The 57,028-nt window shown below is 61.5% G+C and carries 51 protein-coding genes and 2 pseudogenes (2 of these 53 only partly in view); 30 read left to right on the forward strand and 23 right to left on the reverse strand.

The window, feature by feature from the left end; all coding sequences use genetic code 11:
* Nucleotides 1–66: the 3' end of a metal/formaldehyde-sensitive transcriptional repressor gene (locus tag ACLD1X_RS13355; RefSeq protein WP_429368274.1), read on the forward strand. It extends 210 nt beyond the left edge of the window; the window shows 66 of its 276 coding nt (coding positions 211–276); its start codon lies beyond the left edge, outside the window; its stop codon occupies nt 64–66.
* A 13-nt stretch (nt 67–79) separates the two neighbouring features.
* The gene (gene dmeF / locus ACLD1X_RS13360) at nt 80–1,006 is read left to right on the forward strand and encodes a CDF family Co(II)/Ni(II) efflux transporter DmeF (RefSeq protein ID WP_429368276.1); all 927 of its coding nucleotides are present in this window, start codon (nt 80–82) and stop codon (nt 1,004–1,006) included.
* Between the two features lie 25 nt (nt 1,007–1,031).
* Here dmeF and ACLD1X_RS13365 read toward each other — a convergent pair whose 3' ends face one another.
* Nucleotides 1,032–2,141: a cytochrome P450 gene (locus ACLD1X_RS13365; RefSeq protein ID WP_429368278.1), complete on the reverse strand. Its 1,110-nt coding sequence runs from the start codon at nt 2,139–2,141 to the stop codon at nt 1,032–1,034.
* 79 nt (nt 2,142–2,220) lie between these two features.
* Here ACLD1X_RS13365 and ACLD1X_RS13370 point away from each other — a divergent pair, with 79 nt between their 5' ends.
* Complete coding sequence (locus ACLD1X_RS13370) at nt 2,221–2,994, forward strand: ArsR/SmtB family transcription factor (RefSeq protein ID WP_429368280.1); 774 nt, start codon at nt 2,221–2,223, stop codon at nt 2,992–2,994.
* Nucleotides 2,995–3,147: 153 nt separating this feature from the next.
* Here ACLD1X_RS13370 and ACLD1X_RS13375 read toward each other — a convergent pair whose 3' ends face one another.
* From ACLD1X_RS13375 to ACLD1X_RS13395, 5 genes are all read right to left on the reverse strand, one after another.
* Nucleotides 3,148–4,167: a branched-chain amino acid aminotransferase gene (locus tag ACLD1X_RS13375; protein ID WP_429368282.1), complete on the reverse strand. Its 1,020-nt coding sequence runs from the start codon at nt 4,165–4,167 to the stop codon at nt 3,148–3,150.
* A gap of 243 nt (nt 4,168–4,410) precedes the next feature.
* Entirely contained in the window at nt 4,411–5,793 is a 1,383-nt protein-coding gene (gene lpdA, locus ACLD1X_RS13380) for a dihydrolipoyl dehydrogenase (protein WP_429368284.1), read from the reverse strand.
* A 4-nt stretch (nt 5,794–5,797) separates the two neighbouring features.
* Entirely contained in the window at nt 5,798–7,072 is a 1,275-nt protein-coding gene (locus ACLD1X_RS13385; RefSeq protein WP_429368286.1) for a dihydrolipoamide acetyltransferase family protein, read from the reverse strand.
* Complete coding sequence (locus ACLD1X_RS13390) at nt 7,073–8,131, reverse strand: alpha-ketoacid dehydrogenase subunit beta (protein WP_429368288.1); 1,059 nt, start codon at nt 8,129–8,131, stop codon at nt 7,073–7,075.
* 1 nt (nt 8,132) lies between these two features.
* On the reverse strand, nt 8,133–9,368 hold the full coding sequence (locus ACLD1X_RS13395) for a 3-methyl-2-oxobutanoate dehydrogenase (2-methylpropanoyl-transferring) subunit alpha (RefSeq protein ID WP_111288484.1): 1,236 nt from the start codon (nt 9,366–9,368) through the stop codon (nt 8,133–8,135).
* A 185-nt stretch (nt 9,369–9,553) separates the two neighbouring features.
* On the opposite strand from ACLD1X_RS13395, the gene bkdR reads away from it, so the two are divergent.
* Entirely contained in the window at nt 9,554–10,042 is a 489-nt protein-coding gene (gene bkdR / locus ACLD1X_RS13400) for a Bkd operon transcriptional regulator BkdR (RefSeq protein ID WP_150717686.1), read from the forward strand.
* 14 nt (nt 10,043–10,056) lie between these two features.
* On the opposite strand, the gene ACLD1X_RS13405 is transcribed toward bkdR, so the two are convergent.
* Together ACLD1X_RS13405 and ACLD1X_RS13410 are read right to left on the reverse strand one after the other, a co-directional pair.
* Nucleotides 10,057–10,917, reverse strand: coding sequence for a tyrosinase family protein (locus ACLD1X_RS13405; protein ID WP_429368291.1), 861 nt, complete (start codon nt 10,915–10,917; stop codon nt 10,057–10,059).
* Between the two features lie 127 nt (nt 10,918–11,044).
* Entirely contained in the window at nt 11,045–11,908 is an 864-nt protein-coding gene (locus tag ACLD1X_RS13410; RefSeq protein WP_429368293.1) for an MBL fold metallo-hydrolase, read from the reverse strand.
* A gap of 103 nt (nt 11,909–12,011) precedes the next feature.
* On the opposite strand from ACLD1X_RS13410, the gene ACLD1X_RS13415 reads away from it, so the two are divergent.
* From ACLD1X_RS13415 to nahK, 6 genes and pseudogenes are all read left to right on the forward strand, one after another.
* A complete protein-coding gene (locus tag ACLD1X_RS13415) occupies nt 12,012–12,353 on the forward strand; it encodes an ArsR/SmtB family transcription factor (protein WP_413428886.1) in 342 nt (113 codons plus the stop codon).
* A 166-nt stretch (nt 12,354–12,519) separates the two neighbouring features.
* Complete coding sequence (locus ACLD1X_RS13420) at nt 12,520–13,764, forward strand: FAD-dependent oxidoreductase (protein ID WP_429368296.1); 1,245 nt, start codon at nt 12,520–12,522, stop codon at nt 13,762–13,764.
* Between the two features lie 9 nt (nt 13,765–13,773).
* Nucleotides 13,774–14,580: a sulfite exporter TauE/SafE family protein gene (locus ACLD1X_RS13425; RefSeq protein ID WP_429368298.1), complete on the forward strand. Its 807-nt coding sequence runs from the start codon at nt 13,774–13,776 to the stop codon at nt 14,578–14,580.
* Between the two features lie 209 nt (nt 14,581–14,789).
* Nucleotides 14,790–15,974 carry a porin gene (locus ACLD1X_RS13430; RefSeq protein ID WP_429368300.1) on the forward strand — a complete coding sequence of 395 codons (1,185 nt, stop codon included), beginning with the start codon at nt 14,790–14,792 and terminating at the stop codon, nt 15,972–15,974.
* Between the two features lie 154 nt (nt 15,975–16,128).
* Nucleotides 16,129–17,286, forward strand: coding sequence for a nitric oxide-sensing protein NosP (gene nosP / locus ACLD1X_RS13435; RefSeq protein ID WP_429368302.1), 1,158 nt, complete (start codon nt 16,129–16,131; stop codon nt 17,284–17,286).
* Nucleotides 17,216–19,847, forward strand: a pseudogene (gene nahK / locus ACLD1X_RS13440) (hybrid sensor histidine kinase/response regulator NahK/ErcS'). Before nosP ends, nahK begins: the two are co-directional and overlap by 71 nt.
* 112 nt (nt 19,848–19,959) lie before the next feature.
* Here nahK and ACLD1X_RS13445 read toward each other — a convergent pair.
* The 6 genes from ACLD1X_RS13445 to ACLD1X_RS13470 all read right to left on the reverse strand — a co-directional run bounded on the left by ACLD1X_RS13445 (nt 19,960) and on the right by ACLD1X_RS13470 (nt 25,151).
* Nucleotides 19,960–20,625, reverse strand: coding sequence for a response regulator (locus tag ACLD1X_RS13445; RefSeq protein WP_429368304.1), 666 nt, complete (start codon nt 20,623–20,625; stop codon nt 19,960–19,962).
* 56 nt (nt 20,626–20,681) lie between these two features.
* The gene (locus ACLD1X_RS13450; protein ID WP_429368306.1) at nt 20,682–21,239 is read right to left on the reverse strand and encodes a PQQ-dependent catabolism-associated CXXCW motif protein; all 558 of its coding nucleotides are present in this window, start codon (nt 21,237–21,239) and stop codon (nt 20,682–20,684) included.
* Between the two features lie 223 nt (nt 21,240–21,462).
* Nucleotides 21,463–22,254, reverse strand: a complete 792-nt coding sequence (locus ACLD1X_RS13455) for an ABC transporter permease (RefSeq protein ID WP_429368308.1) — start codon at nt 22,252–22,254, stop codon at nt 21,463–21,465.
* A complete protein-coding gene (locus ACLD1X_RS13460) occupies nt 22,251–22,982 on the reverse strand; it encodes an ABC transporter ATP-binding protein (protein WP_429368310.1) in 732 nt (243 codons plus the stop codon). The genes ACLD1X_RS13455 and ACLD1X_RS13460 overlap by 4 nt, the downstream gene beginning before the upstream one ends.
* The gene (locus tag ACLD1X_RS13465) at nt 22,979–23,938 is read right to left on the reverse strand and encodes a YVTN family beta-propeller repeat protein (RefSeq protein WP_429368312.1); all 960 of its coding nucleotides are present in this window, start codon (nt 23,936–23,938) and stop codon (nt 22,979–22,981) included. The genes ACLD1X_RS13460 and ACLD1X_RS13465 overlap by 4 nt, the downstream gene beginning before the upstream one ends.
* 28 nt (nt 23,939–23,966) lie before the next feature.
* Complete coding sequence (locus ACLD1X_RS13470) at nt 23,967–25,151, reverse strand: ABC transporter substrate-binding protein (RefSeq protein WP_429368314.1); 1,185 nt, start codon at nt 25,149–25,151, stop codon at nt 23,967–23,969.
* Nucleotides 25,152–25,361: 210 nt separating this feature from the next.
* Between ACLD1X_RS13470 and pedF the strand changes: the two genes are divergently transcribed.
* The 13 genes from pedF to ACLD1X_RS13535 all read left to right on the forward strand — a co-directional run bounded on the left by pedF (nt 25,362) and on the right by ACLD1X_RS13535 (nt 38,946).
* Nucleotides 25,362–25,823, forward strand: a complete 462-nt coding sequence (gene pedF, locus ACLD1X_RS13475; RefSeq protein ID WP_429368316.1) for a cytochrome c-550 PedF — start codon at nt 25,362–25,364, stop codon at nt 25,821–25,823.
* 3 nt (nt 25,824–25,826) lie between these two features.
* A complete protein-coding gene (locus ACLD1X_RS13480) occupies nt 25,827–26,702 on the forward strand; it encodes a substrate-binding periplasmic protein (RefSeq protein WP_429368318.1) in 876 nt (291 codons plus the stop codon).
* A gap of 9 nt (nt 26,703–26,711) precedes the next feature.
* A complete protein-coding gene (locus tag ACLD1X_RS13485) occupies nt 26,712–27,473 on the forward strand; it encodes a quinoprotein dehydrogenase-associated SoxYZ-like carrier (protein WP_429368320.1) in 762 nt (253 codons plus the stop codon).
* A 16-nt stretch (nt 27,474–27,489) separates the two neighbouring features.
* A complete protein-coding gene (locus tag ACLD1X_RS13490) occupies nt 27,490–28,428 on the forward strand; it encodes a quinoprotein relay system zinc metallohydrolase 1 (RefSeq protein ID WP_429368322.1) in 939 nt (312 codons plus the stop codon).
* 277 nt (nt 28,429–28,705) lie between these two features.
* Complete coding sequence (locus ACLD1X_RS13495; protein ID WP_429368324.1) at nt 28,706–30,481, forward strand: PQQ-dependent methanol/ethanol family dehydrogenase; 1,776 nt, start codon at nt 28,706–28,708, stop codon at nt 30,479–30,481.
* Nucleotides 30,482–30,731: 250 nt separating this feature from the next.
* Nucleotides 30,732–32,252, forward strand: a complete 1,521-nt coding sequence (gene exaC, locus ACLD1X_RS13500; RefSeq protein ID WP_150673238.1) for an acetaldehyde dehydrogenase ExaC — start codon at nt 30,732–30,734, stop codon at nt 32,250–32,252.
* Between the two features lie 263 nt (nt 32,253–32,515).
* A complete protein-coding gene (gene pqqA / locus ACLD1X_RS13505) occupies nt 32,516–32,587 on the forward strand; it encodes a pyrroloquinoline quinone precursor peptide PqqA (RefSeq protein ID WP_003253598.1) in 72 nt (23 codons plus the stop codon).
* Nucleotides 32,588–32,642: 55 nt separating this feature from the next.
* Entirely contained in the window at nt 32,643–33,557 is a 915-nt protein-coding gene (gene pqqB / locus ACLD1X_RS13510) for a pyrroloquinoline quinone biosynthesis protein PqqB (RefSeq protein ID WP_429368326.1), read from the forward strand.
* Nucleotides 33,558–33,701: 144 nt separating this feature from the next.
* Nucleotides 33,702–34,454 (forward strand): pyrroloquinoline-quinone synthase PqqC, encoded by a 753-nt coding sequence (gene pqqC, locus ACLD1X_RS13515; protein WP_429368328.1) that lies wholly within the window; start codon nt 33,702–33,704, stop codon nt 34,452–34,454.
* On the forward strand, nt 34,451–34,723 hold the full coding sequence (gene pqqD / locus ACLD1X_RS13520; protein ID WP_429368329.1) for a pyrroloquinoline quinone biosynthesis peptide chaperone PqqD: 273 nt from the start codon (nt 34,451–34,453) through the stop codon (nt 34,721–34,723). The genes pqqC and pqqD overlap by 4 nt, the downstream gene beginning before the upstream one ends.
* Nucleotides 34,701–35,843, forward strand: a complete 1,143-nt coding sequence (gene pqqE / locus ACLD1X_RS13525) for a pyrroloquinoline quinone biosynthesis protein PqqE (protein WP_429368331.1) — start codon at nt 34,701–34,703, stop codon at nt 35,841–35,843. The genes pqqD and pqqE overlap by 23 nt, the downstream gene beginning before the upstream one ends.
* 219 nt (nt 35,844–36,062) lie before the next feature.
* Nucleotides 36,063–37,226, forward strand: a complete 1,164-nt coding sequence (ercA, locus tag ACLD1X_RS13530; RefSeq protein WP_429368333.1) for an alcohol dehydrogenase-like regulatory protein ErcA — start codon at nt 36,063–36,065, stop codon at nt 37,224–37,226.
* Nucleotides 37,210–38,946 carry a PAS domain-containing hybrid sensor histidine kinase/response regulator gene (locus tag ACLD1X_RS13535; protein ID WP_429368335.1) on the forward strand — a complete coding sequence of 579 codons (1,737 nt, stop codon included), beginning with the start codon at nt 37,210–37,212 and terminating at the stop codon, nt 38,944–38,946. The genes ercA and ACLD1X_RS13535 overlap by 17 nt, the downstream gene beginning before the upstream one ends.
* Here the strand turns inward: ACLD1X_RS13535 and ACLD1X_RS13540 are convergent.
* The 6 genes from ACLD1X_RS13540 to copC all read right to left on the reverse strand — a co-directional run bounded on the left by ACLD1X_RS13540 (nt 38,922) and on the right by copC (nt 44,601).
* Nucleotides 38,922–39,812 (reverse strand): aldose 1-epimerase, encoded by an 891-nt coding sequence (locus ACLD1X_RS13540; protein WP_429368504.1) that lies wholly within the window; start codon nt 39,810–39,812, stop codon nt 38,922–38,924. The genes ACLD1X_RS13535 and ACLD1X_RS13540 overlap by 25 nt on opposite strands.
* A 2-nt stretch (nt 39,813–39,814) precedes the next feature.
* Complete coding sequence (locus ACLD1X_RS13545; RefSeq protein WP_429368337.1) at nt 39,815–40,708, reverse strand: SMP-30/gluconolactonase/LRE family protein; 894 nt, start codon at nt 40,706–40,708, stop codon at nt 39,815–39,817.
* A 51-nt stretch (nt 40,709–40,759) separates the two neighbouring features.
* Nucleotides 40,760–41,584, reverse strand: a complete 825-nt coding sequence (locus ACLD1X_RS13550; RefSeq protein WP_429368339.1) for an NAD-dependent epimerase/dehydratase family protein — start codon at nt 41,582–41,584, stop codon at nt 40,760–40,762.
* Nucleotides 41,585–41,894: 310 nt separating this feature from the next.
* Complete coding sequence (locus ACLD1X_RS13555) at nt 41,895–43,190, reverse strand: OprD family porin (protein ID WP_429368341.1); 1,296 nt, start codon at nt 43,188–43,190, stop codon at nt 41,895–41,897.
* A gap of 184 nt (nt 43,191–43,374) precedes the next feature.
* On the reverse strand, nt 43,375–44,232 hold the full coding sequence (copD, locus tag ACLD1X_RS13560) for a copper homeostasis membrane protein CopD (RefSeq protein ID WP_429368343.1): 858 nt from the start codon (nt 44,230–44,232) through the stop codon (nt 43,375–43,377).
* 3 nt (nt 44,233–44,235) lie between these two features.
* Entirely contained in the window at nt 44,236–44,601 is a 366-nt protein-coding gene (gene copC / locus ACLD1X_RS13565) for a copper homeostasis periplasmic binding protein CopC (protein ID WP_429368345.1), read from the reverse strand.
* 135 nt (nt 44,602–44,736) lie between these two features.
* Here copC and ACLD1X_RS13570 point away from each other — a divergent pair, with 135 nt between their 5' ends.
* Nucleotides 44,737–45,357, forward strand: a complete 621-nt coding sequence (locus ACLD1X_RS13570) for a TetR/AcrR family transcriptional regulator (RefSeq protein WP_008017494.1) — start codon at nt 44,737–44,739, stop codon at nt 45,355–45,357.
* 117 nt (nt 45,358–45,474) lie between these two features.
* On the opposite strand, the gene preA is transcribed toward ACLD1X_RS13570, so the two are convergent.
* The 3 genes from preA to hydA form a co-directional block, all read right to left on the reverse strand.
* On the reverse strand, nt 45,475–46,749 hold the full coding sequence (gene preA / locus ACLD1X_RS13575; protein ID WP_429368348.1) for an NAD-dependent dihydropyrimidine dehydrogenase subunit PreA: 1,275 nt from the start codon (nt 46,747–46,749) through the stop codon (nt 45,475–45,477).
* On the reverse strand, nt 46,750–48,117 hold the full coding sequence (locus ACLD1X_RS13580) for an NAD(P)-dependent oxidoreductase (protein WP_429368350.1): 1,368 nt from the start codon (nt 48,115–48,117) through the stop codon (nt 46,750–46,752).
* Between the two features lie 153 nt (nt 48,118–48,270).
* Entirely contained in the window at nt 48,271–49,710 is a 1,440-nt protein-coding gene (gene hydA, locus ACLD1X_RS13585) for a dihydropyrimidinase (protein WP_429368352.1), read from the reverse strand.
* 563 nt (nt 49,711–50,273) lie between these two features.
* Here hydA and ACLD1X_RS13590 point away from each other — a divergent pair.
* The 6 genes and pseudogenes from ACLD1X_RS13590 to ACLD1X_RS13615 form a co-directional block, all read left to right on the forward strand.
* Nucleotides 50,274–51,758, forward strand: a complete 1,485-nt coding sequence (locus ACLD1X_RS13590) for an NCS1 family nucleobase:cation symporter-1 (protein ID WP_429368354.1) — start codon at nt 50,274–50,276, stop codon at nt 51,756–51,758.
* A 141-nt stretch (nt 51,759–51,899) separates the two neighbouring features.
* Nucleotides 51,900–53,183 (forward strand): Zn-dependent hydrolase, encoded by a 1,284-nt coding sequence (locus ACLD1X_RS13595; RefSeq protein WP_429368356.1) that lies wholly within the window; start codon nt 51,900–51,902, stop codon nt 53,181–53,183.
* 94 nt (nt 53,184–53,277) lie between these two features.
* Nucleotides 53,278–53,712, forward strand: a complete 435-nt coding sequence (locus ACLD1X_RS13600) for a carboxymuconolactone decarboxylase family protein (protein ID WP_429368358.1) — start codon at nt 53,278–53,280, stop codon at nt 53,710–53,712.
* A gap of 3 nt (nt 53,713–53,715) precedes the next feature.
* Nucleotides 53,716–54,609, forward strand: coding sequence for an RNA polymerase sigma factor SigJ (gene sigJ / locus ACLD1X_RS13605; RefSeq protein WP_429368360.1), 894 nt, complete (start codon nt 53,716–53,718; stop codon nt 54,607–54,609).
* Between the two features lie 218 nt (nt 54,610–54,827).
* A pseudogene (locus tag ACLD1X_RS13610) lies at nt 54,828–55,862 on the forward strand (helix-turn-helix transcriptional regulator); the annotation flags it as partial.
* Nucleotides 55,863–56,551: 689 nt separating this feature from the next.
* A protein-coding gene (locus tag ACLD1X_RS13615; protein ID WP_429368362.1) for a hypothetical protein crosses the window boundary here: on the forward strand, nt 56,552–57,028 show its 5' portion. Its footprint extends 3,102 nt past the window's final position; 477 of the gene's 3,579 nt are visible here — the first part of the coding sequence; its start codon is at nt 56,552–56,554; the stop codon falls past the right edge of the window.

A 57,028-nucleotide genomic window follows, 5' to 3' on the forward strand; every position in this document is an offset into this window, starting at 1 on the left:
AGTGAGGAAGAGCGCGCCCAGGGCGTGGAAGACTTGCTGCTGGCCATCCGTCGTTATGCCAAATAGAGGCCTGAATCCCATGACACTGACACCACAGGCTTCACGTTTTTCCCACGACCACGTGTTTCTCGGCGCCTCCCATGATGAAAACGCCCGCCGCACCTTATGGGTGGTGGCGCTGACATTTGTGATGATGATTGGCGAAATTGCCGCCGGTTACATCACCGGTTCCATGGCGTTGCTCGCTGATGGCTTTCACATGGCCACCCACGCCGGGGCCTTGGGCATCGCGGCGGCGGCCTATGGGTTCGCACGGCGCAATGCCAACAATGCGCGTTACAGCTTCGGCACCGGCAAGGTCGGGGATCTGGCGGGTTTTGCCTCGGCCATGGTGCTGGGGCTGGTGGCGATCGGCATCGCCGGTGAGTCGGTTTTTCGCCTGTTTCAGCCCACCACAGTGGCCTTCACCGAGGCGACAGTGATTGCGGTGGTGGGGTTGGCGGTCAACATTGCCAGCGCCTTTTTGCTGGCGGGCGACCACGGTCACCACGATCACGGGCACAGTCATGACCACGGTCACCATCACCATCACGACAACAACCTGCGCTCGGCCTATGTCCATGTGCTGGCCGACGCCTTGACTTCGCTGCTGGCGATTGTCGCGTTGCTGGCCGGGCGGTATCTGGGGTGGGTGTGGCTGGACCCGGTGATGGGTATCGTGGGCGCGATCGTCATCGCGAAATGGGCCGTTGGCCTGATGCGTGACAGCGCTGCGGTATTGCTCGATGTCACGGATGCACAGGTTGCCGATGAGATCCGTGAACTGCTCGAGTCCTCGGACGATGTGCGTATCAGCGATCTGCATGTGTGGCAGGTCGGCCCGCAGGCGCGGGCGGCGATTGTCAGCGTTGTGGCGACGGCCGATGTCAGTGCCGACGCCATTCGCGAACGCCTGGCGCCGGTCCATGAGCTGTCACACCTGACCGTCGAATATCGCACGGCTTGAGCGGCGTTGAGGGCTGAGCCTTCGGTCAATCACTGAACAGCGGAATTCGTCCATTCACGGAGGGGCGGTATTCCCGTTTCAGGTGGTCCAGTGCCGGCTTCATCGCCAGAAACTGCTTGAGCGTAGCGCCGGCAATGCTCAATGCCAGCTGTTGCCCCGGACATTGATGGCGCCCCGCGCCAAAAGTGAAGCTGCGCCGGTTGGGGCGGTCGAGCAGGAAGGCGTCGGGGTTGTCGTTGAGCTGCGGGTCGCGATTGGCCGAGGCCAGCAGCACCAGGATCACGTCTGCGGCATTGAGCCTCATCCCGTCAATCTCGCAGGGGGCGGCGACGAAGCGGCGAGTGTTCTGTACCGGCGGATCGAAGCGCTGCACTTCGGCCAGCAAGTCTTCAACAGGAGTTGATTCACGGCGCAACGACGGATGTTCAATCAATGCCAGCACGGCGTTGCCGATCAGCCCGGCGGTGGCCTCGAAGGTCTGGGAGAACAGGCCGATCAGGTTGGCGATCAGCGTTTGCGGTGCGTCGGATGCGAAGCGCTGGCGGATGCCAGCAAGCAGATGGCTGCGGTTGTCCGGGTCGGCCAACAGCTCGACACAGTAACCGCTCAGTTGTTCGGCGGCAGCGTGGGCGACGGTCAGCTGTGCCGCGCTACTCAAGGGCGACAGGCAAGCCACGAAATCCGCCGTCAGTTCGCTGATGACGCGGCCCTGGGCCGGGGTGAATCCCAACAGCGCCGCCACCACGCACACCGGCCCACGGAACATGGCGTTGTACAATCCGGCGGCGTCGGCAGTGATCAGCCGGGCGCTGACCAGGGCCTCGACTTCCCGCGCATCGACCAACTCCAGCCCCGGCGCTATCGCCGACCGTGGACAGCGCTGGCGCTCGCCCTCGTTCATGCGCATCAATTGGCCAAACACCTGACCGGCCATGCCGTCGGCAATCGCCGGGGGAACTGGCTCCTGCGCGGGGCGAACGTGGCAGTCGGGATGCGCCAGCACGGCAGCCACCACCCGGGCGCTGCTGGCCACCCACATGTTCAGCCCCGGATGAAAGGCCAGTCCTCCCTCGGCCCGCAGTTGTGCATAGTAGGGATAAGGATCGGCATGGGTCGCAGCGATGATCGGGTCCATGGGGCGCAGCCTTCTGTTGTTGGAAAGTGTTGCTACTATCTCCAGTTCGAAAGGGCGTTGATTCGTCCGGGAGCGAAATATGAGCGCAGAACAACACGACATTGGTGTCTCGCAGGTGGCGGCAGGCATCGCCGAGCCGGCGCGGACGAAAATCCTCTGTTCGCTGATGGACGGCCATGCCCGCACCAGTACCGAACTGGCGGCGGTGGCCGAAGTCAGCGCGTCGACCGCCAGTGCCCACCTGGCCAAACTCAAGGAACTGGCGCTGGTGCGCCTGCACGTTCAGGGACGCCACCGCTATTACAGCCTGGCGGACAAGCGCGTGGCCCAGGCCCTGGAAGCGCTGATGGTGATCGGCCGGAACACCGCGCCGGCTTTCCAGCCGAATACCCCGGATCGCCTGCAATTTGCCCGCACCTGCTACGACCACATGGCGGGCACCCTGGCCGTGCTGTTGCATGACCGGATGCTCGAGGCGGGCTGGCTCGAGGAAACCGACGAACAGGCCTATCGCTTGAGTGACAGCGGTACGGCAATGTTTCAGGGGCTTGGGATTGAGGTGCAGGACTTGAGCACATTGCGCCGCCGCTTTGCCTGCCCATGCCTGGACTGGAGCATGCGCCGGCCGCATCTGGGCGGATCGCTGGGCGCGGCGTTGCTGCAAACAGCGCTCAAGCGCAAGTGGGTGACGCAGGACCTGGACAGTCGCGCGCTGGCGCTGACGGCGTTGGGGCGCAAGGAGATGGTGGGGCGATTCGGGGTTGAGTTGCCGCTGCTGGTTGAAGGCAACGGCAAAAGATCAAAGCCTGCAGCAGCTCGGACCACACCGGGTGTATACGTTAGCGACCGATAGCGTTTTTCCGGTTGTTTCTGTGGTGACTGACCTATTGTCTTCGCGGGCAAGCCCGCTCCCACAGGGATTCTCGGTGTTATCAAGGGTGAATCCCGGACAAAAAAGCCCCCCATCGGTCACCCAATGGGGGGCTTTTGTGCGTCTGGCGTCAGGTCAGACCTTGACGATCCAGCCTGCTGGCGCTTCGATGTCGCCGGTTTGCACGCCGGTCAGCTCTTTGTAGAGCTTCTGGGTGATCGGGCCGACTTCGGTTTCGCTGTGGAACACGTGCAGGTGGTCGTTGTAGCTGATGCCGCCGATCGGCGTGATCACCGCTGCAGTACCGCAGGCGCCGGCTTCCTTGAAGTCCGACAGCTTGTCGATGAACACGTCGCCTTCGATCACTTCCAGGCCCAGACGGGTCTTGGCCAGTTCGATCAGCGACAGGCGGGTGATGCCCGGCAGCACCGACGGCGAGTTCGGGGTCACGAACTTGTTGTCGTGGGTGATCCCGAAGAAGTTGGCCGAACCGACTTCCTCGATCTTCTTGTGAGTCATCGGGTCCAGGTAGATGGCGTCGGCAAAGTGCGCCTTCTTCGCCTGGGAGCCTGGCATCAGGCTGGCGGCGTAGTTGCCACCGACCTTGGCGGCACCGGTGCCCTGTGGCGCGGCGCGGTCGTAGCTGGAAATCTGGAAGTTGTGCGGGGTCAAGCCGCCCTTGAAGTAGGCGCCGACCGGGATCGCAAACACCGAGAAGATGAACTCCGGCGCGGTACGCACGCCGATGTTGTCACCCACGCCGATCACGAACGGACGCAGGTACAGCGCACCGCCGGTGCCGTACGGCGGGATGAAGCGCTCGTTGGCGCGAACCACTTCCTTGCACGCTTCGATGAACTGCTCGGTGGACACGTGCGGCATCAGCAGGCGGGTGCAGCTGCGCTGCATGCGCGCGGCGTTCTGGTCCGGGCGGAACAGGTTGATCGAGCCGTCCTTGCAACGATAGGCCTTCAGGCCTTCGAAGCACTGCTGGCCATAGTGAAGGGCAGTGGAGCCTTCGCTGATGTGCAGCACGTTGTCTTCGGTCAGGGTGCCTTTGTCCCATTCGCCATTGCGAAAGTACGACAGATAGCGTTTGTCGGTCTTGATGTAGTCAAAACCCAGCTTGTCCCAGTTGATGCTTTCGTTACCCATGACACCCTCTATCACTTAACAACCGCCGAAACGGTTCAAGGCTTCTGACGTTTTTCCGGATGGGCACAACAATACTTCATTCCGGGCCCATTTCGCAGCCCGGACTATCGGATGACGGACAGATAAATCATGTTGGCCTCAAGAATTCGCGAGCAAGCCCGCTCCCACAGGGGAATGCATTCCAAATGTGGGAGCGGGCTTGCTCGCGAAGAGGCCAGCATTGCCGCCATCAATCGCTCTGAATCAAAGGTGCAATGCGTGCCCAAGGGCCCGCAACGCCGCTTCCTGCACCGCCTCGCCCAGCGTCGGGTGCGCGTGGATGGTGCCGCCGATGTCTTCCAGCCGCGCGCCCATCTCCAGGCTCTGGGCAAACGCCGTGGACAACTCCGAGACGCCAACGCCTACCGCCTGCCAGCCGACAATCAGATGATTGTCGCGACGGGCGACCACGCGCACGAAGCCGCTTTTGGACTCCAGTGTCATGGCCCGGCCATTGGCGGCGAACGGGAAACTCGACACGATGCAGTCCAGGCCGGCAGCCTTGGCCTCGTCCGGGGTCTTGCCGACCACCACCAGTTCCGGGTCGGTGAAGCACACGGCGGCGATGGCGGTCGGGTTGAACTCGCGGGTTTTACCGCTGATCAGTTCGGCGACCATCTCGCCCTGGGCCATGGCCCGGTGCGCGAGCATCGGTTCACCGCTCAGGTCGCCGATGGCATAGACGTTGCGCATGCTGGTCTGGCAGCGGTTGTCGATCTTGATCGACGAACCGTTCATGTCCAGGTTCAGCGCTTCGAGGTTCCAGCCCTGGGTGTTCGGCTTGCGACCGACGGCCACCAGCACCTGGTCGGTTTCCAGGTTCAGGGTGTCGCCGTTCGGATCCAGAACTTGCAGGGTATTATGTTGTGAATCAAAGCCTTGCACGCTGTGCTTCAAGTAAAGCTTCACGCCGAGCTTTTTCAGTTCGTCGTGCACAGGCTGGGTCAGTTCGGCGTCGTAGGCCGGCAGGATGCGTTCCTGGGCTTCCACGACACTGACGTCGGCGCCGAGCTTGCGATAGGCAATGCCCAGCTCCAGACCGATGTAACCGCCGCCGACCACAATCAACCGCTTGGGCACGGAGGTCGGCGCCAGGGCTTCGGTGGACGAGATGATCGGCCCGCCAATCGGCAGCATCGGCAGGTTGACGCTCTTGGAGCCGGTGGCCAGCACCAGGTGTTCGCACTGGATACGCGTGTCGCCGACTTCCACGGTTTTGCCGTCGATGACCTTGGCCCAGCCTTGAATGACCTGGACCTTGTTCTTTTTCAGCAGCGCCGCGACGCCGGTGGTCAGGCGATCGACGATGCCGTCCTTCCATTCCACGCTCTTGCCGATGTCCAGGGTCGGCGCCGAAACGCTGATGCCCAGGGCCGAATGCTGGCTGTGGTGGCGTGTCTGGTGGAACTGCTCGGCGACGTGAATCAGTGCCTTGGACGGAATGCAGCCGATGTTCAGGCAGGTGCCGCCCAGGGATTGGCCTTCCACCACAATGGTCGCAATGCCCAGCTGGCCGGCACGGATCGCCGTCACATAACCGCCAGGGCCGCCGCCGATGATCAGCAGCGTGGTGTGCAAAGTTTGCATGGCCTTACTCCACAAACAAGGTAGCGGGTTGTTCGAGCAAGCCACGGATGGCCTGGATGAATAGCGCCGCGTCCATGCCGTCGACCACCCGGTGATCGAAGGAGCTGGAGAGGTTCATCATCTTGCGGATCACGATCTGGCCTTTGATCACCATTGGCCGTTCGACGATCTTGTTGACGCCGACAATCGCTACTTCCGGCAGGTTCAGCACCGGTGTGCTGACAATACCGCCCAAGGCGCCGAGGCTGGTCAGGGTAATGGTCGAACCGGACAACTCGTCGCGGCTGGCCTTGCCGTTGCGCGCGGCGGTGGCCAGGCGGGCGATTTCCGCCGCGCTGTCCCACAGGCTGCGCGCTTCGGCATGACGCACCACCGGCACCATCAGGCCGACGTCGCTCTGGGTCGCGACGCCAACGTGTACGGCGCCGAGGCGGGTGATGACCTGGGCTTCGTCGTCGTAGCGGGCGTTCATTTGCGGGAAGTCGCGCAGGGCGACGACCATGGCGCGGAGCAGGAACGGCAGCAGCGTGAGTTTGCCGCGAGTGGCGCCATGTTTTTCATTGAGGTGCGCGCGCAATTCTTCCACGGCGGTGACGTCGATTTCTTCGACGTAGCTGAAGTGGGCGGCGCGCTGGGTGGCGTCCTGCATGCGCTGGGCGATCTTGCGGCGCATGCCGATCACCGGGATCTGCTGCTCATCGGTGCGCTGGGCATAAGCGGCGGCGGCCGGTGTCGAAGCGTTCGACTGACCCTGGGCCAGGTAGGCTTCGAGGTCGTCGTGCAGAATCCGTCCGGCGGGGCCGCTGCCACGCACCAGGCGCAACTGAATGCCGAGGTCCAGCGCATGCTTGCGCACGGCCGGCGAGGCCAGCGGCCGTTCATCGGCTTCGCGAGCCACCATCGGGCCTTGGCATACGGCAGCTTTCGGCGCTGCGGCAGCGACCGGTTTGCTTTCCGTCACCGCGTCGACTTTCGGTGCTGCAACTGGCGCTTCTTTCACAGGGGCCGGTTGCGCCGACTCCTTAACGTTGCCCGCGCCTTCGACTTCAATGCTGATCAACACACTGCCAACGGCCATGACTTCGCCCGGCTGGCCACCAAGGGCGATGACCTTGCCATGCACCGGCGACGGAATATCCACCATCGCTTTATCCGTCATGACATCGGCCAGCACCTGGTCTTCGACGACCATGTCGCCGACCTTGACGTGCCACACCGACAATTCAACTTCTGCAATGCCTTCGCCAATGTCCGGCATTTTAATGACGTGCGTGCCCATTCAGACCTCCATGACCCGTTTCAACGCCGCGCCCACACGGGACGGCCCTGGGAAATACGCCCACTCTTGCGCGTGCGGGTAGGGGGTGTCCCAACCGGTGACGCGTTCGATCGGCGCTTCCAGGTAGTGGAAGCAGTGCTCTTGCACCAGCGCCGTCAGTTCGGCGCCGAAGCCGCAAGTGCGGGTGGCTTCGTGAACGATCACGCAGCGCCCGGTTTTCTTCACCGACTTGGTGATGGTTTCCAGGTCCAGCGGCCACAGGCTGCGCAGGTCGATGACTTCGGCATCCACGCCGCTTTCTTCAGCGGCGACTTGCGACACGTAGACGGTGGTGCCGTAGGTCAGCACGGTGACGTCCTTGCCCGGACGGGCGATGGCGGCAACGTCCAGCGGTACGGTGTAGTAGCCGTCCGGAACCTGTGCGGCGGGGTGTTTCGACCATGGGGTCACCGGGCGGTCGTGGTGGCCGTCGAACGGACCGTTGTACAGGCGTTTCGGCTCCAGGAAGATCACCGGATCATCGTTTTCGATGGAGGCGATCAACAGGCCCTTGGCGTCGTAGGGGTTGGACGGCATGACGGTGCGCAGACCGCACACCTGAGTGAAGAGTGCCTCGATGCTCTGGCTGTGGGTCTGGCCGCCGTAGATGCCGCCGCCGCAGGGCATGCGCAGGGTCATCGGTGCGGTGAATTCGCCAGCCGAGCGATAACGCAGGCGCGCGGCTTCGGAAATGATCTGGTCGTAGGCCGGGTAGACGTAGTCGGCGAACTGGATTTCCACCACCGGGCGCAGACCGTAGGCGCCCATGCCCACGGCGGTGCCGACGATACCGCTTTCAGAGATCGGCGCGTCGAACACCCGCGAGGTGCCGTATTTGGCCTGCAGGCCTTCGGTGCAGCGGAACACGCCGCCGAAGTAGCCCACGTCCTGGCCGAAGACCACGACGTTGTCGTCCCGTTCAAGCATCACATCCATGGCCGAGCGCAGGGCCTGGATCATGGTCATGGTGGTCGTGGTCATGGCGGTTTCCAGCTCGATTTGGTTGTTGTGATCGTTCATGTCAGATCCCCAACTCTTGACGCTGGCGCTTCAAGTGCTCCGGCATCTCTTTGTAGACGTCTTCGAACATGGTCGCGGCGCTCGGAATCTGGCCGCCGGCGAGGGTGCCGTACTGTTCGGCTTCTTTTTGCGCGGCGATCACTTCGGCTTCCAGTTCGGCGCTGACCGCGGCGTGTTCCTCTTCGGACCACTGGCCGATCTTGATCATGTGCTGCTTGAGGCGCGCAATCGGATCACCCAGCGGGAAGTGGCTCCAGTCATCGGCAGGGCGGTATTTCGATGGATCATCGGAAGTCGAGTGCGGGCCGGCACGGTAGGTGACCCATTCGATCATGGTCGGGCCGAGACCGCGGCGCGCACGTTCGGCGGCCCAGGCAGAGGCAGCGTAGACCGCAACGAAGTCGTTGCCGTCGACCCGCAGGGAAGCAATGCCGCAACCGACGCCACGACCGGCGAAGGTGGTGGCTTCACCACCGGCAATCGCCTGGAACGTGGAGATCGCCCACTGGTTGTTGACCACGTTGAGGATTACCGGTGCGCGGTATACGTGGGCGAAGGTCAGGGCGGTGTGGAAGTCCGATTCGGCGGTGGCGCCGTCACCGATCCACGCCGAGGCGATCTTGGTGTCGCCCTTGATCGCCGAAGCCATGCCCCAGCCCACGCCTTGAATGAACTGGGTGGCAAGGTTGCCGGAAATGGTGAAGAAACCGGCGTCCTTGACCGAGTACATGATCGGCAACTGCCGGCCCTTGAGCGGATCGCGCTCGTTGGACAGCAACTGGCAGATCAGGTCGACCAGCGGTACGTCGCGGGCCATCAGGATGCTTTGCTGGCGGTAGGTCGGGAAGCACATGTCGTCGATGTTCAAGGCCAGGGCCTGGGCGCTGCCGATGGCTTCTTCGCCAAGGCTTTGCATGTAGAACGACATTTTTTTCTGACGCTGGGCGACCACCATGCGGTTGTCGTAGATGCGGGTCTTGAGCATGGCGCGCATGCCCTTGCGCAGAATCTCCACCGGCACGTTTTCAGCCCAGGGGCCGAGGGCATTGCCCTGGTCGTCGAGCACGCGGATCAGGCCACGGGCCAGGTCGGCGGTGTCGGCCGGTTCAACGTCGATGGAAGGTTTGCGCACCGTGCCGGCATCGGTCAGGTGCAGGTAGGAGAAGTCGGTTTTGCACCCTGGGCGGCCCGAGGGTTCGGGGACGTGCAGGCGCAGCGGTTCATACGCTTGGGTCATGGCTTCTACGCTCGATCTTGTGAATTTCTTGTAGTGAGCTGACAGATTTCATTCGGTAAATGAAATCTTGTCCTACAACAATCATAGGCCCGCCCAAGAAGAATATTTCTCTCTGTTTCGTTGCGCTAAAGATCATTTGCAGATAAAAAAACTGCATAAACATAAAAAGCAGGTGGTTTTATCTCATGCGCAAATTGGACCGTACCGATATCGGCATTCTCAACAGCCTTCAGGAGAACGCACGCATCACCAACGCCGACCTCGCACGCTCGGTGAATCTTTCCCCGACGCCCTGTTTCAACCGGGTCAAGGCCATGGAAGAGCTGGGGGTGATTCGCGAGCAAGTGACGCTGCTGGATGCCGACCTGCTGGGGCTGCATGTGAACGTGTTCATTCACGTCAGCCTGGAGAAACAGGTGGAGGAGGCGTTGCAGCATTTCGAGGAAGCGATTTCCGACCGCCCCGAGGTGATGGAGTGCTACCTGATGGCCGGCGACCCGGACTACCTGATCCGGGTACTGGTGCCGACCATTCAGTCGCTGGAGCGTTTCATGATGGACTTCCTGACCAAGGTGCCGGGGGTGGCGAATATCCGTTCGAGCTTTGCGCTCAAGCAGGTGCGCTACAAGACGGCGTTGCCGTTGCCGGCCAATGGGTTGACCCTGGGAGGGTGATCCACTGTGTCCGGTCAGAAATATTCATACCGGTAGCCAAGGTCTTCCATTGCGAGGGTCTGCGCGACTGTAAAGTGTTGTGGCCAGGGAGCGGGTTCGTTATCCGGGTGAAAAACCAGCGTTGACTCGAGCCGCTCATGAAACCTGTCAGGTCGGGCCGAGTATGGAGCGGTCGTTATATGTTGATATCTCCACCGCTCCCACAGGAGGTCGAGATAGCAATGGTGCAGGAAAAACATGGGGTCGTTGGGAGAGGAGGCTGTTGCCATGTCTCCACCGATCCAGGCGTGTACCGGATTGTGCAGGTCATTTTCCGATGCGCTTTCCCATCCGCCCGATTGCTCCCAATAAAGCGGGTTCTTCAGTGTTGAAACGACAGCTTCAATGGTCGGTAGGGCGCTTGCACCGCCCAGATTGCGTTGCAGGCCCCTGTGACCCGTTTCCCCGTCCCATACCTTTAAATCGAATCGGTCGGTTTCCTTGGCAAACGGTCCGTAGCTGACACGACCCCCTTGCGTCTGGTCGCCATCACCGCCCATGAAATTCGAAGTGAACGGGTTGTCTGCTCCAGCAAGCTGCCAGTTCCAGTAGGGCAGGGTGATGCTTGGGTTGTTGGTTGCGGTTTGCATCGCCAACTCGAACTGGCGGAGAAATACTCGATGCCAGGGAAAGAAAAGCGGGCTGCCATGGGGATTGGGAACAAGTGGGCTTCCCCGGCCCATGGAGTTTTTATGTATTTGCACAAAGTCATCGTAGCGGCTCTGGTCGCCAGGACGAAGTACGCTGCCGATGTCGTTTTTCAGACTCAGTACGGCCTCGACGAAGTCAGCTTTCTGTTGCTGTGTCATATCACGGTGGTTACGACGGATATCCATATCGCAAAATCTCCATTGGTTGTTTGTCCAATGAAGTCTGATTTCCCGATGAAAAATATTCCAGTTCGCTCCTATCGCCAAAGCATGTAGGCAAAGGCATTCGTGCCGAGCCGTTTGGCGCCTTTTCTTAAAGGGTGTTTAGCGGAATCTTCAGATAAACCACGCCATTTTCCTCTGCCGGAGGCAAATTCCCCGCCCGCACATTCACCTGAATTGCCGGCAGCAGCAGGGTTGGCATGCCCAACCCTGCATCGCGTTTGGTGCGCATATCAACAAAGGCGTTTTCGTCGATACCGTCCCGGACATGGATGTTGCCTTTGCGTTGCTCGCCCACAGTCGTCATGCATTGCGGGGAGCGGCCTGCGGGTGGGTAGTCGTGGCAGACGAACAGCCGCACGCTGGCGGGGAAGGCCAGCAGTTTGTGGATCGAGGCGAACATCTGGTTGGCATTGCCGCCGGGGAAATCGCAGCGGGCGGTGCCGACGTCCGGCATGAACATCGTGTCGCCCACCAGAATCACATCGTTGTCGATCAGGTAAGCCATGTCCGCCGGGGTATGGCCGGGCACGTGCAGGGCGGTCGCCTTGAGATTGCCGATCATGAACGATTCGTCGGGGGCGAACAGGTGATCGAACTGGGAGCCGTCGACGCGAAAGGAGGGCTCGAGATTGAACAGCGCCTTGAACACGTCCTGGACCTTGCTGATCGACTCGCCAATGGCGATCTTGCCGCCCAGCTCCCGCCGCAGATAAGGCGCGGCGGACAGGTGATCGGCGTGGGCGTGGGTTTCCAGCAGCCATTGCACCTGTAGCTTGCGGGCATGGACGAAGGCGATGATTTTGTCAGCCTGGGTGGTCGCGGTGCGCCCGGCGGCGCCATCGTAATCGAGCACCGGGTCGACAATCGCACACTGCCCGCCGTCGGCTTCGTAAACCACATAGCTGTAGGTCGAGGAGGCGGGGTCGAGGAAAGCTTCAATCAGCGCGGGCATGGACACGGACCTGTGCAGGAGTAGAAAAACCAGTCATGGGTTGCAACACTTTACATAAAAACATAATGTTCACAGCTTAAGTGACGTTGAAGGCATCCTGCAAATGCAATCCAGTCTGACCGAATGTGAAGTCGCTCAACTGCGCGCTTCGGCCTCCAAGGCGTGTGCGCTGCTCAAGGCCCTGGCCAATGAGGATCGCCTGTTGATCCTGTGCCAGCTGACCCAGGGTGAGCGCAACGTAGGCGAGCTGGAGAAAATGACCGGCGTGCGCCAACCGAGCCTGTCCCAGCAATTGGGGGTCCTGCGCGACGAAGGACTGGTCGCGACCCGTCGTGAAGGCAAGTACATCTTTTACGGTCTCGCCAGTCATGAAGTGATCCAGGTGATGAAAACCCTCTCCGGACTTTATTGCGGGGCGGTGTTTAAAAGCTGGATTCAACCCTGATCCTGTTCAACACCCCGAACCTGTGGGAGCGGGCTTGCTCGCGAAGACATAGTGTCAGTCGACACCTTCATTGGCTGACCCACCGCTTTCGCGAGCAAGCCCGCTCCCACAGTAGTTTTGTGTACTGACTAGAAAAATCCTTGCGTGCAGCAATAAGGAACAAGCAATGAACGATCAACACTGGGGCCCATCCATCAGTGCAGATATCGTGGTCATCGGCGGTGGCACGGCGGGCATCGGCTTTGTCGCCAGCCTGCTCAAGCGTAGTCCGCAGCTGAACGTCACCGTGATCGAACCCAGCCCCCGGCACTTCTATCAACCGGCCTGGACGCTGGTCGGCGGTGGTGCCTACAACGTGGAAAACACCGTGCGGCCGACAGCATCGGTGATGCCGCGTGGGGCCAATTGGGTGCAGGCTGCCGTGACCGGCATCGATCCTGACAAGCGCCAGCTCACCCTCAGTGACGCGCGCACGGTCAGCTATCTCAATCTGGTCGTCTGCCCCGGCCTGCGCCTGGCCTGGGAGAAAATCGAAGGTTTGGAGCAAACCCTCGGCCAGCACGGCGTGACCTCGAACTACAGCTATCGGCACGCGACCTACACCTGGGATCAGGTGCAGAAACTGCGCGGCGGCAAGGTGCTGTTCACCCAGCCAGCCATGCCGATCAAATGTGCGGGAGCACCACAGAAGGCGCTGTACCTGTCCTGCGATCACTGGAACAGGACCGGTGTGCTGAACAACATGGATGTCGAATTCAACCTGGCTGGCGCAGCGCTGTTCGGTGTGGCGACGTTTGTCCCGCCGCTGATGAAGTACATCGAGAAATACCGGGCCCGGTTGGCGTTCAACTCGAATCTGGTCAAGGTCGACGGCCCGGCAAAAACCGCATGGTTCGAGGTCAGGGATGCCGAAGGCAATGTCACCCGTCAGGCAAAAGCCTTTGACCTGCTGCATGTGGTACCGCCCCAGGTCTCCCCGGATTTCATTGCCCATAGCCCGCTGGCCGACACCGCGGGCTGGTGCGAGGTCGATCCGCACAGCCTGCAGCATCCGCGTTATCCCGAGGTTTTCGCGCTGGGTGATATCTGCGGCACCACGAACGCCAAAACCGCTGCAGCGGTGCGCAAACAGATCGTGGTGGTGGCCGAAAACCTGCTGGCCTTGCGCAAGCAACAAGCACTGCCGCTGAAGTACGACGGCTATGGCTCCTGTCCGCTGACGGTGGAGAAGGGCAAGGTGATCCTTGCCGAGTTCGGTTATGCGGGCAAGTTGCTGCCGACCTTTGCCCTTGACCCGACGACCCCGCGCCGCTCGGCGTGGTGGCTGAAGGCGACCCTGCTACCGTGGTTCTATTGGAACGGCATGCTCAAGGGTCGTGAGTGGCTGACACGTGTGTCCAAGGTCGACTGAGAACTCCCTATGTTACTGGCAAGTCTGTTTGGCGTAGTGATGGGGCTGGTGCTCGGCTTGACGGGCGCCGGCGGCGGTATCCTTGCGGTGCCGGCCCTGGTGCTGGGGTTGGGCTGGAGCATGACCCAGGCCGCTCCGGTGGCGTTGTTTGCGGTGGGCAGTGCGGCAGCGGTCGGCGCCATCGATGGTTTGCGCCATGGCCTGGTGCGTTATCGCGCGGCGCTGCTGATTGCGGCGCTGGGCGCGGTGTTTTCGCCGATGGGAATCTACTTCGCCCATCAGTTGCCGGAAAAAATCCTGATGATCCTGTTCAGCCTGTTGATGGTCATGGTGGCCTGGCGGATGTTGCGCCGTGAACGCAAGGATGACGGCCCGAGCGATCATGGGCAGGCCAACTGGGGCCAGAAGAACTGCATGCTCGATCAACAGACCGGACGCTTTTCCTGGACCGCCAAATGCACCGCGACCCTCGCCGCGCTCGGTGCGGTGACGGGGGTGGTGTCGGGGTTGCTGGGTGTCGGCGGCGGTTTTCTGATCGTCCCGGCGTTCAAGCAACTGACTGATGTACAAATGCGCGGGATCGTCGCCACCTCGCTGATGGTGATCAGCCTGATTTCCGCCATCGGGGTGATCGGCGCATTCCATGCCGGCGTACGCATCGATGGCGTTGGTGCCACCTTCATCGGCGCCAGCATCGCCGGCATGATCGTTGGCCGCAAGCTGTGCGCACGGGTTCCCGCGCGGGGGTTGCAGGTCGGGTTCGCCAGTGTCTGCGTGGTGGTCGCCGCTTATATGCTGTTCAAAGCCAACGCCTGACCGGTACCGGGTCCTGCGGATGCCAGTCGGGTCCGCAGGCCTACACCCTAAGTGGCGAGTCTCGCCGACCAGCGGTCTTACACCGTAGTGGTCACGCATCGCTGTCCAGTCCAAAGCAGCTGAAAACCACCCCCAAGGCAGCGTATGGCGCCGCCGGTCAGGTTTCGATAATCGCCTCCGACACTCAGTCCCCCGTTTCGGAGCGCGCCATGCACAATAATAAGAACTTCACGCCTCGTTTTCTGCCTGTCTTCATCGCCAGTCTGTCCGCCCTTGGCCTGAGCCCGGTGGCCAAGGCGGAAATCATGCTGTACGACAAGGACCAGACCACGTTCTCCACCGATGGTTACATCAACGCCTTTTATGTGAACAGTGATGTCGACCGTGCCGGCGATCAGTTCGACCGTCGACAGTCGCGGGTCAAGATGGGGTTCCTGCCCAACTACCTGGGGTTCAACATGGGCAAGCAGGTAGACGATCTCAAGCTCGGCGCCCGCGCCTCGTTCTGGGTCACCATCAACGACAGTCAAACCAACGGCACCGACACGGCCATCGATGTGCGCCAGTTCTACGGCACCGTGGCCAACCCGGAATGGGGCGAAGTGCTGATCGGCAAAGATTTCGGGCTGTTCGCCCGTTCCAACATCCTGCTCGACGAAATGCTCACCGGTTACGGTCAGGTCAGCGATACGTTGGGGCTGGTGGATGGCGGCGGGGTGTCGTTCGGCAACATCGGCACCGGTTACCCGTATCCGTTCCCGACCTCGCAGATCACCTATCGCACCCCGGTGATGGACGGCCTGCGTGTGGCGGTAGGCATCATGGACCCGGTAGACACCAACGACAGCAGCCCGACGGGCAAGGCTTATCAGGAAAACCCGCGTACCGAGAGCGAAATCACCTATCAGTTCGACCTGGCCGGGGCAAAGATCTACAGCTGGGTCAACGGCAGCTACCAGACCTCGGACAACACAGATTCCACGGTCCAGACCGTCACCTCCAAGGGTGTCGGTTATGGTGTGCAGGCCAAGATGGGCGGCTTGTCCCTCACCGGGTCGGGGTTCCAGGCCAAGGGTATCAACCCGTTTTTCACCAACAATGCCGGCGAGCCGACCCTGCGTAACGTCGACAGCGACGGCTACCTGTTGCAGGGTTCCTACAAACTGGGCAAGAACCGCCTGGCCTTGTCCTATGGCAAGACCAATGACGATGGCAACGGCGTGGTCGGCAGCGGCGCGGACTACGAGACCCGTGGCATCGCGTTGTTCCATGACGTGAACGACAACCTCAAGCTGGTGGCCGAGTACAACCAGTTCGAAATCAACGGCCACGACACCAGCGCTCAGAACGAAGACACCGATACCTTTGCAGTGGGTGCGGTGCTGACCTGGTAAACCCGGGAGGTGGCCCTGGCCGTGCGCATCGCGGCAAGGGTCGCCCTCCGTCTCATCCCATCGAAGCGGCTACCCGCTACCCAAGTAGCATTCGTCGCACCTCACAGGCTTCGTACACTCGTGCCTCATACACACGCACCTGCGGGAGGTAAGGATGCAGCAGAGCGAAGGCGTCGTCAGTGCAATGTCCCAGGCCACCGATGCCCGTCAGGTCGCGCAGGAACTGGCAGGACAGTTGTTGCATCCGCACCTGGGGTTCGTGCTGTTCTTCTGTTCAGCCGAGTACGACTTGCAGGCACTGGGCCAGGCCTTGCAGCAAAGCTTCGGCGGCATTCGCCTGGTGGGCTGCACCAGCGCCGGGGAAATCACTGCGCTGGGCTACGGGCGCAATTGCGTGACGGCGGTGGGCTTCGATCATCGGCACTTTTCCATCGCAATCGAGCTGATCGACCAGATGGAACACTTCAGCCTGATTGACGCCCAGCAAATGGTCGAGCGCCTGGTTTGTGGCTGTCGCAGCAACACCCTGGCCCCAATCAAGGGCAACAGCTTTGCCCTGACCCTGCTCGATGGCCTGTCCAGCCGCGAAGAAATGGTCCTGGCCGCCTTGAGCGCTGCATTGGGCGACATTCCGCATTTCGGCGGCTCGGCCGGCGACGATAACTACCTGACCCATACCCATGTGTACTTCGATGGCGAGTTTCACAGCGGCGCGGCCGTGGTGGTGCTGGTCAATACCTGGCTGGATTTCGAAGTGTTCACTACCCACCATGTGTTGCCCCGTGCCGAGAAACTGGTGGTCACCGGAGCCGACAGTACCTTGCGCCGGGTCTTGGAACTCAATGCCGAACCGGCAGCCGCCGAGTACGCTCGGCACATCGGCGTACCGGTGGCACAGCTCGATCACCGGGTCTTCGCCGCGCACCCGCTGGCGGTGCGGATCAACCAGCAGTACTACGTGCGGGCCATCCAGCAGGTGCATCCGGACCTGAGCCTGAGCTTCTACTGCGCCGTGGAAAACGGCATCGTCCTCACCGCGATGACCCCGGGCCCGATGCTGCCGAACCTGCAGAGCCTGTTCGAGGGGTTGCAGGAGCGCCTGGGTGATTTGCTGCTGACCATCGGTTGCGACTGTTTCCTGCGGCGTCTGGAACTCGAAGACGACGGCAGTCTGGACCGGATCGGCACGTTTTTGCGTGAGCAACGGGTGATGGGTTTCAACACCTATGGAGAACAGTTCAATGGCATGCACATCAACCAGACCTTCACCGGCGTTGCCATTGCCCGCGGCCGTGCCCCAGGACATCGCTGAGCTGCAGGCCGAGCTGACCAGGCTACGCCTCGAAAACCATAAACTGCAGCGCATCAATGGCGCGCTGATAGAGCGGGTCGAGTCCGGGGTGACCCGCGGCAACGATCCGTACGCCGCATTCCAGCATTCGGTGGTGCTGGCCGAGCAAGTGCGCGAACGCACCGATGCCCTGAACCAGGCCATGGCGGAACTCAAGGCCGGTAATCATTTGCTCGGCGAAGCCCGACTGCGCGCGGAAACGGCGCATCAGCACCTGATCGATGCCATCGAAAGCATTTCCGACGCCTTCGTCCTGTTCGGCCGAGCAGCGCATCGTGCTGTTCAACAGCCGCTTCAAGGCGTTCTGGAGTAACAGCCGGATGCGCATCAACGCCGGCATGCGCCTGACCGAGGTCAAGCGCCTGATGATGAACAACGGCCTGTTCACCGAAGAGCCACGCGGGCATGCCGACGAAAACCTGCTTTACCGCCTGCAGGACGGGCGCTGGCTGCAGGTCAGTGAGCGGCCGACCCAGGAGGGTGGGCGGGTGATCCTGTTCACCGACATTACCGATGTCAAACTCAGCGAAACCGTGCGCCGTGAGCAGGCGGTGGCGCAGAAGTCGCATCTGCTGCAACGGGCGGTCGACAACCTGTCCCAAGGGGTGGCAATGGTCAACGCCGAGGGCATTCTGGAACTGTGGAACCGGCGTTTCCTGGAGTTGAGCGGTCTGGCGCCGGTGGCTGCCCATCGCCCGTTTGCCGAGGTGATCGCCGACAGCGAGTTGAACCTGCTGACCCCGGCCAGTCGCGATGGCAACGGCCGACCGGTAAGGGAATGCGAGCAGCGCCTGTACGATGGCCGGGTCCTGGAAGTCCGCACCCATCCGTTGCCCACTGGCGGTTTCGTCAACACCTTCACCGACATTACCGAACGCTACCAGCACGCCGAGGCACTGAGTGAAAGCGAACACTGGATTCGCCTGATCACCGATCACGTGCCGGCATTGATTGCCTACCTCAATGCCGATCTGGTCTACGAGTTCACCAACAAGGTCTACGAAGAGTGGTACTGCTGGCCCCGAGGCGTGATGCTCGGCCAGAGCCTGCGCGAAGTGCACAGCGAACAGCATTACCAGCGGCTGGAACCCTACGTGGCCAGGGCGCTGGCGGGCGAGAGCGTGACCTTCGAGTTCGCCGAAACCAACGTCAACGACCAGGAGCGCTACATGCTGCGCTCCTATGTGCCCAACCGTCTGGCCAGTGGCGAGGTGGTGGGGATCTTCGTGCTGATCCGCGACATCACCGAACGCCGCCGCACCGCCGAGGCGCTGCATCAGGCTTATCAGAACCTTGAGCTGCGGGTACGCGAGCGCACGGCGGAACTGACCACCCTCAACGACCAGTTGCTGCGTGAAATCGATGAGCGTCGCCTGGTCGAGTCACGCTTGCGCGAGGCCAAGCAGGAAGCCGAGCGGGCCAACCTGTCGAAAACCAAGTTCCTCGCGGCCGTCAGCCACGACCTGCTGCAACCGTTGAATGCTGCGCGACTGTTTACCAGTGCCCTGCTGGAACGACGCGAGCCGATGTCCAGCGAGATACTGGTGCGCAATGTGAGCAATTCCCTGGAAGATGTGGAAAACCTGCTGGGCACCCTGGTGGATATTTCCAAGCTCGATGCTGGAGTGATCAAGGCCGACATCGCGCCGTTCGCCCTCAGCGAACTGCTGGACAACCTGGCCGCCGAATACACCCAGGTGGCGCGCAGTGAAGGCCTGCAACTGCACTTCATCGGTTGTTCGGCGCTGGTGCGCAGCGACATCCAGTTGCTGGCGCGCATACTGCGCAACCTGCTGAGCAATGCGATTCGCTATACCTGCAGTGGTCGCGTGGTGCTGGGTTGCAGGCGGCATCACCAGTGCCTGACGATAGAAGTCTGGGACAGCGGCATGGGCATTGCCGAGCATCGACTGGAGGAAATTTTCCAGGAGTTCAAGCGCGGTGATGTGCAGCGCCCCGATCAGGATCGCGGCCTGGGTCTGGGCCTGGCGATTGTCGAGAAAATTGCCGGCATCCTCGGGCATCGCATTCATGTGCGCTCGTGGCCGGGTCGGGGCTCGATGTTCTCGGTCGAAGTACCGCTGAGCGCCACCGCGCCGAAACCGCCGCCGACATTGCCGATGAACGAGCCGATGCTTGAACGCCTGCGTGGTGCGCGGATATGGGTGCTGGACAACGACGCGACCATCTGTGCCGGCATGCGCACCTTGCTGGAGGGGTGGGGGTGTCGGGTGGTGACGGCGCTGTCGGAGGAAGACCTGGCACGGCAAGTGGACAACTACCACGCCGAGGCCGACTTGCTGATCGCCGATTACCATCTGGACAACGACCGCAATGGAGTCGACGCCGTCGCCCGGATCAATGCCCGGCGCGCGTCACCGGTCCCGGCGATGATGATCACGGCCAACTACAGCAACGAACTCAAACAGCAGATCCGCGAACTGGGCCACACCCTGATGCACAAGCCGGTACGGCCGATGAAGCTGAAGACGGCGATGAGTCATTTGCTCGGCAGGCCTTGATTTTCCGGGTGTCGGTGCTGGCCCCTTCGCGAGCAAGCCCGCTCCCACAGGATCACCTGAATCTTTGTGGGAGCGGGCTTGCTCGCGAAAGGCGCGCCGCGGTCTTTCTGACTCAACGCCGCAGGTATGACCCGAAATCAATATCCCCGGCACTCAGGATCGCCTGCACCCGGTTGTGCACGTTGAGCTTGCGCAGGATCGCCGAAACGTGGGCCTTGACCGTGGTTTCGGCGATTTCCAGGGTGTAGGCGATCTGCTTGTTCGATTCGCCCTTGGTCATGCGCTCCAGCACTTGCAATTGCTTGCGGGTCAGGGCCTGGAGCAGTTCGGGCGGAAAGCCCGGAGTGTCGTTCATCCGCCGCTGGGTGCTGCTTTTGGCGGTGCGGATGATGTCCGGGGGCAGGTAGACATTGCCATTGAGAATTTGCTGGATGGCATCGGTCATCTGTGCGCGGGGTGAAGACTTGGTGATAAAACCCACGGCACCGTAAGTGATGGCTTGCAGCACGATCTGTTTGTCCTGCTCGGCAGAGACAATCACCACCGGAATGGTCGGCGCTTCGTTACGCAGGTTGATCAGGCCATTGAGCCCGTGCATGCCGGGCATGTTCAGGTCGAGCAGGATCAGGTCGAGGTCGTCGTGTTCCTGGGTCAACGCCAGGGCGCTGTCCAGGTCAGCGGTTTCCATCACTTCGCTGCCGGCAAAGCCGTCGCTGATGACGTTGTGAATGGCTTCGCGAAACAGCGGGTGATCGTCGGCAATCAGAATTTTGTACATGGCCTTTCACCTCATTATTTTGATTATGGTGTGGCAACTACACGCACGCGTAAAGCTCAGGGAAAGGGTTCGGGGCTGGCTGGCGAAACCGGCAGATTGGCCGCTTGCCAGGCGTCCAGGCCATCGCGATACCAATACAGGGTCTTATAGCCCATGGTGGCTGCGCGTTTGACCGCGTTCCAGCTCAACCAGCAGTCGGAGCGGCAATAGAAGACCAGCGGTTGCGTCGGGTCGCCGCCCGTCAGTGACTTCAGGTTGCGGGAGAAATAATCCTGCCAGGCGGGCGTCAGGTCGCCGTCACCGGTATTGGCCAGCCAGTGGCTGCCGGGCAGGTTTTCATGGGGCTGGTCTTCGATGAATTGCCCTTGCAGCCACTGCCGTCGGTAGACGTCGATCAGCACCGGGCGCGGGTTTTGGCTGAGCAGCGTCTGCAGGGCGCGGGTGTCGACGATGGTTGCGCCTTGCAGCTGGTCGGGCGTCGGGCTGCGGTACAGGCCGATGCGATAGCCGTCGGTGGAGAATAGCGCTGTGTCGGCCTGCGCAGTGCTCAGCAACAGGCTCAGTGACAGGGCGGCGAGAGCAGGGCGCAACAGGCGACGTCGGGCACGCGGCATGGGTTCAATCCTTATCGTTATGGACCTATTACATGCCAGTCGGAGGACGTTGGGAATGCGACGATAGACAGGGAAACCAGTACTAAAGTAGTAATTCTCCCTGTTCAATGAAGATCAAATGTGGGAGCGGGCTTACTCGCGAAAGCGTTGTGTCAGTCAACTTATTTATTGAATTTGCCGCCGCCTTCGCGAGCAAGCCCGCTCCCACAGTTGACCTGTGTAGTCAGTTGGTTTTGCGCAAGGCGGCATGTTGCGGGTTGAAGGTCAGCACGGCGAGCAGCGTGAACAGCAGCGTCAGCCCCACGCACACCGCCAGCGCCAGCGGATTGAAGCGCTCGTACAAGGCAAAGCGCACCAGTTCCACCGCATGGCTGAACGGGTTCAGGGCGCACAGCCAGTACAGCCACTCGCTGGCCTCGCGCATCTTCCACAGCGGATACAGCGCCGATGACAGGAAAAACAGCGGGAAGATCACGAAATTCATCACCCCGGCAAAGTTCTCCAGCTGGCGGATCGCGTTCGACAGCAACAGGCCCAGTGCGCTGAGCATCAACGCCACCAGCAGCAGGGCCGGCAACGCCATCAACAGACCCAGGGCCGGTGGCCGCACGCCGTAAATCCAGGCAATCGCCAGAAACGCATACACCTGCAACAGCGAAATCAGTGAGGTGGCCAGCAGCTTGCTGCACAGCACGAAGGTGCGCGGCAGGGGGCTGGTCAACAGCACGCGCATGCTGCCCATCTCGCGGTCGTAGACCATCGACAGTGACCCCTGCATGCCGTTGAACAGCAGGATCATGCAGGCCAGCCCCGGAATGATGTAGACCTCATAGGGAATGTAGGTGTCGTAGGGCTCGATGATGGCGATCCCGAGCGCTGCGCGAAAACCGGCCGCGAATACCAGCAGCCACAGCAGTGGCCGCACCAGGGCGCTGAGAAACCGCGTGCGTTGCAGCACAAAGCGCAGCCATTCGCGTAGCACGATGCCGCTCAAGCATTGCCAGTAAGCTGTCATTGCGTGGCTCCTGTGGTTGTCAGGCGGGTGAAGGCCGAGCCGAGGTCACCGCCGTGTTCCAGGCTCAGGGCATCGGCTTGTCCGCTGGCTACCAGCCGGCCTTGATGGAGTATCAGCAAGTCGTCGCTGGGCTGCACTTCGTCGAGCAGGTGGGTGGTCCAGAGCACGCTGATGCGCTCCTCGCGACACAGGCTGCGCAGGTGCTGATTGAGTGCCAGGCGACTGGCGGGGTCGAGGCCGACACTGGCTTCATCGAGTAGCAACAGGCGCGGCTCATGCAACAGGGCACGGGCAATTTCTACCCGCCGACGATGGCCGCCGTTGAGTTCGCGCACCCGTTCGCGGCGGCGCTCGGTCAGGGCCTGGCGGGCCAGTTCGGCGTCGACCCGAAGACTGCTCTGACGCCGGGACAGCCCATGCAGTGCAGCGTGATAACGCAGGTTCTGCTCGACGCTTAGGTCCAGGTCCAGCGTGCTTTGCTGGAACACCACGCCCAATTGCCGGAGTGCCGGGCGTGCCGCGCTGCGCAATGAACAGCCACCGACGCGGATCTCGCCTTGCTGCAGATCATAGAGCCGGGTCAGCAGGGCAATCAGGGTCGACTTGCCCGCGCCGTTGGGCCCCAGCAGCGCGGCGAAACGCCCGGGTTCCAGGCTGAAACTCACCTTGCGCAAGGCCTCTCGGGTACCGTAGGCGAAGCTCAGGTCACTGACTTCAAGGGCGTTCATGGCGTCACCACCACGCCCCAGGGATAGCGCCCGACCTTCACCGACTTGCTGACCTTGAGGCTGTCGACATCGATCACCGAGACATCGCCGCTGACGCCGTTGGTGCTCAGCAATTGCTTCTGATCCGGGGTGAACGCCATCTGCCAGACCCGTCGGCCCACCAGCAGGTAATCGACAATCTCGAAGGTTTTGGCGTCGACCACCGCGACGTGATTGGCCGGGCCAAGGGCGACAAAAGCGTATTTTCCATCGGCGCTGAGCTTGATGCCCACCGGTTGTACCTTGTCCGGGTGCACACCCTTGATCTGGAAGTTCAGGGTCTTGAGGACGTTGCGGCTGGCCACGTCGAGAATCGTCACGGTGCCGCCGATTTCCGCCGAGGCCCAGAGCTTCGTGCCATCCGGGGAAAACTCGACGAAGCGCGGGCGCTGGTCCACCAGGGTGCTGTCGGCCAGGGTCTGGGTGCTGGTGTCGATCCAGTGCAGCATGTTGGTGGTTTCACTGGTATTGACCGCCCACTTGCCGTCAGGGCTCACCGCCATGCCTTCGGGTTCGACGCCGACGTTGATCTGGCCGAGGACCTTGGAGGTCTCGGTGTCGATCACCGTGACCAGTGCATCGTCTTCGTTGGAAACATACAACCAGCGATTGTTCGGGTGCAGGGCGAATTGTTCAGGGTCTTTGCCCGAGGGCAATTCCTTGATGATCTTGCGCGTGGCCACGTCCATCACCTGGACCCGGTCCGAGTCGCTGGCGCAGATGTACAACAGCTTGTTGTCATGGGACAGCAGCAGGCCGCGGGGGCGCTGGCCGACGGGCAGGGTGTCGGTGACTTGCAGGGTCTGCATGTCGATCAGGCTCAGGCTGTTGTCCTTTTCGTTGGAGACCCAGGCCGTGCTGGCGACGGCGTGGCCAGCGGCGAGCAGCAGGGCGCATGAAAGCAGGGTGCGGCGCATGGCAGTGTCCTTGTTGTAGTTATTGTGTTCAGGGAAAGCGGCAGCTGACCTCGGACTTGTCGTAACCCAGGCTGTCCATCTCGTTGAACGGGTGCAGAAAGCCGTCCTGAGGGGATGTGCTGACCAGCGCCCGGGGCTGGACAATGGGAATCGGCTGGCGCAACTGGCCGTTCCACGGCCGATAGCTGAGTTTGCGACCCTTGAAGCCGTCGAGCGGCAACTGGTCGCTGATTTCAAGCGCACGGATCGCCATCGGCTCGGCCTGGCGCAGTTTGCTCACGGCACTGGCGATACTGCGCACGGCAATCCAGGCCGCGAAATCACGGTCGTTCATCCAGCGTCCGGCCAGGGCTTCGAAGCGTTTTTGCAGTTGCGCGGCGCCGTAGGTTTCCACGGTCTTGTGCCAACCCACCGGGGTCAGGCCCTGGGTGCCGGCAACCGGGCGCGGGTACCAGGTCTGGTAGGGCACGTATTCGCCGAAGTCGCCGCGTTCATCGGCCACCAGTACCACGTCGTACTCGGCGGTCTGGGTAAACAGCGGCATATCCGCCTGGGCACTGCGCCGCTGGTCGTTATCAAAGCTCCAGGGCTTTTCCGCCACCAGTTGCAGGCCGAAGCGCCTGGCGGCGCGGCGCAGGGCGGCAGCGTAGGCTTGATCGTCCGCCGTCGGGCCGACTATCAGCAGCGCCCGCTGCCATTTGCGCAGCACCAGAAACTGCACCAGTGCGTCGGCGAGCATCGCCCGGCTCGGCAAGGTGTGCAGCACGTTCGGCAGGCAATCGGTGGTGCGCAGGTTGTCGTCCGGGCTGCCGGCGTTGAACAGCAGGCTGTCGGGCAGTGCGGCACTGAGCTGGTGCAGGCTGCCGGCAGGTGCGTTCACCACAAACAGGCGCAGACCTTGTTCGTGCTGGGCCTTCGCCGCTTCGAGCAAGGCTTCGGGGCTGTCGACGCTGGCGCTGACCAGACTGTACCCGTGATTGAGAAAACGCCCGGTGCTGTTGCTGTCGGTGATCGCCAGTTCGGCGCCGCGCAGGCCGGCATCAATGGGTTCGGGAATGACGTTCGACAGCAACGGGCCAGGGTCGGGGCGATAACCCAGGTAGCCGATGCGCACCTGCAAGGGTGCGTCCGCGGCCTGGCTGTGGGTGGCCAGGCCGGCGGCGCAGGCAATCGCCAGCAGGTAGGTCAAAACGTAAGGGATGAGCTGGCGCATGGGGCACTCCATTACTGGTAGCGCCAGCTTAGGTAGCCCGTGAGGCTGAGGAAATATGCAGAAAGTACCGGTGGCGTCCATCCAGCGCCTTACTACCAAGGGACTAGGTGGCGACCACCAAAGCAGCATGGGGTGAGTGCGATGCCGTTTCTAAGATGACCGCCATAGCCTCTGACAAGAGGTTTTGCGTGCAATCCTGAGGGCAGAACAATGACAACAAAACGCAACGCCTTGCTCGTGACCGGGCTGCTGGCCGGTCTTATCAGCGCAAGCTCGGTGTGGGCCCACGGCAACGTGGTACCCCAGGCTGTGGAAACCAAGGGACTGACGCCAGTCAAGGACGCCGGTGTGCAACTCGACGCCGACGGCTGGGCGGCGGTAAACCCTTATCGCACCGCCCCGGAACATGACAAGGCAGTGGAAATCGGCGCCTCGGCCTACACCCAGAACTGCGCGGCCTGTCATGGTCTGGAAGCCAAGTCTGGCGGCATCGCCCCCGACTTGCGCATGCTCGATGTCGGTGAATCGGGCGATGAATGGTTCGCCGAACGGGTACGCCATGGCGCGGTGCGCGACGGTCGGGTGTACATGCCGAAGATGGCCGACTACCTGAGCCAGGAAGCGCTGTGGGCGGTGCGCACTTATCTGGACACTGTGCACGTCGAGGAGTGACCCATGCGCCTGCTCGCGGTGTTGCTCGGCGCTCTGTGGCTGTGTTGCCAGCCGGCGCAGGCGCAGGTTCGCAACTACGACGAAATGATCGCCGCCGGGGAGCTGAAGGTGGCGGTCTACAAGGACTTCGCCCCCTACAGTTTTGAAAGCGGCGGAAAGCCCCAGGGGGTCGATGTTGAACTCGCCGAGGCTCTGGCCAAGGCACTCGGCGTGCGCCTGACGCTGATCTGGGCACCGGCCGGGGAAAAGCTCGATGACGACCTGCGCGATTACATCTGGCGTGCCAGTGCCTTGCACAACCAGCAACTGGCCGACCTGATGATGCGCGTGCCCTACGACCGTGACTATGCGCAGAAGCGTAATGAGTTCGGCGAACTGGAAAACGGCCATGTGGTGATGTTCGGTCCGTACCAGAACGAACAATGGCAGGTGGCCTATGACCGTCGGCGGCTGGACAAGGTCGCCAGCGTCGCGGTGTTCGAGCAACACCCGATTGGTGTCGAAGTCGACAGCGTACCGTCGTTCTACCTGACCTCGGTGTTCAACGGCATGCTCGCCGGCAAGACTCATCACTATCCCGGCGTGCCCCAGGCGTTTGCCGCGATGAAGGCCGGTGAGATCGACGCGGTGATGGCCATGCGTGGCGAGATCGACTGGCAGGTACACCTGGCTGCCGACCCGCAAGTGGCACTGGCAGAAAACGCCTACCCGAACATGGGCAAGCAGCTTTGGGAAATCGGCATGGCGGTTCACGAAAGTAACCGTCAACTGGCCTATGCCGTGGAAGAGGCGCTCGAAGGCCTGATCCGCGAGGGCTCGGTGAAGGCTATCTACGGCCATTACGGCCTGCGTTATGACGTGCCCGAGATGTATCAATAGGAGCAGGCGATGAAATGGCGAGGGAGTTGTCTGTTGGCCTGCTGGTTAAGCCTGGCGGCACAGGCCGCCGATATCGATCCCGGCAAGGATCCGGTGCCATCGGTGATGTGGACGTTCTATCACAAGCAGTTTCTTGGCAACGCGCCGTTCGTTTTCGATGACCGGGTCAAGTTGCTGGCGCCGCCGTTTGCCGAAGATGCCCGGCAGGTGCCGCTGGAAATCGACGCCCGGGCGTTCAATGGCGAGGTGGTGAAAATCCTCGCCTGGGCAGAGCTGAACCCTTTGCCGAAAATCGTCGACTTCCAGCCGCTGGGTGCCGTTTTGCCCTGGCTGTCACTGCGCATTCGCATCGAACAGGCCACGCCCTTGCGCGCGGCGGTGTTGACCCGTGACGGCTTGTGGCACGTCGGTTCGACCCTGATCGACGCGGCGGGTGGTGGCTGCACCGCGCCGAGCGTGGTCCGCAGCCAGCCAGGCTGGGAGGAACACATCGGCGAAGTGCTCGGCGGCCGCTATCCCCGGGGCGAGTTCAGCCGTTTGCGTTTGCAGGTCGCCCATCCCATGGACAACGGCATGGTCAGCGGCATTCCGGAATTCTTCATCAACCATGCCGAACTGCGCGACCGCCGCGACCAGGTACTGGCCCGGCTGGAGCTGTTTCCCGCCGTCAGTGAAAACCCCAACCTGGCCTTCGACGTCGTAGGGGCAGGGCAAACGCGCCTGTTATTACGGGACAACAGCGGCAATGAGTTCGATGCATCAATACCCTGACCCAAAGGAGCGTGGCATGCGCTGGATATTGCTGACGGTGTTGTGCGTCAGTCTGCCGACCCTGGCCGACCTCGAATACTCGCTCGAGCCCCGGCAGATCGCCCAGGACACCTGGTTGCTGGAAGGCAGTACCGATAATTTCGCCAAGGCCAACGGCGGCAACATCGTCAACACCGCGTTCATCGTCACCGAACGTGGTGTGGTAGTGATCGACAGCGGGCCGTCGAAACGTTACGGCGAAGCGATGCGCAAGGCGATTGCCGCCACCACCGACAAGCCGGTGATCCAGGTGTTGCTGACCCACCATCATCCGGACCATGTGCTGGGCAACCAGGCCTTCAGCGACGTGCCGATCGGTGCATTGGCCGGCACCACCGGGCTGATGCATCAGCAAGGCGATGCCATGACCGAGAACCTGTATCGAATGGTCGGCGACTGGATGCGCGGCACCGAAATGGTTTTGCCCAGCCAGGTGCTGACGCCCGGTGTGACAAGTTTTGGGAATCACGATTTGCGTCTGCTGAGCCTGGGTGGGCATACGGGCGCGGATCTGGCTATTCTCGACCAGCAAACCGGCGTGCTGTTTGCCGGGGACCTGGTGTTTTATCAACGGGCGCTGACCACGCCCAACAGCCCGGGGCTTTCGGAGTGGCTGGCGGATATCGCGACCCTGCAAAGCTTGCCCTGGACGCTGGTCGTGCCCGGCCATGGCCCGGTGGCAAGCGATCCACGACCCTTCGAGCAGATGCGCGATTACCTGACCTGGCTCGATCAACTCATGCGCGACGGCGCCGCCAATGGCAGCGACATGGCCGAGATGATCCGCAGCCCCATCCCCGAACGTTTTGCCGGCATCAACCTGAGCCGATACGAGCTGATTCGCAGCGTCAGCCATTTGTACCCGCGTTACGAGCGCGAGCGGATGACCCGGGTGGACTCTGCCGCCGGCAAATGATGCTTTCCTGTAGGAGCGAGCCTGCTCGCGATGGACGTTAACGATAACGCTAGTTGCCTGGATGAACGCGGTGGTCTGAGGTTTTTCGCGAGCAGGCTCGCTCCTACAGGGGGACGGTGTCGTTCACAAAGTCGAGTGTCCATCTCACTCGACCCGCTACCAAGGAACTAGAAAACTCCACATTGCGGGCAATTGTTGCCAGGGCGGCGGCGCCCAAGAATCTGCACCAGACCGGGAAAATTTTCCGGGCATAACAAAAATTGCAGAGGAAGCCGTCATGACTCAACCCGCACGTCGCCAGCCCTTCGTCCTGAGCCTGCTGCTCAGTGCCATGCTGTTGTCCGGCCAGGCATTGGCCGGGGTTTCCGACCAGGACATTCTCCAGGACCCGAAGAATCCCGAGCAGGTCGTGACCAACGGCCTGGGTGTCCAGGGGCAGCGCTACAGCCCGCTGGACATTCTCAATGTCGACAACGTCAAGGAGCTGCGACCGGCCTGGGCGTTTTCCTTCGGTGGTGAAAAACAGCGTGGTCAGCAAGCGCAGCCGATGGTCAAGGACGGCGTGATGTACATGACCGGTTCCTACTCGCGGGTGTTCGCCGTGGATGCGCGCACCGGCAAGAAACTCTGGCAATACGATGCGCGCCTGCCGGATGACATTCGTCCCTGCTGCGACGTGATCAACCGTGGCGTTGCGCTGTATGGCGACCTGGTGATCTTCGGCACCCTCGACGCCAAGCTCGTGGCGCTGAACAAGGACACTGGCAAGGTGGTCTGGAGCAAGAAAGTCGCCGACCACAAGGAAGGCTACTCGATCAGCGCCGCGCCGTTGGTGATCAACGGCAAACTGATTACCGGCGTGGCCGGAGGCGAGTTCGGCGTGGTGGGCAAGATCGAAGCCTACGACCCGAAAAACGGCGACCTGCTGTGGACCCGGCCGACGGTCGAAGGCCATATGGGCTACGTCTACAAGGACGGCAAAGCGGTGGAAAACGGCATCTCCGGTGGCGAGGCGGGCAAGACCTGGCCGGGCGATCTCTGGAAAACCGGCGGTGCGGCCCCTTGGCTTGGCGGCTATTACGACCCGGAAACCAACCTGCTGCTGTTCGGTACCGGCAACCCGGCGCCGTGGAACTCGCACCTGCGCCCTGGCGACAACCTCTACTCCTCATCGCGCCTGGCACTCAATCCGGACGATGGCACCATCAAGTGGCACTTCCAGAGCACGCCCCACGACGGTTGGGACTACGACGGCGTAAACGAGCTGGTGTCGTTCAATTACAGCGAAGGCGGTAAAGAGATCAAGGCGGCGGCCACTGCCGACCGTAACGGTTTCTTCTATGTACTGGATCGTACCAATGGCAAATTCATCCGTGGCTTCCCGTTCGTGGACAAGATCACCTGGGCCACCGGTCTGGATAAAACCGGTCGGCCGATCTACAACGAAGCCAGCCGTCCCGGTGCCCCGGGTTCCGAAGTCAAGGGCAGTTCGGTCTTTGTCGCGCCGGCGTTCCTCGGCGCGAAAAACTGGATGCCGATGGCTTACAACAAAGACACCGGGCTGTTCTATGTGCCGTCCAACGAATGGGGTATGGACATCTGGAACGAAGGCATCGCCTACAAGAAAGGCGCGGCGTTCCTCGGCGCCGGATTCACCATCAAGCCATTGAACGAAGACTACATCGGCGTGTTGCGGGCCATCGATCCGAAAACCGGCAAGGAAGTGTGGCGCCACAAGAATTACGCGCCGCTGTGGGGCGGGGTGCTGACCACCAAGGGCAACCTGGTGTTCACCGGTACGCCTGAAGGATTCCTGCAGGCGTTCAACGCCAAGACGGGCGAGAAAGTCTGGGAGTTCCAGACCGGTTCCGGTGTGCTCGGCTCGCCCGTGACCTGGGAAATGGACGGCGAACAGTATGTCTCGGTGCTCTCCGGCTGGGGCGGCGCCGTACCGTTGTGGGGTGGCGAAGTGGCCAAGCGGGTGAAGGACTTCAACCAGGGCGGCATGCTCTGGACCTTCAAACTGCCCAAGGACCTGGTGGCCAAGCACTGATCCACCACAAACCTTGTAGGAGCGAGCTCGCTCGCGATGAACCCGAGAACGCCGTGGGGTGTCAGGCTTCCAGCGTTATCGTTGACGACCATCGCGAGGGCGCTCGCTCCTACAGGGATTGGTGCAGAACCTACGACCAAATAACGAGAGCCCCTCCTGCCAACGATGCATTCGTCTGGCACGCGGGGCTCTCTAGTATCGGCTCATCGCCTGTCAGCACGACAGGCTCCGACCCAGACAGAGGCCCATCATGATCTACGCACAACCCGGAACCCCAGGCGCCGTCATTACCTTCAAGCCGCGCTACGGCAACTTCATCGGCGGTGAATTCGTCGCGCCGGTCAATGGCGAGTACTTCACCAATACCTCGCCGGTCAACGGTGAAGTGATTGCCGAGTTCCCGCGCTCCAGCGCCGCCGACATCGACAAGGCCCTCGACGCTGCCCATGCCGCCGCCGACGCCTGGGGCAAGACCTCGGCCCAGGATCGCTCCCTGGTGCTGCTGAAAATCGCCGATCGCATCGAGCAGAACCTTGAGGTCCTGGCCGTCACCGAAACCTGGGACAATGGCAAGGCCGTGCGCGAAACCCTCAACGCCGACGTGCCGCTGGCGGCCGACCACTTCCGTTACTTCGCTGGCTGCATCCGCGCCCAGGAAGGCGGCGCCGCCGAGATCAACGAACTGACCACGGCCTATCACTTCCATGAGCCGCTGGGCGTGGTCGGGCAGATCATTCCGTGGAACTTCCCGCTGCTGATGGCCGCCTGGAAACTCGCTCCGGCCCTGGCGGCGGGCAATTGCATCGTGCTCAAGCCTGCCGAGCAGACGCCGCTGTCGATCATGGTCTTCGCCGAGCTCATCGCCGACCTGCTGCCGGCGGGCGTACTGAACATCGTCCAGGGCTTCGGTCGCGAAGCCGGCGAGGCCCTGGCCACCAGCAAGCGCATCGCCAAGATTGCCTTCACCGGCTCGACCCCGGTGGGCGCGCACATCATGCATTGCGCCGCCGAGAACATCATTCCCAGCACCGTGGAGCTGGGCGGCAAGTCGCCGAACATCTTCTTCGAAGACATCATGAACGCGGAACCCGCGTTCATCGAAAAAGCCGCCGAAGGCCTGGTGCTGGCGTTCTTCAACCAGGGCGAAGTCTGCACCTGTCCGTCCCGGGCGCTCGTGCAGGAGTCGATCTACGAGCCGTTCATGGCCGAGGTGATGAAGAAAATCGTCAAGATCAAGCGCGGCAACCCGCTGGACACCGAGACCATGGTGGGTGCCCAGGCCTCCGAACAGCAATACGACAAGATCCTCTCGTACCTGACCATCGCCCAGGAGGAGGGTGCCGAGCTGCTCACCGGCGGTGCGGCGGAACGTCTGGAGGGCGACCTGTCCAGCGGTTATTACATCCAGCCGACGCTGCTCAAGGGGCACAACAAGATGCGTGTGTTCCAGGAAGAGATCTTTGGCCCGGTGGTAGGTATCACCACCTTCAAGGATGAAGCTGAAGCCCTGGCCATCGCCAACGACAGCGAGTTCGGCCTCGGCGCCGGCCTGTGGACCCGTGACATCAACCGCGCCTACCGCATGGGCCGGGCGATCAAGGCCGGTCGTGTGTGGACCAACTGCTACCACCTGTACCCGGCGCACGCCGCGTTTGGTGGCTACAAGAAGTCCGGCGTCGGTCGGGAAAACCACAAGATGATGCTCGACCACTATCAGCAGACCAAAAACCTGCTGGTGAGCTACGACATCAATCCGCTGGGGTTCTTCTGATTTCGTACTAATGACATGCACTCTGTAGGAGCGAGCTTGCTCGCGATGATCCCGAGAACGCCACGGGGCACCAGGCTTCCCGCGTTATCGTTGACGACCATCGCGAGCAAGCTCGCTCCTACAGTATTCGTATGTGCATGACGATCGCATACCCCCTACCAAATCACCCCCGAAGCTCCTTCGAAAGTAGCATTCGGGCCCTCGACGCCCCGTGCATTAATGGCATTACCGGAATCACCCGGGCACAAGAAGAGGAATGACCCATGTGGACTAAACCCGCGTTTACCGATCTGCGCATTGGCTTCGAAGTGACGATGTATTTCGCCAACCGTTGATTGATCACCCGGCCAGCCGAAGCGTTGGCCGGGCCTGCCTTTCGGAGCATCTGCCATGTACATCCGCGTTCTCGGTTCAGCAGCCGGCGGTGGCTTCCCACAGTGGAACTGCAATTGCCGCCAGTGCGCCGGCGTGCGCAATGGCAGCCTCCAGGCACAGCGCCGTACACAGTCGTCGATTGCCCTGAGTGACGACGGTGTGGCGTGGGTGCTGTGCAACGCTTCACCGGACATTCGCGCGCAACTGGAGAGTTTTGCGCCCCTGCAACCGGCGCGGCGACTGCGCGACAGCGCCATCGCCGGCATCGTGCTGCTGGACAGCCAGATCGACCATTGCACCGGTTTGCTCAGTCTGCGCGAAGGCTGCCCGCATGCGGTGTGGTGCACCGAGCGCGTGCATCAGGATCTGAGCAGTGGTTTCCCGTTGTTCGACATGCTTGGGCATTGGAATGGCGGATTGCAATGGCAACCGGTCGGCCTCGATCGCCAGCCGTTCGGCATCCCGGCCTGCGAGCATTTGCAATTCCGTGCAATTGCCCTGGTGAGCAACGCGCCGCCGTATTCACCCAATCGCGGCAACCCGCAACCGGGCGACACCATTGGCCTGTTCATTGAAGACCTGCGCAACGGCGCCTCGCTGTTCTATGCACCGGGCCTTGGGCAAATCGACGATGAAGTGCTGGGCTGGATGCAGCGTGCCGATTGCCTGCTGCTGGACGGCACCCTGTGGCGTGACGATGAGATGCGTATCTGCGAAGTCGGCCAGAGCCTGGGCAGCGAAATGGGGCACCTCGCACAAAGCGGCCCCGGCGGGATGCTTGAAGTGCTGGAGGGTTTCAACCGCCAGCGCAAGGTGCTGATCCACATCAACAACACCAATCCGATCCTTGATGAGAACTCGGCCGAGCGGGCGCTGCTGGAGCGGCGGGGGATCGAAGTGGCTTATGACGGCATGGACATTGTGTTGTAGCGACTGACGCCTTCGCGGGCAAGCCCGCTCCCACACTGGATTTCTGGTGTACATGAAAATTGTGTTCACACCGACCCCTTGTGGGAGCGGGCTTGCCCGCGAAGAGGCCAGACCAGACGCCGCAAAACTTTCCGGAGAACCGCAATGACTGACAACGCAATGCCCCCCACAGAATTCGAAGCCGCCCTGCGCGCCAAGGGCGCCTACTACCATATCCATCATCCGTTCCACCAGGCCATGTACGCCGGACGCGCCAGCCGTGAGCAGATCCAGGGCTGGGTTGCCAATCGCTTCTATTACCAGGTCAACATTCCCCTGAAAGACGCCGCGATTCTGGCCAACTGCCCGGACCGTGACGTGCGCCGGGAATGGCTGCAACGGATTCTCGACCACGACGGCGTCCCCGGCAGCGAGGGCGGTATCGAAGCCTGGCTGCGCCTGGGCGAAGCCGTGGGGCTTGATCGCGAGCGGATTCTGTCCCAGGAGCTGGTGTTGCCCGGGGTGCGGTTTGCAGTGGACGCCTACGTCAATTTCGCCCGTCGCGCCTGCTGGCAGGAAGCGGCCAGCAGTTCGCTGACCGAACTCTTTGCCCCGCAGATCCATCAGTCGCGACTCGACGCCTGGCCCACCCACTACCCTTGGATCGACGTCGCAGGCTACGACTATTTCCGCACGCGCCTGAGCCAGGCGCGGCGCGATGTCGAGCATGGCTTGCGCATCACCCTGGCGCACTACGTGACGGCCGAGGGGCAACGACGCATGCTGCAGATTCTGCAATTCAAGCTCGACGTGCTGTGGAGCATGCTCGATGCCATGAGCATGGCCTTTGAGCTTGCGCGCCCGCCGTATCATACGGTCACCGACGACAACGTCTGGCACCGGGGGATCGCCCTGTGAGCCTGATCAGTCGCCAGCAGTCACCGGCCTTGCGTCGCGGTTTTCGCCTGCAATGGGAGCCCCGTCAGGCCTGCCATGTGTTGCTGTACCCCGAAGGCATGATCAAGCTCAACAGCAGTGCCGGACAGATTCTCGACCTGGTGGACGGCCAGCGTAGCGTGGCGGCGATCATTGAGCGATTGAGCGCGAATTTCCCCGGCGTACCGGGGATCGACGAAGACGTGCTGGCGTTTCTGGAGGTGGCCCATGCGCAATTCTGGATCGAGTGAGACGCAGCCCGGACCGCCGTTGTGGCTGCTCGCCGAGCTGACTTACCGCTGCCCGCTGCAATGCCCGTACTGTTCCAATCCATTGGATTTTGCCCGGCACGGCGAGGAACTGGGCACGGAGGAATGGATCCGCGTATTCCGTGAAGCGCGGGACATGGGCGCTGCGCAATTGGGCTTTTCCGGTGGCGAGCCGCTGGTTCGCCAGGACCTCGCCGAACTGATCAACGCCGCCCGGGACATGGGCTACTACACCAACCTGATCACCTCCGGCATCGGCTTGACCGAGCAGAAGGTGCGCGACTTCAAGGTGGCCGGGCTGGACCATATCCAGATCAGCTTCCAGGCCGCCGATGAAGCGGTGAACAACATGCTGGCCGGCTCGCGCAAGGCCTTCGCCCAGAAACTCGCGATGGCCAGGGCGGTGAAAGCCCAGGGCTATCCGATGGTGCTGAACTTCGTCACCCATCGGCACAACATCGACCGGATCGAGCAGATCATCGAGCTGTGCCTGGAGCTGGAAGCGGACTTTGTCGAACTGGCCACGTGCCAGTTCTATGGCTGGGCCGAACTCAATCGCGTCGGCCTGCTGCCGACCCGCGAACAACTGCAACGGGCCGAGCGCATCACCAACGAATATCGCCAACGGCTTGAGGCACAGGGTCACCCGTGCAAGCTGATCTTCGTCACCCCCGACTACTACGAAGAGCGTCCCAAGACCTGCATGAACGGCTGGGCCAACCTGTTTCTCGACATCACCCCCGATGGCACGGCGTTGCCTTGCCACAGCGCCCGGCAATTGCCGGTACAGTTTCCCAACGTGCGCGAGCACAGCATCGAGCACATCTGGAACGACTCGTTCGGCTTCAACCGTTTTCGCGGCGATGACTGGATGAAGGAGCCGTGCCGCTCCTGTGACGAAAAGCACAAGGACCTGGGGGGCTGCCGCTGCCAGGCGTTCATGTTGACCGGTGATGCCACCAATGCCGACCCGGTGTGCAGCAAGTCTGCGCACCACGGTGTGATCCTCAAGGCTCGCGAAGAAGCCGAGACACCAGGGTTGGGGATGGAACACCTGACATTGCGCAATGAGAAAGCGTCGCGGCTGATCTATCGCGGCTAGTCTGGCGACACATATCCCCTGTGGGAGCGGGCTTGCTCGCGAAGAGGCCCTGTCAGTCAATAGAGAGGGTGACTGACACTCCGCTTTCGCGAGCAAGCCCGCTCCCACAGGGATCTGCGGTGAATCCAAAATCAGTGCTACCCATTGGTCTGATTGCATTCGCAGCCGGATGGTTTAGTGTGGCTTGTACCTTCCAAAACAATAAAAACAGGCTTTCCAATGAGCCAGAGTCTCAACCAGCTGCGTAAATTCGTTTCGCCTGAAATCATCTTCGGTGCCGGTAGCCGGCACAATGTCGGCAACTATGCCAAGACCTTTGGCGCGCGCAAGGTCCTGGTGGTCAGCGATCCCGGCGTGATTGCCGCCGGCTGGGTCGCCGATGTCGAAGCCAGCCTGCAGGCGCTGGGCATCGACTACTGCCTTTACAGCGATGTCTCGCCCAACCCGCGGGTCGAAGAGGTGATGCGCGGTGCCGAGCTGTACCGGGAAAACCACTGCGACGTGATCGTCGCCGTCGGTGGCGGCAGCCCGATGGACTGCGGCAAGGGCATCGGTATCGTCGTCGCCCATGGCCGCAGCATTCTCGAATTCGAGGGCGTGGACACCATCCGCGTGCCCAGCCCGCCACTGATCCTGATTCCGACCACGGCCGGCACCTCGGCCGACGTCTCGCAATTCGTGATCATTTCCAACCAGCAGGAACGCATGAAGTTCTCCATCGTCAGCAAGGCGGTGGTGCCGGACGTTTCGCTGATCGACCCGGAAACTACCTTGAGCATGGACCCGTTCCTGTCGGCCTGTACTGGCATTGACGCGTTGGTGCATGCCATCGAAGCGTTCGTGTCCACCGGCCACGGGCCGCTGACCGACCCTCACGCGTTGGAAGCGATGCGCCTGATCAATGGCAACCTGGTGCAGATGATCGCCAATCCGGCTGACATCGCCCTGCGCGAGAAGATCATGCTCGGCAGCATGCAGGCCGGGCTGGCATTTTCCAACGCAATCCTGGGCGCCGTGCATGCCATGTCTCACAGCCTCGGCGGCTTTCTCGATCTGCCCCACGGCCTGTGCAATGCGGTGCTCGTCGAGCACGTGGTGGCCTTCAACTACAACTCGGCACCGGAGCGCTTCAAGGTGATCGCCGAGACTTTCGGCATCGACTGCCGGGGCCTCAACCACCGGCAGATCTGCGGGCGTCTGGTTGAACACCTGATCGCCCTCAAGCATGCCATCGGCTTTCACGAAACCCTTGGTTTGCACGGCGTCAGGACCTCTGACATTCCGTTCCTGTCGCAACATGCCATGGACGATCCGTGCATCCTGACCAACCCGCGCGAATCCAGCCAGCGTGATGTCGAGGTCGTCTATGGCGAAGCCCTCTGACGAGCAACAACGGGCCCTGGCCGGGCTGCTGGGGCTGGGCAGCCATTCGGCGCGCAAGAGTCATTACCCGGAACTGGCTGCGCGCCTGGATGATCTGGAGGCCGAGCGTAATCGCTACAAGTGGCTGTTCGAAAACGCGGTGCACGGGATCTTCCAGGCTAGCCTGCACGATGGCATGCGTGCCGCCAACCCGGCGCTGGCACGCATGCTGGGCTACCAGGATCCGCAGGAGGTGCTGTTCTCCCTGACTGACCTGGCCAGCACCCTGTTTGTCGACGGCGCGCAGGAGCTGGAAGACATCGGCGAGATCCTCAGGCACCAGCGCAGCCTGCACGGCTATGAAACCCGCTTGCGGCGCAAGGACGGCAGTCACCTCGATGTGTTGATGAACCTGCTGCTCAAGCCCGGCCAGGAAGGGCTGGTGGAGGGGTTCGTTTCCGATATCACCGAGCGCAAGCAGGCCCAGCAACGCCTGCAGCAACTCAATGACGAACTGGAACTGCGCGTCGTCGCGCGCACCAATGAACTGCTCGAAGCCAACCGCAACCTTCAGCAGCAGATCATCCAGCGTAAACAGATCGCCGAAGCCTTGCGCGATGCCCGCGATGCCGCCGAGGCCGCCAATCACAGCAAGGACAAATACCTCGCCGCCGCCAGCCACGACCTGCTGCAACCGCTGAACGCCGCACGGTTACTGATTTCGACCTTGCGCGAACGCAAGTTGCCGGAATCCGAACAGGTGCTGGTGGAACGCACTCACCAGGCCCTGGAAGGGGCCGAAGACCTGCTGACGGACCTGCTCGACATTTCCCGGCTCGACCAGGCCGCAGTCAAGCCTGACATTGCGCCGTACCGCCTCGACGAACTGCTCGGGCCGCTGGTCTCGGAGTTTCAGTCCGTCGCGCAGGCGGCCGGCTTGAACCTGCGGGTGCGCATGGCCGATTACGCCATCAGCACCGACTTGCGCCTGATGACGCGGATCCTGCGCAATTTTCTCAGCAATGCCTGCCGCTACACCGATGAAGGCAGCATCCTGCTGGGGGCAAGGCGCCGAGGCGAGATGTTGCGCCTGGAGGTCTGGGACACCGGGCGTGGCATCGCCGCTGACCGGCTCGATTCGATCTTCCTCGAGTTCAACCAGCTGGACGTCGGCCGCGCCGCCGACCGCAAGGGCGTGGGCCTGGGGCTGGCGATTGTCGAGCGCATCGCCAAGATCCTCGGCTATAAAGTCGGCGTGTACTCGTTGCCGGGCCGTGGCTCGATGTTCAGCATCGAGGTGCCGATATCTCGTGAGGTTCCGTTACCCGTGAGCCGGGCGGTACCACAACCGGGCACCGGCAACCCGCTGCCGGGTCGCCGTCTGCTGGTGATCGACAACGAAGTGAGCATTCTCGACAGCATGAGCGCGTTGCTCGGGCAGTGGGGTTGCGACGTTCTGACCGCCACCGATGAAGCGTCTGCGCTGGCGACGTTACGCGGGCAGGCGCCGGAGCTGATTCTTGCCGACTATCATCTCGATCACGGGGTGGTCGGCTGTGATGTGGTGCGACATTTGCGCGAGCATTTCCACCGGAACATACCTGCGGTGATCATTACGGCCGACCGTACCGACCATTGTCGGCGCGCCTTGCAGCGACTCAATGCACCGTTGCTGAACAAACCGGTGAAGCCCGGCAAGTTGCGAGCGGTGTTGAGTCAACTGTTGGGGACGTCCGCCTGAAGCGGCCGATACTGCAAGGTGAAACCCAGCTCGGTGGACTGACCCTGTTCCAGTAAACGCAACCCTGGCCGGCCGGGCAGGTGGTGCGCGTTGACCGGGTGGCTCACCGGTTCGATGCAGAAAAAATCCAGTCCGACCGGGCAATACAGCAGGTAGTAATCGCTACCGGTGGCCCGGCATTGCAGTTCATGGCCAAGGTCCGGCTGGCGGATCAGGCAATGGCCGTCCCATTCGCAGAAACCGTTGTCCACCAGCGTTTCGGGCAATGCCTTGAGTTGTTGAAAATCCCATTCGACCGGTAATGTGCTGAGTGCTGTCGGCAGTTTTGCCCCGTCGCACAACCACACCTGCCGGGCCGGTGCCTGCAGTTGGGTATCCGGTGTTCGCGGCAGGTACGGATGCAGTCCCAAGCCATGCCACGCCGGCTTTTCTGCCAGGTGCGTGACCTGCAGTTCGATGCTCAGCTTGCCCGCGCTCAAATGCACACGTTGCCGGGCGCGGTAGGCGAAAGGCGTTGCGCTGACGAGTTGCAGGATCACTTCATTTTCGGATCGGGCAATCACGTCCCACGGCTGTTGCCAGGCGCTGCCGTGAATCGGCAGCGGATCGGTGAGGCTGTTGGGCGTCAGCGCCAGCCAGCCGTCGGGGCAAGCGAAACCACCTTCGGCGATGCGGTTGGACCAGGGGATCAGGGGAAAACAGCCGAGTTTGCCGGGCAGACCGGTGTGCAGGGCATGGGCGTCACTGTGCCGCAACAAGGGTTGCCCGGTGTCGCGGACTGCCCAGTTGACGATGCTGGCACCGAGTTCCGGGGCGAGGGTGAGGCGGGTGAGTTCATCTTCGAGTTCGAGAAGCGTGGGCATCATGTTCATCTCTGATCCTGAAACAGCGGTTCCGGCAATCCCTTCACGCCAGGATCGAGCGCGAACACCCCACCCGCGAGTGACGCAGGGTCATGATCGTCGCCGGGGCGGATCGAGGTCACGAACAAGGTGTCCAGGCGAGAGCCACCGAAGGCGCACATGGCGGGTTTTTTCACCGGTACGGCGAGGGAACGGTCCAGTCGGCCGTCAGGGGTGAAACGGTGGATCAACCCGGCGTCATTGGCGCAAATCCAGTAGCAGCCCTCGGCGTCGACCGCCGCACCGTCAGGGCGACCGCTGTACTGGTGCATGTCCACGAACACGCGGCGACGCGAAGGGGTGCCGGTGTCGATGTCGTAGTCGAAGGCCCAGATCTGCTGGACCAGCGGATGGGAATCGGACAGGTACATCGTGCGCCCGTCCGGGCTGAAACCCAGGCCGTTGGGCACGATGAACCCGCCCAGTCGGGCATCGATCGGCCCGCGTTGCCCGGCGCTGTAGCGATACAACGTGCCGTCGGCGGCGTTGGCACCCATGTTCAGCACCATGCTGCCGGCCCAGAAGCGGCCCTGTCGATCGCAGCGACCATCGTTGAGGCGCATGTCGCTGCGGGCATGGTCGACGTGGGCCAGCAGTTGACTGTCGAGGCTGCCGTCGTTGCGCGGGTGCAGGTGGAAAAAGCCGCTTTCCATTCCGGCGACCCAGCTGCCGTCCGCATGACGGACGATGCAAGCGAGCATCTCAGGTGTTGTCCAGGTATCCACCTGCCCGGTTTCGGCACTCCAGCGCTGTAGACTGCCGGCGGGAATATCGACCCAGTACAGGGCGTTTTCCTCAGGCACCCAGACCGGGCTTTCACCGACCGCGTTGCGGGCATCGACAATCAATTCGGCTTGCATGGCAACGCATTCCCTTGGTTTTTTCGTGGGGATCAAGTGAGGCGCGAAGGTTCAATCACCGAACGGGCCGGCTGCGCAGAAGGCGCCGCCTTGATAGAGCCGCGCCGGATCATCGGCGGCTGGCATCGGCTGGGCTTCGATTTTTTCGCGGAACACTTCGGAGGTGTCCTTTGGGACATAACCCAGAGCGGTGGCGTAGCGGTTGTCCCACCAGACGTCCTTGTTGTCGGACGCACCGTAGACCACGGTGTGGCCGACATTCGAGGTGTACAAGGCGCGTTCGAGCAATTGGGTCAGGTCGCCGAAGCTCAGCCAGGTGCTCATCATCCGGCGGTTGTGCGGCTCCGGGAACGAAGAGCCGATGCGCACGCTGACGGTCTCGATGCCATAGCGGTCGAAGTAGAACGAGGCCATGTCTTCGCCATAGCACTTGGACAAGCCGTAGTAACTGTCCGGGCGACGAGGGGAGTGGGCGTCGATGACTTCGTCCTGCCTGTAGAAGCCGATCACATGGTTGGAGCTGGCGAAGATCACCCGCTTCACACCGTGGCGGCGCGCCGCTTCGTAGATGTGGAACACGCCGCAGATGTTGGCGCCGAGGATCTCTTCGAACGAGTGCTCGGTCGACACACCGCCGAAATGCAGGATGGCGTCCACGCCTTCGACCAGTTGATGCACCGCTTGCTTGTCGGCGAGGTCGCACGGCATCACTTCTTCGCGATCATCGATGGCGGGTGCGATGTCGGCGATATCCGACAGGCGAATCACATTGGCGTAAGGGCGCAGGCTTTCACGCAGGACTTTCCCGAGGCCACCGGCGGCGCCGGTCAGCAGCAGGCGATTGAAAGGGATGCGGGAGGTTGGAGTGGTCGTCATGGGAATCCTGGACACGCGGTTGTTGTTATCGATTTGTTGTAGGTTGTCGTATGACTAAGCTGGAGTATCGTTAGGCTTTCCGGCTCTTGTCAACGCAACATTGGTTGAAAATGACAGAGGGTCATTTCAGGCCTGTTGGGGGTCAATCTTCTGATTCGGAATGCCTCCTCTTGTAGGAGCGAGCTTGCTCGCGATGAACCCGAGAACGCCGCGGGGCACCTGCCAGCCAGCGTTATCGTTGGCGACCATCGTCGGAACGCCGCCCGGAGCAGTCTCGCTCCTACAGGGGCTTGGTGTTGATGTCCGCGATTTACAACAACGAAATCGGATAGCTGATGAAAACCCGGTTCTCGTCGAACTCGTTGGTGCTGAAGTTCCTGCGAATGCTCGCGTTACGCCATTTCACGTTGAGGTTTTTCAGCGGGCCGCTCTGTACGGTGTAGGCCAGTTCGGACTCGCGGCCCCACTCCTTGCCGTCGGTGATGGCGCCGGTATGCACGTTGTCACCGCTGATGTAGCGGTTCATCAGGGTCAGGCCGGGAATGCCGAGGGCGACGAAGTTGTAGTCGTGGCGCAGCTGCCAGGATTTCTCCCTGGCGTTGTCATAGCTGGAGTTGTAGCTGTCGTTGGCCAGGGTGCCGCCGCTGGTGCCGTTGACCCGCATCCACACGTCGTCACCGGTGAGTTTTTGCAGGCCGACATAAAAGGTGTTGCCGCCATATTTGGCCGAGAGCATGGCAAACGCGGTCTTGTTGTCGAGGTCGCCGGCCTTCGCGTTGCCGTCTTCCTTGCCGATGAAATAGCCCAGGTTGGCGCCCAGGGTCCAGTCGCCGACGGGCTGGGTGTGGATCAGGTTGAAGTATTGCTGCTGGTAGATGTCAGTCAGTTCCGAGTACCAGACGCCGACCTGCGTGCGTTTGTCATTGAACGCATATTCACCGCCGCCGAAATTGAAACGGTCAGAGGTGAACGCCGCTTTGCCGTTCATGAACATGTCTTCCATGCTCGCGTCGTTACGCGGGCTGTTTTTCTGGAATTGACCGCCGTACAGCGTCAGGCCACTGATTTCGCTGGATGTCACCTGAGCGCCCTGGAAGGTTTGCGGCAGCGAGCGGCCATCGTCGGAGCGCAGGATCGGCAGCACCGGCATCCATTCGCCGACCTTCAATTCGGTCTTCGACACCTTGCCTTTGAGCGCCACGCCGAGCCGGCCGAAGTTGTCGGCAGGGCGGCCATCGTCGTGGATCGGCAACAGCTGCGTGCCACCGGTGCCTTTGCCGCCGTCGAGCTTCTGCGAGTACAGGCCCAAGACATCCACACCGAAGCCCACGGTGCCCTGGGTGAACCCGGACCGGGCATCGAGTATGAAGTTTTGCGTCCACTCTTCAGCCTTGCCCTGGGGGTAGGCCGGGTTGGTGAAGTTGCGGTTGAAGTAGGCGTTACGCAGGTTCAGCGTGGCCTTGGCGTCGTCGGTGAAACCTTCGCCATGGCCGGTCATGGGCAGGGCGAGGGCCAGGCTGCCGCAGCCGATCAGGCTCAGGGTATGACGACGGGAAAGGTTTGGACGTGAAGTACGGGCGGACGTATTGCGGACGAGCTTGCTCACTGTGACGCTCCCATGTTTCTTGTTGTTTTTATTGGTGTCATACGTCGTCGTACAACATCGAGGGGCGATATTTGCGGGATTTTTGAGGGTTGTCAACCGGAAGTTATACGATGACTAGCGGCGCCAGACCGGCTGTCGAAGAAATCCGCAGGAGCAAGCTCGCTCCTACAAGGGGGATGGACTGTCAGCTGGAAATCATCGGGGGCAGGGTGCCCAGCAGCGAGACCGCAGCCACTGCGCCAAGCCCCAGCATCCACTCCAGCATCACGCTGGTGCGCAGGCTTTGCAGACGCTGCTCGCATTCATTGATCCGCAAGCGATTGAGCAACGCCAGGCCCAGCATCGAGGCCACCAGCAGCGCCTTGATCAACAGGATCAAGGCGAACCCGCTGAACAGCGGCGTTGGCCAGAAGGCCCCGGTGAGCACCCGCACATTGATCAGTCCGGTGATCAGCAGCCCGGCAACCAACCCGTAACCGACGCCGCTGAAGCGCTGCAACATCTTGCGGATCGAATGCCCCTCAGGCTGTCGCAGAATCATCACCAGCAACATCAAGCCGCCGAGCCAGGCACCCACGCAGATCAAGTGAACGAGTTGGTTGAGGATCAGCAAATGCCCGGCGGTGCCATCGAGCATGGCGCCGTGACCGACCGGGGCCAGCGTAGCCAGCAGCAGACCGCTGAGGGTCAGGCGTGGTGCAAGGCTGGCGCGTAGCGGTGTCAGCAACAGCACCACCAACGCCGTGTTGATCAGCAAATGCCAGCGCCAGACCTGGCCGAAAAAGGTATTGCCCAGCACCAGCTGCAGGGTCGGCGGATCAAAGGCCGCGTCCCAGGCGCCAGCCATGCTTGCGGTAACCAGCAACAACCAGCACACACCGCTACCCAGCGCCACCACGGCCAGCCAACGGGAGGTGCGTGCCAGCCGCTGGTCCAGTGCGGTTTCGCCATTGGCCAGTAACGGCCGAAACACCCAGGCCCCGAACAGCATCAGCACCACGATGAAATGCAGGAAGCGGCACAGCACCAGCGCGCTCGCCATGAATTACTGGCCAACCTTGAAGGCGTAGGCACCTTCGCTTTTGTGGGTGTCGACCGACACGGCGTGCCACTCGACCTTGTAGGCACCGGCGGTCAAGGGTGCGGCCGGGGTGACGATCAGGGTCTTCTTGTCGATGCCTTCGGTGGTCAGCGCCTTGACCGCCACCGGTGCGCCATCCCTGGTCAGGGTGACTTTGGTGAAACTGGCCTCAACCCCCTCGGAGAACTCCAGGCGCAATTGCGTTGGCGCGGTCACGGTGCTGTCGGCGGCCGGTGTCTGGCTTTTCAGGTGCGCATGGGCAAACACCGAAGAAGCGGCGAGCAGCGAGCCGAGCAGGGTAGCGACGGTCAGGGTTTTCTTGAACAGCATCATGAGTTCCTCAGGCAGTTTCCAGATGCGCAGAGTTTAGCGTTACGACAGCGGCTGTACGAAGTTTCGTTTTCCCCTGTCGCCGCGGTCCAGAGCGGATGCTAGTCTTGTTCAACGCTGTTGTCGGGGACCCGCATGGGCAATCACAAGATCGAGATTCGTCGCAGTAACGTCGAGAAAATTCTGCTGGGGGCGGAAAAAGTCTTCGCTGAAAAGGGCTTCGGCAGCACAGCGATGGCCGACATCGCCGCCGAAGTGCAGCTGCCGCGTTCCAACCTGCATTACTACTTCAGCACCAAGACCGAACTGTACAGCGCAGTGCTGTTCGATTTGCTGGAAGTGTGGAAGCAGGACGCCCTGTGTTTCGAGATGTTCGATGACCCGCGAGTGGTGCTCAGCAGCTACATCCGCGCCAAGATGAACCATTCCCGCAGCCGGCCCTATGGTTCGAAAGTCTGGGCCAACGAAATCATCCACGGCGCACCGACCCTCGGCGCAGCGCTGGACGCGAGCCTGTACGACTGGGCCAAGATGAAGGAAGCGAAAATCCGCCAGTGGGTGGACGACAAACGCATCCTGCCGGTGGAACCGTCGAGCCTGCTGTACATGATCTGGGCCTCGACCCAGCACTACGCCGACTTCGATCACCAGGTGAACATTCTCAACGACCATCAACCGCTGTCGGACATGCAATTTGAGAAAGCGGTGCAGACGGTGACCAGTGTTATTTTGCGGGGGATCGGGTTGGAACCGTGAGGTTGGGTGGTGTGGCTGCTGGCCTCTTCGCGAGCAAGCCCGCTCCCACATTTGAAATGCATTCCAAATGTGGGAGCGGGCTTGCTCGCGAAGGCGTCGGCTCGGGCGCTATAGATTTCAAGGGCTGACATGATACGGATTCCTCGGATCATGGTTCCAGTCCAGGAACGGCTTGCCAGTCTCCACCGGCACCATCTCGATGCAGTCCTGCACCGGGCAGGTGATCTGGCACAGGTTGCAGCCCACGCACTCCTCATCGATCACTTGATACTTGTGAGTGCCATCCGCCTGCTTGAGGCTGGCCACGGCCTGGTGCGAGGTGTCCTCGCAGGCGATATGGCAACGACCACAGCCAATGCACGCCTCCTGATCGATCTTCGCGATCACCTGGTAGTTGATGTCCAGGTACTTCCAGTCCGTGGTGTTGGCCACCGCACGCCCCGAAAACTCCGAAATGCTGGCGTAGCCCTGACTGTCCATCCAGCGTGACAGGCCGTCCTTCATGTCTTCGACAATCCGGAAGCCATGCAGCATCGCCGCCGTGCATACCTGTACCGCGCCGCTACCCAAGGCGATGAATTCCGCGGCGTCGCGCCAGTTGCCGATGCCGCCGATGCCGCTGATGGGCAGGCCCTGAGTCTGCGGATCACGGGCGATTTCGGCGACCATGTTCAGGGCAATCGGCTTGACGGCCGAACCGCAATAGCCGCCATGGGTGCTCTGGCTGCCGACCATGGGGTTGGCGACCATGCGTTCGAGGTTGACGCTGGTGATCGAGTTGATGGTGTTGATCAACGACACCGCATCAGCGCCGCCACGGTGGGCCGCGCGGGCGGCGACACGGATGTCGGTGATGTTCGGCGTGAGCTTGACGATCACGGGCAAAGAGCAATAAGTCTTGCACCAGCGGGTGACCTGTTCCACGTATTCCGGCACCTGGCCGACCGCTGCGCCCATACCCCGTTCCGGCATGCCGTGGGGGCAACCGAAGTTCAGTTCGATGCCGTCGGCACCGGTGGCTTCCACCAGCGGCAGGATGTTTTTCCAGGATTCTTCGACGCAGGGCACCATCAACGACACGATCAGCGCACGGTCCGGCCAGTCCTTTTTGACCTGGGTGATTTCCCGCAGGTTGATCTCCAGTGAGCGGTCAGTGATCAGCTCGATGTTGTTGAAACCCAGTACCTCCCTGTTGGCCCCGAAGTGCGCCGAGTAGCGTGACGACACGTTCACTGCAGCCGGGTCTTCACCCAGGGTTTTCCAGACCACTCCGCCCCAGCCCGCCTCGAAGGCGCGGACCACGTTGTAGGCTTTGTCGGTGGGTGGCGCGGAGGCCAGCCAGAACGGATTGGGTGCTTTGATGCCGGCGAAGACAATCGACAGATCGGCCATTTACGCAGCCTCCACGTTGAGCATCAGTTGAGCATTGATCGCCTCGGCGGCGCGTTTGCCGTGTTGCACCGCTTGCACGGTGAGGTCCTGATCGAGGCTGGTGCAGTCGCCGCCGGCATACACGCCGGGGATGCTGGTGCGCAGGTTTTCGTCGACTTCGATGCGCTCACCCTGACGCTTGAGTTCACGGGCCAGCGGATCGGCGAGGGCGCTGCTGTCGAAGGCCTGGCCGATGGCTTTGAAGATCGCGTCGGCAGCCAGTTCGAAGGTCTCGCCGGTAGTTTGCAGGCGACCTTCGACCAGATGGGTGCGGGCGAAACGCATGCCGCGCACACGGCCGTGGTCATCGAGCAGCACTTCTTCCGGTTGCGCCCAGGTCATCAGCCGTACCTGACTGGCCTTGGCAATGTCCTGTTCGTGATGGGTGGCGCCCATGTCTTCGGCGCCGCGGCGGTACACCAGGTTCACGTCACGGGCACCGAGGCGGGCCATTTGCACCGCCATGTCGATGGCGGTGTTGCCGGCGCCGAGGACGATGCAATGGTCGGCCAGGGGCAGTCGGGTCAAGTCATCGGCCTGGCGCAGTTCGCGGATGTAGTCGGTGGCGGCGAGCAGGCCGGGTGCATCTTCGTGGGCCAGGCCCAGTTGTTTGCTGGCATTGAGTCCTAGGCCGAGGAACACCGCATCGAACTGTTGCTGCAGTTCGCTCAAGGTCAGGTTCTCCCCGAGCTTCTGCCCGTGGCGAATTTCGATCCCGCCGATTTCCAGCAGGAACTCAACCTCCCGTTGCGCGTAGTCATCCACCAGTTTGTATTTGGCGATCCCGTATTCGTTGAGACCGCCGGCCTTTTCCCGCGCCTCGAAAATCACCACGTCGTGCCCGTGCATGGCACTGCGGTGGGCGCAGGACAAGCCGGCGGGACCTGCGCCCACCACGGCGATGCGTTTGCCGGTGGCGGCAGCACGCTGGAACGGATGGCTGCTGAAGTGGGCATTGTCCACGGCGTAGCGCTGCAACAGGCCGATCATGACCGGCGCACACTCGTGGGCGTTGTTGCGCACGCAGGCTTGCTGGCAAAGAATTTCCGTCGGGCACACCCGGGCGCAACTGCCGCCGAGGATGTTGGCCGAGAGGATCTTCTGCGCGGCGCCTTGCACATTGTCCTGCGCAATGTTGCGGATGAACGAGGGAATGTCGATTTCGCTCGGGCAGGCATTCACGCAGGGTGCGTCGTAGCAATACAGGCAGCGCGAGGCTTCCAGGTTAGCCTGGCGCTCGTTGAACGGTGGCGCCAGATCGGTGAAGTGGCCGGCGAGGGCGGCTGCGTCTTCGTAGGGATGCGGGAGATGGTCCAGTGTCTTGATCACGGTATTGGCCTCACGGTGATTGAGGTGCTGCCTCTGATGGGCATTGTTTTTTTGTTGTCTGTGCCGGCCTCTTCGCGAGCAAGCCCGCTCCCACATCTAGAATGCGTTCCCCTGTGGGAGCGGGCTTGCTCGCGAAGGCCGAAGGCCTCGATTTCAGCGTTTCACAGCAGTGGGCTTGTGCTGCTCGGCCCGCTTGCTCAGCAAATCAAACACCGCCGGGTACGCCGGCCGTTCGATGTAGCGCCCGGCGCCACGCTCGGCCCGCAGGTCGCCGTCGGCCCAGACCACGCGGCCCTGGCTGATGGTGTGGCTGGGCACGCCGCGCACGGTCTTGCCTTCGAAGATGTTGAAGTCCACCTGCTGATGGTGGGTCTTGGCGGAAATGGTCCGCGTGCCTTGCGGGTCCCACAGCACCAGGTCGGCATCGGCACCGACGCGGATCGCGCCTTTGCGTGGGTAGAGGTTGAAGATCTTCGCCGTGTTGGTGGACGTCAGCGCGACGAATTGCTGCATCGAGAAGCGTCCGCTGTTCACCCCTTCATCCCACAACACCGCCATGCGGTCTTCGATGCCGGCGGTGCCGTTGGGGATCTTGCTGAAGTCGTCGCGGCCCGCGGCCTTTTGCTCGGCGCAGAAGCAGCAGTGGTCGGTGGCGGTGGTGTGCAGGTTGCCCGATTGCAGGCCATGCCAGAGCGCTTCCTGATGGCCGCGAGGGCGGAACGGCGGGCTCATCACATAACCGGCTGCGGTTTGCCAGTCCGGATCACGGTAGACGCTGTCGTCCAGCAGCAGGTGCCCGGCCAGCACTTCGCCGTAAACCGGCTGGCCCTTGCCCCGGGCGTAGGTGATTTCATCCAGGGCTTCCTTGGTCGAGACGTGCACCAGATACAACGGCGTACCCAGGGTTTCAGCGATGCGGATCGCCCGGCTCGCGGCCTCGCCTTCAACCTGTGACGGCCGCGACAGCGGATGCGCTTCCGGCCCGGTGATGCCCTGGGCCATCAGCTTGCGTTGCAGGTGATACACCAGTTCACCGTTTTCCGCATGAACGGTGGGCACCGCGCCCAGTTCCAGGCAGCGTTCGAAACTCGCCACCAGGGTGTCATCGGCGGCCATGATCGCGTTCTTGTAGGCCATGAAATGCTTGAAGCTGTTAACGCCGTGCTGGCTGACCAGCTCGGCCATTTCCTCGCGAACCTGTTCGCTCCACCAGGTAATGGCGACGTGAAAGCCATAGTCCGACGCCGACTTCTCGGCCCAGCCGCGCCACTGGTGGAAGGCTTCGAGCAAGGATTGCTGCGGGTTGGGAATCACGAAATCGATGATCGAGGTGGTGCCGCCGGCCAGTCCCGCCGCCGTGCCACTGTAGAAGTCTTCGCTGGCCACGGTGCCCATGAAGGGCAGTTGCATGTGGGTGTGCGGGTCGATGCCGCCGGGCATCAGGTATTGACCGCTGCCGTCGAGCACTTCGGCCCCCGCGGGTACATCGAGATTGTCGCCGATGGCCTTGATCACGCCGTCTGCGCAATACACATCGGCGCGATAACTTTCATCATGGGTAATAACGGTGGCGCCACGGATCAACAGAGACATTCCGAGTTCCTCGCAGGCATTGACCGGCTTATGCCGGTTCTAGATGTTCTATATAAAAACAGCATAAAAACAGCCCGTCCGGAATAAATCCTGTCAGTGCTGTCAGGAATAAACGCTAGCTGCAGTTTCCCGAATCGGCAAGAATATTTTTTATAAGCTTATGCTGTTATTAACTAATTGATAATTAACGATTAATTAGTTAAATCACCAAAATGGTGAGGCCGTTCACCATTTTGACGCACTTGACAGGATCCAAATATGGTCAAGATTTCTTACGTGAAATCAGCTGTTTGAACTGGGTCCATGATCGATGCGCAGCCATCGAAAAAAGATCAACGCACCAGATTGAGTCCTGACGGTTTTGACAACGGGGTTGGCATTCGGCCCGAGTGGCAAGACATGCAACTGAGGACTGCATCGATGACCCAATAAAACTGATGAACATCAGTTGCTTATAAAGTGTTTATGGAACTGCCCGATGCGCAAGCGGGGCACCCGGCACGTTTATTGATGCCGCGAGCCTGCGATGAGCAAAAAATAATTCAAAGAACAGTGGAGCGGCCATGCAACAGATCAGATCGCAAGTGACCGAGCGCGACGGCTTGTTTGAGCTGGAAGCCGGCAGCGATGTCCTCGACAGTCCCCGTTACAACCATGACATTGCACCGACCAAGGTGCGCGAACGCACCTGGAACAAATGGCACATCACCGCCTTATGGGTGGGCATGGCGATCTGCGTGCCGACCTACACCCTCGGCGGGGTGTTGACCGCGTACTTCGGCCTGACCGTCGGTGAAGCGCTGCTGGCGATTCTGTTGGCCAACATCATCGTGCTGATCCCCCTGACGCTCAACGCCTTTCCCGGCACCAAGTACGGCATTCCCTTTCCGGTGTTGCTGCGCTCGTCCTTCGGCGTGCTCGGCTCCAACATTCCGTGCCTGATCCGCGCCCTGGTGGCGTGTGGCTGGTTCGGCATCCAGACCATGTTTGGCGGGCTGGCGATTCACCTGTTCCTCGGTTCGGTGTTCGAGGGCTGGAAGTCCCTGGGCGGCACGGGCGAGGTCATCGGCTTCATGGTGTTCTGGGCGCTGAACCTGTGGGTGGTGATTCGCGGCGCCGAGTCGATCAAATGGCTGGAAACCCTGTCCGCACCGTTGTTGGTGCTGGTGGGCGTAGGGCTGCTGGTCTGGGCCATGCCGAACGTTTCGATGACCGAGTTGCTGGCGATTCCGGCCAAACGTCCCGAAGGCGCCGGGGTGGCCAGTTACTTCGCCGCCGGGCTGACCGCGATGGTCGGCTTCTGGGCCACGCTGTCACTGAACATTCCGGACTTCAGCCGCTACGCAAAAAGCCAGAAGGATCAGATTGTCGGGCAGATCATCGGCCTGCCGCTGACCATGTTCCTGTTTGCCTCCCTGGGTGTGGTGATGACCGCGGCCTCGGTGAAGCTGGTGGGCGTGACGGTTTCCGATCCGGTGACTCTGATCGGCCATATCCAGAGCCCGGTGTGGGTCGCACTGGCAATGGCGCTGATCATCATCGCCACGTTGTCGACCAATACCGCAGCGAATATCGTGTCGCCGACCAATGACTTCCAGAACATCGCCCCCAAGGTGATCAACCGCACCAACGCCGTGCTGCTTACCGGGTTCGTCGGATTGGCGTTGATGGCCCATGAACTGCTGAAAAAGCTTGGCCTGATCGTCTCGGATCTCAGTCTGGAAACCGTTTATTCCAACTGGTTGCTGGGCTATTCGAGCCTGCTGGGGCCGATTGCCGGGATCATGGTGGTGGACTATTTCCTGATCAAGAAACAGCAACTGGACCTTGCCGGTCTGTATCGCGATGACGTGTACCCGGCGTGGAACTGGTGCGGCTTCCTGGCCTTCGGCGTGCCGGTGGTGTTGACGCTGCTGTCCCTGGGCAGCGATGCCTTCAACTGGTTCTACAGCTACGGCTGGTTTACCGGCTCGGCGCTTGGGGGGGTGATTTATTACGGGTTGAGTGTGATGCGGCCGAGTCCGTCTGTCGCGAAATCTGCGGTGTAAACACTGGCCCCTTCGCGAGCAAGCCCGCTCCCACATTTGGAATGCATTCCCCTGTGGGAGCGGGCTTGCTCGCGAAGACGGCCGCGCATACACCACCGAACTGCCTGAAGAAACACACAAGAACAGCCTGAGGAGATCATCATGAACGCTGCCGTCGACGTTCTGCAGTCCAGCCATCAGCACATCAACCGCGACCGCCTGTGGCAGTCGCTCATGGAACTGGCCAGGCTTGGCGCCACGGTCAAGGGCGGCGTGTGTCGCCTGGCCCTGACCGATCTCGACCGCCAGGCCCGGGACATCTTCGTCAAATGGTGTGAGGACGCCGGCTGCACCATCAGCATCGACGCCGTCGGCAATATCTTCGCCCGTCGCCCCGGGCGCAATCCCGACCTGCCGCCGGTGATGACCGGCAGCCACATCGACACCCAGCCCACCGGCGGCAAGTTCGATGGCTGCTTCGGTGTACTGGCCGGCGTCGAAGTGCTGCGCACCCTCAATGACCTGAACATCGAAACCGAGGCGCCGCTGGAAGTGGTGGTCTGGACCAACGAAGAAGGTTCGCGCTTTGCCCCGTGCATGATGGGTTCCGGCGTGTTCGCGGAAAAATTCACCCTCGAGGAAACCCTGGCCAAGGTCGATGCCGATGGCGTCACCGTGGGGCAAGCGTTGAACGCGATCGGCTATGCGGGTCCGCGTCAGGTCAGTGGCCATGCGGTGGGCGCCTATTTCGAAGCCCACATCGAGCAAGGCCCGATCCTTGAAGACGAACGCAAGACCATAGGCGTGGTCATGGGCGCCCTCGGGCAGAAATGGTTCGACCTGAAACTGCGCGGCGTCGAAGCCCACGCCGGCCCGACCCCGATGCACCTGCGCAAGGATGCCCTGGTCGGTGCCGCGGTGATTGTCGGTGCGGTCAACCGCGCCGCCCTCGGCCATCAACCCCACGCCTGTGGCACTGTCGGTTGCCTGCAGGCCTATCCCGGCTCGCGCAACGTCATCCCCGGCGAAGTGCGCATGACCCTGGACTTCCGTCATCTGGAGCCGGCACGCCTGGATTCGATGATCGCCGAAGTACGCGAAGTCATCGAAACCACCTGCGATGAACACGGCCTGACGTTCGAACTGACCCCAACCGCCGACTTCCCGCCGCTGTACTTCGACAAGGGCTGCGTCGAAGCCGTGCGCGGTGCCGCCCAGGGCCTGGGCCTTTCGCACATGGACATCGTCAGTGGTGCAGGGCACGACGCGATCTTCCTCGCCGAACTCGGCCCGGCCGGGATGATCTTCGTGCCGTGCGAAGGCGGCATCAGCCACAACGAAATCGAAAACGCCGCGCCGGATGACCTCGCAGCCGGCTGTGCGGTGCTGTTACGGGCGATGCTGGCGGCTTCGGCGGCGGTGGCCGAGGGGGCGTCGGCGGCCTGAACCGAGTGACGTGCGCTGAATTGTTCGGCGCACGTCACAACGGGCAATCCTCAATCGTCATCCTGTTGAACCCCTCAATCAGTGGAGCAACGCGATGTCGTCCAACACTCAACCGGTCCACCTGCTGCAATCGATCCCACAGGTTTTCGAAAGCCTGGCCCAGGTCCATGTCGTGCTCGATCAGCATGATCTCGATCCCTCCCTCAAACACTTGGTCCACCTGCGCGCCTCGCAGATCAACCAGTGCGGTTTCTGCGTGAAGATGCACACCCGCGAAGCCCGGGAAACCAATGAAACCAATGAGCGCCTGGATCGCCTGATCGTCTGGCGTCACGTCAGCGATTTCAGTGCTTCGGAGCGCGCCGCGCTGGCGTGGACCGAGGCCTTGACGCTGCTGGCTGAAAAAACCGATTACGCCAGCCTGCGCGGTGAGTTGAGGGTGCATTTCAACGACGCACAGATCGGCGCCTTGACGGCCGAGATCGGCATGATCAACCTGTGGAACCGCTTGCAAGTGTCGAGGCACTGATTGATGAACACCGCTGAAAACGCCGCCACTGTGTTCGAGCAGCGCCGGCCCTTTTTGCTTGGCCTGGCTTATCGCATCGTCGGTTCGCGTGCCGAAGCCGAGGACGCGGTGCAAGAGTTGTTCATCAAGTGGCTGGAGGCCGACCGCGCCTCCATTGCCACCCCGGCCGCCTGGCTGACCACAGCCTGCACCCGGCACTGCATCGACGTGCTGCGCTCGGCGCATGCATCCCGGGTCGATTACTTCGGCACCTGGCTGCCGGAGCCGATTCACACCACCCATCAGGACTCACCCGAGCACCGGCTGGAACTGGCTTCGTCATTGTCCACTGCGTTCATGTTGCTACTGGAGCGCCTGACACCCAAGGAGCGCGCGGCGTACCTGCTTCACGAAATCTTTGACATGGACTACCCGCAGGTCGCCGATGCGGTCGGGGTGCAGGAAGCCGCTTGCCGCAAACTGGTGTCCCGGGCCAAGGCGAGCCTGGGCAACGGGCAAGCGCGCTACCAACCGGAACCCGTGCGTCAAACGCAATTGCTGAATGCGTTTCACGGCGCTATCGCCAGTGGCTCGACCGTTTCCTTGAGTGCGATGCTGAGCGAAGACGTTGAACTCTGCGCCGACAGCGGCGGCAAGGCCCCGGCCATCCGCGAAACCCTGTCGGGTATCGCTCGCGTGCTGGATTTCATCGGTCAGTCGTTGCACAGCTATTGGCAGGCGTGTGAATGGCTGCCCATTGAAATCAACGGTGCCCAAGGTGTCGTCATCAAGGCCGACGGCGTTATCACGGCGTCGATGACCTTTGGCTTTGATGAAGCAGGGCGGGTGAGCCGGATCTTCATCATGCGTAATCCGGACAAGCTGGCGGGGCTGGAAGCGGTGCTTAACGTGCACTAGTCAGACATCCCGAAAATGTGCAGATCTCTGTGGGAGCGAGCCTGCTCGCGATGACGGAGTGTCAGTCGTCAGGTTTTCACCTGACACACCGCTTTCGCGAGCAGGCTCGCTCCCACAAGGCTCGTTGCACTATTGCAATCCCGGGCGGTCCTACTCTTCACAAGGTCACCCTACTTGTGGAGGCGCAATGAGCCAGGACGTCCCGACCACGGAAACCAATCGCCGCCAACCCGGCACCGGCTGTGATCTGCCGCCTCAGCGACTTGCGCTATATCAAGGTCAACCCCGGGTTCCTCGAGATGACCGGTTACACCCGTGACCAGGTGATCGGTACATCGACCTATGAGCTGGACGTGCTGGACCAGGCCGAAAACAAGGTGCTGGCCAGGCAGCGCTTGCGCGAAGGCGCGACCATACCGCAAATGCAGACCGAACTGCGCTTGCCCGACGGTGGCAGCAAGCAAGTGATCGTGGCCGGCCAGCCGCTGGAGCTCAACGGCGAAGCCTGCCTGTTGTTTTCCTTCGTCGACATGGAGCCGCGACGCAAGGTCGAAGCTGCCCTGCGCCAGAGCGAAGAGCGCTTTGCCAAGGCATTTCGCCTGTCCCCGGTGCCGATCCTGGTCTGTGCTGCCCGCGATCAAGTGGTGCTGGATGTGAATGAAGCCTTCCTCGATACCCTCGGGTATTCCCGCGAAGAAGTCCTCGGCAAGAGCATCGCGCAGATCGACTTCATCGACGACAAGGGCGCGCGCATCCGGCTTTTCGCGGCATTGGCGAAATCCCCAGGCCTGGACCGCATCGATGTGCGCGTCCGCCGAAAAAACGCCGGACTGATCGATTGCGCGGTGTCGGCAGACACCGTGAACATTCAGGAAAACCGCGGCCATCTGCTGGTGCTGATAGACATCACCGAGCGCAAGCGCACTGAGCTGGAGTTGGTGGCGGCCGTCGAAGAGGTGATGAAGGACGCCTCATGGTTCAGCCGCACGCTGATCGAAAAACTCGCCAACGTGAAGCGCGTCAACTCAGCGAAATTGCCCGGCGTGTCCTTCACTGACCTGACCGCCCGTGAGCACGACGTGCTGAGCCTGATATGCGAAGGCCTGGCCGACAAGGAAATCGCCGCGCGCCTGAAACTGGCACCGAACACGGTGCGCAATAATGTGGCGGCGGTGTATTCGAAAATCGGTGTGCATAGCCGCAGCGAGGCGATTGTCCGGGCGCGGGAACGGGGACTGTTCACCAGTGAATGACGGTGTAATCAGTCGCCGCCCTGACCCGGTGATGTAAGAACTGCCAGCCTCTACTGGCATCGATTACTGGCTGGGCTCTTAGTGATTCGCAAATATTTATTTTTTTGACAGGTGTGTGGATTTTCCGCGCCGGTTTTGTTGTCACAAAAATGTGTCGATCACTTATCGCGGGTCAACCTATGAACATTCCTGGGAAACGCGTTATCTCACCTGTGTCGCTGGCATTCTGCGTGGCGATTCTCGCCGGCTGTGCCAGTCCGCCGCCTCCTCCGGCAGTCACTCCACCCCCTCCGGAGCGCACCTGCCAGGCCATGGATAAAACCGATGTGCTGGGTGATGTACGGGGTGAAGACGGGCAGGTCACTCGAATCACCACCACGACTCGCTGCGTCACGCAGTAGACATCGTGCTGGCGTGCATCCCCGTGCTGTTATAGGCCGATCTGTATGCCAGCTGGGCGTTCGACGGTGCGGCGGTGCTGATCACTGGCCGTCGCTTGAGTGTGCCGCGGTGGCTGCGACGCTGTCCGCGGTGGCTGTGTTTTTGTTGTTGTGTTACGACTTTAATTGCTCTTATTGCCAACGGATCTATAAAACTGTCATTTATAGCAGTAGGCGCGTCCTGACCTTTCTCAGATAGTGAAAACACACCGTTTTTTCACTCTGCTGCAATGATCGGGAGATGTCGCAATGACAGGTATTCGCAATTCTAATTCGATGGCGGGTGAGCCTTTATATCTCTGCTACGGTGCAACTCACCAGTTTGAAATAAAGGCTGACGCCGACAGCGCTTGGGTTAATCAGCAAATTACCCTTCACCATAAAGGTGATTCGGCGATGCTTCAGATCGATCCGGCAGTGGCTCAAACGTTCAGCGAGCAGGGTGTAAGTTGGTTTATCGACTGCGTACTGTTACCGGCCAATGCTAAAGAGGAGTTGTTTCAGCTGTGGGCTCAAACCGAGTTCACGTCACCGGCGTACAAGGTCGATGTGTCGTTGGGACATCATCGGATCGATTTTGTCGATGCCAGCGGCAACGAGCAATTTCAGGTGATTGAGTACGGCGAAGAGACGATCCTCAAGGCGCGGGAAATTTCTTACTACACAAAAGAGGCGATGTCATTTCCGGCGAAATGGAAACTGGAAGAGCAAGACCTTCAGCCGGCC

Source organism: Pseudomonas sp. 18173 (assembly GCF_050432945.1).
Classification (GTDB): Bacteria; Pseudomonadota; Gammaproteobacteria; order Pseudomonadales; family Pseudomonadaceae; genus Aquipseudomonas.

Bases quoted from the DNA above. Each gene is read 5' to 3' on its own strand.
- dmeF (WP_429368276.1), top strand. From the start codon at position 80: ATGACACTGACACCACAGGCTTCACGTTTTTCCCACGACCACGTGTTT.
- ACLD1X_RS13365 (WP_429368278.1), bottom strand. From the start codon at position 2,141: ATGGACCCGATCATCGCTGCGACCCATGCCGATCCTTATCCCTACTAT.
- ACLD1X_RS13370 (WP_429368280.1), top strand. From the start codon at position 2,221: ATGAGCGCAGAACAACACGACATTGGTGTCTCGCAGGTGGCGGCAGGC.
- ACLD1X_RS13375 (WP_429368282.1), bottom strand. From the start codon at position 4,167: ATGGGTAACGAAAGCATCAACTGGGACAAGCTGGGTTTTGACTACATC.
- lpdA (WP_429368284.1), bottom strand. From the start codon at position 5,793: ATGCAAACTTTGCACACCACGCTGCTGATCATCGGCGGCGGCCCTGGC.
- ACLD1X_RS13385 (WP_429368286.1), bottom strand. From the start codon at position 7,072: ATGGGCACGCACGTCATTAAAATGCCGGACATTGGCGAAGGCATTGCA.
- ACLD1X_RS13390 (WP_429368288.1), bottom strand. From the start codon at position 8,131: ATGAACGATCACAACAACCAAATCGAGCTGGAAACCGCCATGACCACG.
- ACLD1X_RS13395 (WP_111288484.1), bottom strand. From the start codon at position 9,368: ATGACCCAAGCGTATGAACCGCTGCGCCTGCACGTCCCCGAACCCTCG.
- bkdR (WP_150717686.1), top strand. From the start codon at position 9,554: ATGCGCAAATTGGACCGTACCGATATCGGCATTCTCAACAGCCTTCAG.
- ACLD1X_RS13405 (WP_429368291.1), bottom strand. From the start codon at position 10,917: ATGGATATCCGTCGTAACCACCGTGATATGACACAGCAACAGAAAGCT.
- ACLD1X_RS13410 (WP_429368293.1), bottom strand. From the start codon at position 11,908: ATGCCCGCGCTGATTGAAGCTTTCCTCGACCCCGCCTCCTCGACCTAC.
- ACLD1X_RS13415 (WP_413428886.1), top strand. From the start codon at position 12,012: ATGCAATCCAGTCTGACCGAATGTGAAGTCGCTCAACTGCGCGCTTCG.
- ACLD1X_RS13420 (WP_429368296.1), top strand. From the start codon at position 12,520: ATGAACGATCAACACTGGGGCCCATCCATCAGTGCAGATATCGTGGTC.
- ACLD1X_RS13425 (WP_429368298.1), top strand. From the start codon at position 13,774: ATGTTACTGGCAAGTCTGTTTGGCGTAGTGATGGGGCTGGTGCTCGGC.
- ACLD1X_RS13430 (WP_429368300.1), top strand. From the start codon at position 14,790: ATGCACAATAATAAGAACTTCACGCCTCGTTTTCTGCCTGTCTTCATC.
- nosP (WP_429368302.1), top strand. From the start codon at position 16,129: ATGCAGCAGAGCGAAGGCGTCGTCAGTGCAATGTCCCAGGCCACCGAT.
- ACLD1X_RS13445 (WP_429368304.1), bottom strand. From the start codon at position 20,625: ATGTACAAAATTCTGATTGCCGACGATCACCCGCTGTTTCGCGAAGCC.
- ACLD1X_RS13450 (WP_429368306.1), bottom strand. From the start codon at position 21,239: ATGCCGCGTGCCCGACGTCGCCTGTTGCGCCCTGCTCTCGCCGCCCTG.
- ACLD1X_RS13455 (WP_429368308.1), bottom strand. From the start codon at position 22,254: ATGACAGCTTACTGGCAATGCTTGAGCGGCATCGTGCTACGCGAATGG.
- ACLD1X_RS13460 (WP_429368310.1), bottom strand. From the start codon at position 22,982: ATGAACGCCCTTGAAGTCAGTGACCTGAGCTTCGCCTACGGTACCCGA.
- ACLD1X_RS13465 (WP_429368312.1), bottom strand. From the start codon at position 23,938: ATGCGCCGCACCCTGCTTTCATGCGCCCTGCTGCTCGCCGCTGGCCAC.
- ACLD1X_RS13470 (WP_429368314.1), bottom strand. From the start codon at position 25,151: ATGCGCCAGCTCATCCCTTACGTTTTGACCTACCTGCTGGCGATTGCC.
- pedF (WP_429368316.1), top strand. From the start codon at position 25,362: ATGACAACAAAACGCAACGCCTTGCTCGTGACCGGGCTGCTGGCCGGT.
- ACLD1X_RS13480 (WP_429368318.1), top strand. From the start codon at position 25,827: ATGCGCCTGCTCGCGGTGTTGCTCGGCGCTCTGTGGCTGTGTTGCCAG.
- ACLD1X_RS13485 (WP_429368320.1), top strand. From the start codon at position 26,712: ATGAAATGGCGAGGGAGTTGTCTGTTGGCCTGCTGGTTAAGCCTGGCG.
- ACLD1X_RS13490 (WP_429368322.1), top strand. From the start codon at position 27,490: ATGCGCTGGATATTGCTGACGGTGTTGTGCGTCAGTCTGCCGACCCTG.
- ACLD1X_RS13495 (WP_429368324.1), top strand. From the start codon at position 28,706: ATGACTCAACCCGCACGTCGCCAGCCCTTCGTCCTGAGCCTGCTGCTC.
- exaC (WP_150673238.1), top strand. From the start codon at position 30,732: ATGATCTACGCACAACCCGGAACCCCAGGCGCCGTCATTACCTTCAAG.
- pqqB (WP_429368326.1), top strand. From the start codon at position 32,643: ATGTACATCCGCGTTCTCGGTTCAGCAGCCGGCGGTGGCTTCCCACAG.
- pqqC (WP_429368328.1), top strand. From the start codon at position 33,702: ATGACTGACAACGCAATGCCCCCCACAGAATTCGAAGCCGCCCTGCGC.
- pqqE (WP_429368331.1), top strand. From the start codon at position 34,701: ATGCGCAATTCTGGATCGAGTGAGACGCAGCCCGGACCGCCGTTGTGG.
- ercA (WP_429368333.1), top strand. From the start codon at position 36,063: ATGAGCCAGAGTCTCAACCAGCTGCGTAAATTCGTTTCGCCTGAAATC.
- ACLD1X_RS13535 (WP_429368335.1), top strand. From the start codon at position 37,210: ATGGCGAAGCCCTCTGACGAGCAACAACGGGCCCTGGCCGGGCTGCTG.
- ACLD1X_RS13540 (WP_429368504.1), bottom strand. From the start codon at position 39,812: ATGATGCCCACGCTTCTCGAACTCGAAGATGAACTCACCCGCCTCACC.
- ACLD1X_RS13545 (WP_429368337.1), bottom strand. From the start codon at position 40,708: ATGCAAGCCGAATTGATTGTCGATGCCCGCAACGCGGTCGGTGAAAGC.
- ACLD1X_RS13550 (WP_429368339.1), bottom strand. From the start codon at position 41,584: ATGACGACCACTCCAACCTCCCGCATCCCTTTCAATCGCCTGCTGCTG.
- copD (WP_429368343.1), bottom strand. From the start codon at position 44,232: ATGGCGAGCGCGCTGGTGCTGTGCCGCTTCCTGCATTTCATCGTGGTG.
- copC (WP_429368345.1), bottom strand. From the start codon at position 44,601: ATGCTGTTCAAGAAAACCCTGACCGTCGCTACCCTGCTCGGCTCGCTG.
- ACLD1X_RS13570 (WP_008017494.1), top strand. From the start codon at position 44,737: ATGGGCAATCACAAGATCGAGATTCGTCGCAGTAACGTCGAGAAAATT.
- preA (WP_429368348.1), bottom strand. From the start codon at position 46,749: ATGGCCGATCTGTCGATTGTCTTCGCCGGCATCAAAGCACCCAATCCG.
- hydA (WP_429368352.1), bottom strand. From the start codon at position 49,710: ATGTCTCTGTTGATCCGTGGCGCCACCGTTATTACCCATGATGAAAGT.
- ACLD1X_RS13590 (WP_429368354.1), top strand. From the start codon at position 50,274: ATGCAACAGATCAGATCGCAAGTGACCGAGCGCGACGGCTTGTTTGAG.
- ACLD1X_RS13595 (WP_429368356.1), top strand. From the start codon at position 51,900: ATGAACGCTGCCGTCGACGTTCTGCAGTCCAGCCATCAGCACATCAAC.
- ACLD1X_RS13600 (WP_429368358.1), top strand. From the start codon at position 53,278: ATGTCGTCCAACACTCAACCGGTCCACCTGCTGCAATCGATCCCACAG.
- sigJ (WP_429368360.1), top strand. From the start codon at position 53,716: ATGAACACCGCTGAAAACGCCGCCACTGTGTTCGAGCAGCGCCGGCCC.